Origin of the sequence: Kluyvera genomosp. 1 (assembly GCF_001266615.1) — a bacterium.
GTDB classification, from domain to species: Bacteria; Pseudomonadota; Gammaproteobacteria; order Enterobacterales; family Enterobacteriaceae; genus Kluyvera; species Kluyvera cryocrescens_A.
On record NZ_LGHZ01000052.1, the window covers coordinates 1 to 45,502 of the forward strand.

General features: G+C 53.3%; 43 protein-coding genes. 20 read left to right on the forward strand and 23 right to left on the reverse strand.

Annotation, left to right across the window (positions count from 1 at the left end; genetic code table 11):
* A partial coding sequence (gene minD, locus KP80_RS21120; protein WP_052285608.1) for a septum site-determining protein MinD occupies positions 1-769 on the forward strand: 769 nt, incomplete at its 5' end.
* 3 nt (positions 770-772) lie between these two features.
* Entirely contained in the window at positions 773-1,042 is a 270-nt protein-coding gene (minE, locus tag KP80_RS21125; RefSeq protein ID WP_052285609.1) for a cell division topological specificity factor MinE, read from the forward strand.
* A gap of 93 nt (positions 1,043-1,135) precedes the next feature.
* Here the strand turns inward: minE and rnd are convergent, their stop codons facing one another.
* From rnd to KP80_RS21150, 5 genes are all read right to left on the reverse strand, one after another.
* A complete protein-coding gene (gene rnd / locus KP80_RS21130; RefSeq protein ID WP_052285642.1) occupies positions 1,136-2,251 on the reverse strand; it encodes a ribonuclease D in 1,116 nt (371 codons plus the stop codon).
* 81 nt (positions 2,252-2,332) lie between these two features.
* The gene (gene fadD / locus KP80_RS21135) at positions 2,333-4,018 is read right to left on the reverse strand and encodes a long-chain-fatty-acid--CoA ligase FadD (protein ID WP_052285610.1); all 1,686 of its coding nucleotides are present in this window, start codon (positions 4,016-4,018) and stop codon (positions 2,333-2,335) included.
* Between the two features lie 207 nt (positions 4,019-4,225).
* Positions 4,226-4,810, reverse strand: a complete 585-nt coding sequence (locus KP80_RS21140) for a Slp family lipoprotein (protein WP_052285611.1) — start codon at positions 4,808-4,810, stop codon at positions 4,226-4,228.
* A 37-nt stretch (positions 4,811-4,847) separates the two neighbouring features.
* The gene (gene tsaB / locus KP80_RS21145) at positions 4,848-5,543 is read right to left on the reverse strand and encodes a tRNA (adenosine(37)-N6)-threonylcarbamoyltransferase complex dimerization subunit type 1 TsaB (protein WP_052285612.1); all 696 of its coding nucleotides are present in this window, start codon (positions 5,541-5,543) and stop codon (positions 4,848-4,850) included.
* Positions 5,544-5,652: 109 nt separating this feature from the next.
* Positions 5,653-7,563, reverse strand: coding sequence for an ATP-dependent DNA helicase (locus KP80_RS21150; protein ID WP_052285613.1), 1,911 nt, complete (start codon positions 7,561-7,563; stop codon positions 5,653-5,655).
* A 206-nt stretch (positions 7,564-7,769) separates the two neighbouring features.
* On the opposite strand from KP80_RS21150, the gene KP80_RS21155 reads away from it, so the two are divergent.
* On the forward strand, positions 7,770-8,114 hold the full coding sequence (locus KP80_RS21155) for a RidA family protein (RefSeq protein WP_052285614.1): 345 nt from the start codon (positions 7,770-7,772) through the stop codon (positions 8,112-8,114).
* A gap of 43 nt (positions 8,115-8,157) precedes the next feature.
* On the opposite strand, the gene KP80_RS21160 is transcribed toward KP80_RS21155, so the two are convergent.
* Genes KP80_RS21160 through KP80_RS21180 form a run of 5 tightly spaced genes read right to left on the reverse strand, consistent with a single transcriptional unit; the run spans position 8,158 to position 13,501 of the window.
* Positions 8,158-9,297 carry an alginate lyase family protein gene (locus tag KP80_RS21160; protein ID WP_052285643.1) on the reverse strand — a complete coding sequence of 380 codons (1,140 nt, stop codon included), beginning with the start codon at positions 9,295-9,297 and terminating at the stop codon, positions 8,158-8,160.
* Positions 9,298-9,304: 7 nt separating this feature from the next.
* Positions 9,305-10,399 carry an ABC transporter ATP-binding protein gene (locus KP80_RS21165; protein ID WP_052285615.1) on the reverse strand — a complete coding sequence of 365 codons (1,095 nt, stop codon included), beginning with the start codon at positions 10,397-10,399 and terminating at the stop codon, positions 9,305-9,307.
* A 10-nt stretch (positions 10,400-10,409) separates the two neighbouring features.
* The gene (locus KP80_RS21170; protein WP_004121979.1) at positions 10,410-11,249 is read right to left on the reverse strand and encodes a carbohydrate ABC transporter permease; all 840 of its coding nucleotides are present in this window, start codon (positions 11,247-11,249) and stop codon (positions 10,410-10,412) included.
* Between the two features lie 9 nt (positions 11,250-11,258).
* Positions 11,259-12,200, reverse strand: coding sequence for a carbohydrate ABC transporter permease (locus KP80_RS21175; RefSeq protein WP_082221775.1), 942 nt, complete (start codon positions 12,198-12,200; stop codon positions 11,259-11,261).
* 11 nt (positions 12,201-12,211) lie between these two features.
* Positions 12,212-13,501, reverse strand: coding sequence for an ABC transporter substrate-binding protein (locus KP80_RS21180; protein ID WP_052285616.1), 1,290 nt, complete (start codon positions 13,499-13,501; stop codon positions 12,212-12,214).
* Positions 13,502-14,028: 527 nt separating this feature from the next.
* Here KP80_RS21180 and KP80_RS21185 point away from each other — a divergent pair.
* Together KP80_RS21185 and KP80_RS21190 are read left to right on the forward strand one after the other, a co-directional pair.
* Complete coding sequence (locus KP80_RS21185) at positions 14,029-15,267, forward strand: alginate lyase family protein (protein WP_052285617.1); 1,239 nt, start codon at positions 14,029-14,031, stop codon at positions 15,265-15,267.
* The gene (locus KP80_RS21190; RefSeq protein WP_052285618.1) at positions 15,267-17,264 is read left to right on the forward strand and encodes a heparinase II/III domain-containing protein; all 1,998 of its coding nucleotides are present in this window, start codon (positions 15,267-15,269) and stop codon (positions 17,262-17,264) included. Before KP80_RS21185 ends, KP80_RS21190 begins: the two co-directional genes overlap by 1 nt.
* Positions 17,265-17,294: 30 nt before the next feature.
* Here KP80_RS21190 and KP80_RS21195 read toward each other — a convergent pair whose 3' ends face one another.
* Entirely contained in the window at positions 17,295-18,023 is a 729-nt protein-coding gene (locus tag KP80_RS21195; RefSeq protein ID WP_052285619.1) for a phosphodiester glycosidase family protein, read from the reverse strand.
* Between the two features lie 4 nt (positions 18,024-18,027).
* The gene (locus KP80_RS21200; protein WP_035891624.1) at positions 18,028-18,213 is read right to left on the reverse strand and encodes a YoaH family protein; all 186 of its coding nucleotides are present in this window, start codon (positions 18,211-18,213) and stop codon (positions 18,028-18,030) included.
* Between the two features lie 91 nt (positions 18,214-18,304).
* On the opposite strand from KP80_RS21200, the gene pabB reads away from it, so the two are divergent.
* The 4 genes from pabB (at position 18,305) to KP80_RS21220 (ending at position 23,465) form a co-directional block, all read left to right on the forward strand.
* Positions 18,305-19,663: an aminodeoxychorismate synthase component 1 gene (pabB, locus tag KP80_RS21205; protein WP_052285620.1), complete on the forward strand. Its 1,359-nt coding sequence runs from the start codon at positions 18,305-18,307 to the stop codon at positions 19,661-19,663.
* A 2-nt stretch (positions 19,664-19,665) separates the two neighbouring features.
* Positions 19,666-20,244 (forward strand): CoA pyrophosphatase, encoded by a 579-nt coding sequence (locus KP80_RS21210; protein ID WP_052285621.1) that lies wholly within the window; start codon positions 19,666-19,668, stop codon positions 20,242-20,244.
* A gap of 164 nt (positions 20,245-20,408) precedes the next feature.
* Positions 20,409-21,773 carry an L-serine ammonia-lyase gene (gene sdaA / locus KP80_RS21215; protein WP_052285622.1) on the forward strand — a complete coding sequence of 455 codons (1,365 nt, stop codon included), beginning with the start codon at positions 20,409-20,411 and terminating at the stop codon, positions 21,771-21,773.
* A gap of 135 nt (positions 21,774-21,908) precedes the next feature.
* Positions 21,909-23,465 carry an EAL domain-containing protein gene (locus KP80_RS21220; RefSeq protein ID WP_052285623.1) on the forward strand — a complete coding sequence of 519 codons (1,557 nt, stop codon included), beginning with the start codon at positions 21,909-21,911 and terminating at the stop codon, positions 23,463-23,465.
* Between the two features lie 66 nt (positions 23,466-23,531).
* Here KP80_RS21220 and yoaE read toward each other — a convergent pair whose 3' ends face one another.
* The gene (gene yoaE, locus KP80_RS21225; RefSeq protein ID WP_052285624.1) at positions 23,532-25,091 is read right to left on the reverse strand and encodes a CNNM family cation transport protein YoaE; all 1,560 of its coding nucleotides are present in this window, start codon (positions 25,089-25,091) and stop codon (positions 23,532-23,534) included.
* A gap of 455 nt (positions 25,092-25,546) precedes the next feature.
* Here yoaE and manX point away from each other — a divergent pair, with 455 nt between their 5' ends.
* From manX to mntP, 5 genes are all read left to right on the forward strand, one after another.
* Positions 25,547-26,509 carry a PTS mannose transporter subunit IIAB gene (gene manX, locus KP80_RS21230; RefSeq protein ID WP_052285625.1) on the forward strand — a complete coding sequence of 321 codons (963 nt, stop codon included), beginning with the start codon at positions 25,547-25,549 and terminating at the stop codon, positions 26,507-26,509.
* A 59-nt stretch (positions 26,510-26,568) separates the two neighbouring features.
* Positions 26,569-27,369 (forward strand): PTS mannose transporter subunit IIC, encoded by an 801-nt coding sequence (gene manY / locus KP80_RS21235; RefSeq protein ID WP_052285626.1) that lies wholly within the window; start codon positions 26,569-26,571, stop codon positions 27,367-27,369.
* Positions 27,370-27,381: 12 nt separating this feature from the next.
* The gene (locus tag KP80_RS21240) at positions 27,382-28,233 is read left to right on the forward strand and encodes a PTS mannose transporter subunit IID (RefSeq protein WP_052285627.1); all 852 of its coding nucleotides are present in this window, start codon (positions 27,382-27,384) and stop codon (positions 28,231-28,233) included.
* 52 nt (positions 28,234-28,285) lie between these two features.
* Positions 28,286-28,744: a DUF986 family protein gene (locus tag KP80_RS21245; RefSeq protein ID WP_052285628.1), complete on the forward strand. Its 459-nt coding sequence runs from the start codon at positions 28,286-28,288 to the stop codon at positions 28,742-28,744.
* 380 nt (positions 28,745-29,124) lie between these two features.
* The gene (gene mntP / locus KP80_RS21250; protein WP_052285629.1) at positions 29,125-29,694 is read left to right on the forward strand and encodes a manganese efflux pump MntP; all 570 of its coding nucleotides are present in this window, start codon (positions 29,125-29,127) and stop codon (positions 29,692-29,694) included.
* On the opposite strand, the gene rlmA is transcribed toward mntP, so the two are convergent.
* The 5 genes from rlmA to mgrB form a co-directional block, all read right to left on the reverse strand.
* Entirely contained in the window at positions 29,691-30,488 is a 798-nt protein-coding gene (gene rlmA, locus KP80_RS21255) for a 23S rRNA (guanine(745)-N(1))-methyltransferase (protein ID WP_052285630.1), read from the reverse strand. The two genes, mntP and rlmA, sit on opposite strands and share 4 nt — an antisense overlap.
* A gap of 170 nt (positions 30,489-30,658) precedes the next feature.
* The gene (cspE, locus tag KP80_RS21260; protein WP_001062678.1) at positions 30,659-30,868 is read right to left on the reverse strand and encodes a transcription antiterminator/RNA stability regulator CspE; all 210 of its coding nucleotides are present in this window, start codon (positions 30,866-30,868) and stop codon (positions 30,659-30,661) included.
* Between the two features lie 42 nt (positions 30,869-30,910).
* On the reverse strand, positions 30,911-31,027 hold the full coding sequence (locus KP80_RS22765) for a DUF2627 domain-containing protein (RefSeq protein ID WP_072129187.1): 117 nt from the start codon (positions 31,025-31,027) through the stop codon (positions 30,911-30,913).
* 756 nt (positions 31,028-31,783) lie between these two features.
* Positions 31,784-32,080, reverse strand: coding sequence for a YebO family protein (locus KP80_RS21265; protein ID WP_052285631.1), 297 nt, complete (start codon positions 32,078-32,080; stop codon positions 31,784-31,786).
* 73 nt (positions 32,081-32,153) lie between these two features.
* Entirely contained in the window at positions 32,154-32,297 is a 144-nt protein-coding gene (mgrB, locus tag KP80_RS22775; protein WP_072129189.1) for a PhoP/PhoQ regulator MgrB, read from the reverse strand.
* Between the two features lie 168 nt (positions 32,298-32,465).
* On the opposite strand from mgrB, the gene KP80_RS21270 reads away from it, so the two are divergent.
* On the forward strand, positions 32,466-32,705 hold the full coding sequence (locus tag KP80_RS21270; RefSeq protein WP_052285632.1) for a YobH family protein: 240 nt from the start codon (positions 32,466-32,468) through the stop codon (positions 32,703-32,705).
* Positions 32,706-32,753: 48 nt separating this feature from the next.
* Here the strand turns inward: KP80_RS21270 and kdgR are convergent, their stop codons facing one another.
* Positions 32,754-33,545 (reverse strand): DNA-binding transcriptional regulator KdgR, encoded by a 792-nt coding sequence (kdgR, locus tag KP80_RS21275; protein ID WP_052285633.1) that lies wholly within the window; start codon positions 33,543-33,545, stop codon positions 32,754-32,756.
* A 178-nt stretch (positions 33,546-33,723) separates the two neighbouring features.
* Here kdgR and KP80_RS21280 point away from each other — a divergent pair, with 178 nt between their 5' ends.
* The gene (locus tag KP80_RS21280) at positions 33,724-35,097 is read left to right on the forward strand and encodes an MFS transporter (RefSeq protein WP_052285634.1); all 1,374 of its coding nucleotides are present in this window, start codon (positions 33,724-33,726) and stop codon (positions 35,095-35,097) included.
* Between the two features lie 48 nt (positions 35,098-35,145).
* Here the strand turns inward: KP80_RS21280 and htpX are convergent, their stop codons facing one another.
* The 4 genes from htpX to KP80_RS21300 form a co-directional block, all read right to left on the reverse strand.
* The gene (gene htpX, locus KP80_RS21285; protein WP_052285635.1) at positions 35,146-36,030 is read right to left on the reverse strand and encodes a protease HtpX; all 885 of its coding nucleotides are present in this window, start codon (positions 36,028-36,030) and stop codon (positions 35,146-35,148) included.
* 193 nt (positions 36,031-36,223) lie between these two features.
* The gene (gene prc / locus KP80_RS21290) at positions 36,224-38,272 is read right to left on the reverse strand and encodes a carboxy terminal-processing peptidase (protein WP_052285636.1); all 2,049 of its coding nucleotides are present in this window, start codon (positions 38,270-38,272) and stop codon (positions 36,224-36,226) included.
* Positions 38,273-38,291: 19 nt separating this feature from the next.
* The gene (proQ, locus tag KP80_RS21295) at positions 38,292-38,984 is read right to left on the reverse strand and encodes an RNA chaperone ProQ (RefSeq protein WP_052285637.1); all 693 of its coding nucleotides are present in this window, start codon (positions 38,982-38,984) and stop codon (positions 38,292-38,294) included.
* Between the two features lie 97 nt (positions 38,985-39,081).
* Entirely contained in the window at positions 39,082-39,579 is a 498-nt protein-coding gene (locus KP80_RS21300) for a GAF domain-containing protein (RefSeq protein WP_052285638.1), read from the reverse strand.
* Between the two features lie 143 nt (positions 39,580-39,722).
* Between KP80_RS21300 and yebS the strand changes: the two genes are divergently transcribed.
* The 4 genes from yebS (at position 39,723) to KP80_RS21320 (ending at position 45,464) form a co-directional block, all read left to right on the forward strand.
* Positions 39,723-41,006, forward strand: a complete 1,284-nt coding sequence (gene yebS / locus KP80_RS21305) for a membrane integrity lipid transport subunit YebS (protein WP_052285639.1) — start codon at positions 39,723-39,725, stop codon at positions 41,004-41,006.
* On the forward strand, positions 40,975-43,608 hold the full coding sequence (locus tag KP80_RS21310) for a PqiB family protein (protein ID WP_052285640.1): 2,634 nt from the start codon (positions 40,975-40,977) through the stop codon (positions 43,606-43,608). Before yebS ends, KP80_RS21310 begins: the two co-directional genes overlap by 32 nt.
* A 78-nt stretch (positions 43,609-43,686) precedes the next feature.
* Complete coding sequence (rsmF, locus tag KP80_RS21315) at positions 43,687-45,126, forward strand: 16S rRNA (cytosine(1407)-C(5))-methyltransferase RsmF (RefSeq protein WP_052285645.1); 1,440 nt, start codon at positions 43,687-43,689, stop codon at positions 45,124-45,126.
* 113 nt (positions 45,127-45,239) lie between these two features.
* Positions 45,240-45,464 carry a DUF1480 family protein gene (locus tag KP80_RS21320; RefSeq protein WP_052285641.1) on the forward strand — a complete coding sequence of 75 codons (225 nt, stop codon included), beginning with the start codon at positions 45,240-45,242 and terminating at the stop codon, positions 45,462-45,464.
* Positions 45,465-45,502 lie beyond the last annotated feature (38 nt).

Consider the following 45,502-nt stretch of genomic DNA (forward strand, 5'->3'; position numbering starts at 1 on the left):
AGAGACAGCCTCCAGCGCGGCCATCGCGACTGGTTTGGCGCAGAAGGGAAAGAAAACGGTCGTTATCGATTTTGATATCGGTCTGCGTAACCTTGACCTGATCATGGGCTGCGAACGTCGCGTAGTTTATGATTTTGTTAACGTTATTCAGGGCGATGCCACGCTGAATCAGGCGTTAATCAAAGATAAGCGCACCGAAAATCTCTATATTCTCCCGGCCTCCCAGACGCGTGACAAAGATGCACTGACCCGTGAAGGCGTTGAAAAAGTGCTCGACGAGCTGAAAAAGATGGAGTTCGACTTCGTCGTCTGCGATTCCCCTGCGGGTATCGAAACTGGCGCGCTGATGGCGCTGTACTTCGCCGATGAAGCCATCATCACCACCAACCCAGAAGTATCGTCCGTACGTGACTCTGACCGCATCCTGGGCATCCTGGCGTCCAAATCACGCCGTGCGGAAAATGGTGAAGACCCAATCAAAGAACACCTGCTGCTAACGCGCTACAACCCTGGCCGCGTGAACAAGGGCGACATGCTGAGCATGGAAGATGTGCTGGAAATCCTGCGCATTAAGCTGGTCGGTGTGATTCCAGAAGATCAGTCCGTACTGCGCGCCTCAAACCAGGGCGAGCCGGTCATTCTGGATGAAGTGTCTGACGCAGGCAAAGCCTACGCGGATACCGTAGATCGTCTGTTGGGAGAAGAACGTCCTTTCCGCTTCGTTGAAGAAGAGAAGAAAGGTTTCCTCAAACGCCTGTTCGGAGGATAAATCATGGCATTACTCGACTTTTTTCTCTCACGGAAAAAGCATACCGCTAACATTGCTAAAGAACGTCTGCAAATCATCGTCGCGGAACGCCGCCGCAGCGATGCAGAACCACACTATCTGCCGCAGTTACGCAAAGACATTCTGGAAGTGATTTGCCGCTACGTGCAGATCGACCCGGAAATGGTCACGGTGCAGCTGGAGCAAAAAGACGGGGATATTTCGATTCTGGAACTCAACGTCACGCTACCGGAAGCAGAAGAGTCAAAATCCTGACTGTCGGTGGTGTAGAAAAAAGGCGCTAATTATAGCGCCTTTTTTGTTTTTGCCTCCGCACAGATAGACCGCCCCGAAAGCATTCGCCGTTAATTAACGCGGATATTCCGCCAGCAGCGCATCAAGACGCCCGGTCAGCAGTTCACCGCGCCAGCCGGAAATCATCTCCGGTGCGGTCGCGCGCGGTTTCAGCTGCCAATGCCAGTTCAGCAATTGGTTAATCTGACGACGTGACGCCAGCATCTCGGCGCTCACACCATTCTCCTGCCCGACTTCCTGCACCAGCGCTTTAATCTCTTTGAACGCTTTGCGATAGCCCGGCATATCCATCAGATTGAGCAGCGGTTCTGGCAGCGCTGATTCCGGCAGCGCCTGCGCTTTCTCCACCAGGCTCAGCAGCGTTTTACCGTGGAAACGAATTTCACTCCCCGACAGCCCCAGGCTATCAAGTTCGCCAAGACTGCCCGGCATATAGCGCGCGACGCTCCACAGGTGTTCTTCGCGGACCACGAAATTCACTGCCAGGTCGCGCTCACGCGCTTTACGCAGACGCCAGTCAGCCAGTAGCTGTAAACACGCGAGCTGACGCGTACGCAGCTGCCAGGCGTTGGTGATATCGCGCCATGCGTCGCTCGGATCGGTGATCTCCTGGCGGCGCTGCTGCATAAGCTGGCACTCATTCAATGCCCATGCCAGACGCCCAACCTGCTCGGTTTCGGCCATCAGCTTATGCGCAATCGGCAGCAGATACCAAACGTCGGCAGCGGCGTATTCACACTGACGTTCGGTCAGCGGGCGCGCCAGCCAATCAGTGCGCGATTCGCTTTTATCCAGCTCAACGCCGGAGTATTCCGCCACCATCGCCGCGAAGCCCCAAGACATCGGGCGACCGCAGAAAGCGGCTAGCACCTGGGTGTCAATCAGCGGCTGCGGCATCGCGCCAAAGGTATTCATGAAGACTTCTAAATCTTCACTCCCCGCGTGCAGATATTTGGTGATATTCCGATCCTGTAAAATCGCCTGCAGCGGCGACCAGTCGGTAATGCCCAGAGGATCAATCAGCGCCGTACGCTCACCGTCAAAGAGCTGAATCAGCCCCAGCTGCGGATAGTAGGTTCGGGTACGGACAAATTCGGTATCCAGCGCCACGGCGTTAGTCTGACGAACCGCGTCGCACAAGGTGCTGAGCGCGTCGTTGGTGGTGATCATCTGATAGTTCAAATCGTACTCTCTTATTTTTTGCCAAAAAAAACGCCAGCAGAGCTGGCGTTAGGCATCATGACTCGTGGCTTATCCCTTATTGTCCACTTTGGCACGGGCTTCGTCACGTAATTCTCGTCGTAAAATTTTACCGACGTTCGACTTCGGCAGTTCATCCCGGAATTCAACCAGTTTCGGGACTTTATAGCCGGTGAGCTGGCGGCGACAGAAGGTAATCAGCGCCTCTTCGGTCAGGCTGGCCTCCTTTTTCACCACGAAAATCTTCACCGCTTCGCCGCTATTGCCGGATGGCACGCCAACGGCCGCCACTTCCAGTACACCGGAGTGCTGCATCACAACGTCTTCAATTTCATTCGGGTAAACGTTAAAACCGGAGACCAGGATCATATCTTTCTTACGGTCAACGATGCGCAAGAAGCCCTCTTCGTCCATCACCGCAATATCACCCGTATGCAACCAGCCGTCTTTAATGATCTCATCAGTGGCATCCGGACGCTGCCAGTAGCCTTCCATCACCTGCGGCCCTTTGACGCATAGCTCGCCCGGCTCACCGGCGGCCACTTCATTATCGTCATCGTCCACCAGCTTCACGTCGGTCGACGGCACCGGCAGACCGATACTGCCGCTGTGATAATCGATATCGTGAGGGTTCACGCTCACCAGCGGCGCGCATTCGGTCAGGCCATAGCCTTCCAGCAAATATTGCCCAGTCAATTTCACCCAACGTTCGGCAACCGAATGGTTAACCGGCATCCCGCCGCCTGCCGACAGGTGCAACGTAGAGAAATCGAGCTGCTGGAAATCTTTATTATTGAGCAGTGCGTTAAATAACGTGTTCACCCCGGTCATGGCGGTGAAGGGATATTTCGCCAGCTCTTTCACCAGCCCCGGAATATCACGTGGGTTGGTTATCAGAATATTTTTGCCGCCAAGTTCGATAAACAGCAGGCAGTTCATCGTCAGGGCGAAGATGTGATAAAGCGGCAGCGCGGTGATGACCACTTCTTTGCCTTCGTGCAGCAGCGGCCCATAGGTGGCCTTCACCTGTTCAAGGTTGGCCAGCATATTGCGGTGGGTCAGCATCGCCCCTTTCGCTACGCCCGTGGTCCCCCCGGTGTACTGCAGGAAAGCAATATCATCGGCTTTAACGACCGGCTTCACGTACTGTAAACGGTAGCCCGAATGCAGCGCCCGGCGAAAAGAGATGGCATCTGGCAGATTATATTTTGGCACCAGACGTTTAATGTACTTCACCACAAAGTTAACCAGCGTCCCCTTGGCAGTCGACAGCTGATCGCCCATACGGGTCAGAATCACGTGCTTCACCGAGGTCTTTTCCACCACCTTTTCCAGGGTGTGGGCAAAGTTTGAGACAATAACAATCGCCTGGGCTCCGCTATCGTTAAGCTGGTGTTCCAGCTCACGCGGGGTGTACAGCGGGTTGACGTTCACCACAATCATCCCGGCGCGCAAAATACCAAACAACGCAACCGGATACTGCAACAGGTTAGGCATCATCAGCGCGACGCGATCGCCCTGCTTTAGCCCCAGCCCTTGCTGAAGATAAGCGGCGAAGGCGCGGCTGCGCTCTTCAAGTTTACGAAAGGTCATCACTTCGCCCATATTGACGAAGCCAGGCTGGTCCGCGAAGCGGGTTGTTGCCTGTTCAAACAGTTCCACCAGGGATTGATAACGGTCAGGATTGATCTCTGCCGGAACATCGGCAGGATAACGGTTGAGCCAAACCTTTTTCAAAGCATCACCTCTAAAATACGTATTCGTCGTCATCGCAACCCCAAATGATAAACTTTCGTTAACATTATATTAACTCAGCGTACCAGTTTAAGAATTAATCAGAATTAAGGTTGCGAAGCGCGTCACTCTTTATTTTTTTTATATCCATTACAACGAAGAAACAGCGGGCTAGCCGCTGTTTCTTTTTTGTCACGTAGACGTCAGTTCTTATTCAGTTACGACGTTCCGAACTTCTGCGGGGCCCGGATTATACCAGCCCCAGCCACCGTAACCGTAGTGCCATGGGCGAGGACCAAAAGCCCAGGGATCGAGCATCGGCTGCGGCGGCATAACGACCTGTTGCGCAACATGCCAGCGTTTATAACCCGTCGCCTGTACGTGCAGGAAGGTATATTGGGTGGTCCCCACCTTGCCTTCCAGCGTCCCAACGATAGGCCCAACAACCGTCACCAGCTGGCCGCGGAAGTCTACGGGATCAAGGAAACCGTTCACATCGGCATAAATACGCCCGCGAGAAGCTTCACCCAACGTTGGTCGCGCGCCGCTGTCCAGCGGGACCGTGGCAATTTCCAGTCGGGTATGGCCCTGTTGGTTTTCAATGCCCACAACCGTACCGCCAAAACGCGACTCCTGACCCACATAGAGCTGCGGCGCGGACATCACCCGAACCAGATCCTGCTGCGGCGTTGGGCTACTGCCCTGAATGGCATCAGGCACGGTGACGCAACCGCTTAACGCTAATGCGATAAGCCCGGCGATAACGCCCCGAACAACCTGTTTTTTACCTGCCATGATGCTGCTCCTATTCTCAATATCTCTCTATTGAGATTCATTCGCGGCCAGGAAGTTTCTTCCAGGCAACCTCATTACGCAAATAAACTGGTTCGGCTTTGTCGACGGCCACCGTTTTGCCCTGCTCGAGCAACTGACACGCAATAGGTAACATGTCTTCAGCTTCCGGCAACAGCACGTCGCCATCGCTTAAGGTCACGTTCGCCCCATGAGTCATATCCGGCCATGCCGCCCAGCCGGTCCCGACGGTCGCCCATTCGCCTTCCAGCTCGGCCAAACGCTGCTGGACCGCTTCCGGCTTCAGCACCGCTTCGGTATTTTCACCGTGCCACACGCCTTGCGCATCACGCTGATATTCCGCCCAGTAGACTTCACCCATGCGCGCATCAATAGCAGCCAGCACGCGGGATGCCCCCTGCTTACGCCATGCGCCCTGCGCCATGGTCGCCAGTGTGGAAACGCCGATCATCGGCAGCTCAGCGCCCAGCGCCAGCCCTTGTGCGATACCAATACCAATGCGCACGCCGGTGAAGCTGCCCGGCCCGCGGCCAAACGCCAGCGCGTCAAGGTCAGTCAGGCTTACGCCGCTTTGGGTGAGAATATCCTGCACGATAGGCAGAATACGTTGGGTGTGTTCCCGAGGACAAAGTTCGAAGTGGGCACAGGTATTACCATCATTCCACAGGGCAGCCGAACAGGCTTCCGTGGCGGTATCGATAGCCAGAATTCGCATGGATTAGTCGCGCTCTCGCAGTTATATACGCCTTATCTTCCAGTCAGTCTGGTCGATTCGACGTAGAGATCAACAAAATGGCGCGCATCTTATCACACTTTAGCGCGCATTACCGCGTCGATGACAGCGCCAAAAAGCGCACCGCCCGGCGAATGTCGCGGGTACGCGGTGCAGGTGGCAGGCTGGCAAGGAAGGTTGCCCCATAGGGACGCATGACCAGTCGGTTATCGCAGATAACCAGCACCCCGCGATCGGTGACATCACGAATCAACCGCCCCACGCCCTGTTTAAGCGTAATGACCGCATCGGGGAGCTGCACATCATCAAAGGGATCGCCGCCGCGCAGGCGACAATCTTCCATTCGCGCTTTAAGCAGCGGATCGTCCGGTGAGGTAAACGGCAGCTTGTCGATAATGACCAGCGAAAGTGCATCGCCGCGCACGTCCACCCCTTCCCAGAAGCTGCTGGTCGCCACCAGCAGCGCATTACCGGCACTAACAAACTGCTGGAGTAGCTGTCCCTTACTGGTTTCCCCCTGCAACAGCACCGGCAGCGTCATGGTAGCGCGGAACTGTTCGGCCAGGTCACGCATCATGGCGTGCGAGGTGCACAGCATAAAGCAGCGGCCATTGTTGGCTTCAATCAGCGGACGCAGCATCGCCGCTAAATGACGCGCGGCGCCCGGTTGATTCGGTAGCGGCAGATTACGCGGCACGCACAGCAGCGCCTGAGTGGCGTAGTCAAACGGGCTTGGCAGTAACATCGATTCAGCCTTTTCAATACCCAGCCGCTCGGTAAAGTGGTGCAGGTCGTCGTTTACCGACAACGTGGCGGAGGTGAAGATCCAACTCCCCGGTTTCGCCGCCATCACTTCTTTAAATTTATCCGCCACCGTCAGCGGAGTGAGCGCCAGCGTGAAGTGGCGTGAATTACATTCATACCAGTAGCTAAAGCCCGGGGTGTTGATCTCTTTTAACCGTTTCAGGCGCGCGCGATAGAGCGTGGCACGTTCAAACGCTACGTCGAGCAGCGCAGAGCGACCGAGCGACAGCTTGGCTACGTCGTAGCAAAGCTCCAGCGCGTCATCAAGCAGCAACAGAGCACGCTGAACATTGTTATCGGTCAGCAGTTCGCGCAGATTACCGCGGTAGCCGGGATCGCCCACCTGCAGACGGAAATCCTGCGTCGCCTGCGCCAGACGGTCGGCGCATTTTTGCAGTTGCTGGGTATCTTTAAGTTCGGTACGGTAGGCAATGGTGACGTCTTTCGCCAGATCCAGCAGTTGGCGGCTGGAAAGCGACTGGCCAAAATACTGACTGGCAATATCCGGGAGCTGATGGGCCTCATCGAAGATCATCACTTCGGCCTCCGGGATCAACTCACCGAAACCGCTCTCTTTCACCACCATATCGGCGAGGAACAGGTGATGGTTAACGACCACCACGTCAGCATCCATCGCTTTTTTACGCGCCTTAACTACAAAGCACTCCTGATACTGAGGACAGTCGCTGCCCAGACAGTTGTCGTTGGTACTGGTGACCAGCGGCCACGCCTGCGAATCTTCAGCCACGCTAACGCAGGTACTGATATCGCCATCCAGGGTTTGATTGGACCAGCTACGCAGCAAAATTACATCGCTTAGGATCTGCACCGGCAGATCGCCGCCCGCCAGCGCCTGTTGTTCGAGACGCTCAAGACACAGGTAGTTGGAGCGGCCTTTCAGCAGCGCCAGTTTACCGCTATAGCTGAGAGCCTTTGACACCGTGGGCAGGTCGCGACTGAAGAGCTGATCCTGCAGTGCCTTAGAACCGGTGGAGATAATGACCTTTTTATTGGCACGCAAAGCGGGCGCCAGATAGGCATAGGTTTTACCGGTACCCGTACCGGCTTCAACCACCAGCGGTTGACCATCGTCAATCGCCTTCATGACGGCGTGCGCCATCTGGCGCTGCGGTTCACGCGGTTTAAAGCCGGTTATCGCCTGCGCAAGCTGGCCGTCTGCTGCAAAATCGTCCGTCACGTTACCCCCTGGAAAAATTCCCAGTGATTATGTCAGGCCATCCCCGCTTATGCCAGTCGAAGTCGTGACGCGGCGGCGACAATATGGCAGTCTTAGCGCGTTTAGATACATCCTCTTTTAAGTCACTTCGCCGTTAATGGGGTTCATTCGCCTCCACGAAGTGGCTGAACAGATTTATGTACCCGTGATGTTAAAAGGAAATTGAAATGACAATTGTACGTATTGATGCCGAAGCGCGTTGGTCTGACGTCGTAATCCATAACCAGACGCTGTACTACACCGGTGTGCCCGAAAATCTGGATGCCGATGCCTTCGAGCAAACGGCAAACACGCTGGCGCAAATTGATGCGGTGCTGGAAAAACAGGGTAGCAACAAGTCACGTATTTTAGACGCCACCATTTTCCTGCCTAACGCTGAGGATTTCGCCGCGATGAATAAAGCGTGGGATGCGTGGGTGGTTGCGGGCCATGCGCCGGTGCGCTGCACGGTGCAGGCAAAGCTGATGAACCCGCGTTATAAAGTCGAAATTAAGATTATCGCTGCCGTTTGATAGCGTAGGGCTTCCCCGACTAACGGCGGGGAAGCCGCTCACATCAGCCCGGGCACCACATCAGCTGTTCTTTTAGCTGTAAGGTTTCCTGCGGCAGACATTTCAACACTTCGCGATAGTTTGCCGCCTGCTTGGCGTAACCGCGCACCGACTGCAACAGCACCCGCAGCGCGCTGTCCCAGACGATCCCCTGCAGGTCGCTGTACGGCCAGAGGTCCGGTTCACGGACAAACGGCACCAGGTAGTCAATCCCCTGCTTCACCCCTCGCCCATCGCGGATGGTATTCCAGCGGTCAAACTCAACGTGCTCCGCGTAGCGGTTCAGCAACAGGTGCGCTTCGAGGTTAAACAGCGAATAGTGGAACGGAATGGTGCGCTCCAGCTCCATCGTCTGCTTGCCATCCTGGTCGATTTGCGCCGCCATCCGCTGGGTGATCCCCTGCTCAATAATGCGCGCCGCCAGCCCCTTATCACCGTAGAACAACGCATTGACCGTACGCTGAGCATCGTACCAGGTGCCGTGGTTATTGTGCCAAACGTATTCCGAATGACCGATTTCGCTGTAGTACATCCAGTGGTTAAAGTCGCGGAACCACTGATGCAGGCCGATAATATCGTCGGTATCCAGCACGCTGGCGGTGTTAATCAGACCGATGGTGTCGACCACCATCCACAGCAAACGCGTATCGATAAGCCCGGTGCCGCGCCCGGAGACGATCCCGGGGATCGCCTGGCCGTAATTCAGGTGCGGATTCATCCGCGTATCTGCATCAAGGAACCAGCAGCGAATTTGCTGCGCCGCGGCCTGCGCGTACTGCCGCTGGCCAGTAAAGTACCACGCCAGCCCCAGCGTCAGGCAGCGTTCGCACATGCGAATAATGCGCGATGTATCGGTATCGTTGTTCTCACACTGCGGATTAATGTGCCCGTCGCGGCGAATATACGGCAGCCCGTTGGGCCGCCGGGGATTTGGCCACCAGTAGGTGCCCAGGCTGTAATAGTCGTGTGCGTCGCCGCTCGCTGGACGCAGCTTTTTATGTACCACGCTTTCCGGCGCTTCACGCCTTAAAACATCGGCTTCCGAGACTAGCTTACTCAACGCGAGCTGCAGCGGTGAGAATGGCTGCTTCAAGCCCGCACGGGCGTTTTCCAGACAATTTTCATCAAGGGTGTACAGCTTCATCGCCACCTTAATTTCCCTCCACGCACGCGATTCGCACACCGCTTTGCGCATCAAACAGGTGCACGCCGGAGAGTTTCGGCTGCAGCCAGATATGGTCGCCTTCTTTCACCGGTAGGCGCTGTTTAAACACCGAGGTAAACGCCCCGCCGCCGGTATCGCAAAACAGCTGCATATCCGAACCGGTATTCTCCACCGCCGTGACTTTCGCGGCTAACGCATCATCGCGCGCTTCATGCACTACGTTCACCTGCTCAGGACGAATGGCGTAAACCACCTGCTGGCCATTTGTAACCTGCATGCCTGCCGGCAGCGCCAGCAGCGAACCGTCTTTCAGGCGCAGGCTGGTGACGTTACCGTTTAACACCACTTCGCCTGGCAGTTGGTTGATTTCCGGCGAACCGATGAACCCTGCCACAAACAGATTTGCAGGCTGGTCGTACAGCTCCAGCGGCGTGCCCGCCTGCTCGATGCGTCCGTCACGCAAAACCACGATCATCTGTCCCATGGTCATTGCTTCAATCTGATCGTGGGTGACGTACACCGAGGTAGTTTTTAACCGGCGGTGCAGTTCGCGGATTTCACCACGCACTTGGGTACGCAGCTTGGCATCGAGGTTCGATAGTGGTTCGTCGAACAGGAACACCTGCGGTTTACGTACGATGGCACGGCCCATCGCCACACGCTGACGCTGACCGCCGGAAAGATCCTTAGGCAGACGTTCCAGCAGCGGTTCCAGACCGAGCAGCGCCGCCGCCTCATTAACTTTTTGCTGGATATCCGCTTTTGGCAGACGCGCCATCTTCAGTGCAAACCCCATGTTTTCTCGCACCGTCATCTGCGGGTAGAGCGCGTAGCTCTGGAACACCATCGCAATGTCACGCAGCTTGGGTTCGACTTCGGTGACATTGCGCTCATTAATGTGCACTTCGCCGCCGGAGATCTCTTCCAGCCCGGCAATCATTCGCAGTAGCGTGGATTTGCCGCAGCCGCTTGGGCCTACAAGGACGCAGAACTCACCGTCCGGGATAGTCAGCGACACATCTTTAATGACGTGCGCATCACCATAAGACTTACGCACGCTATTCAATACAACAGATCCCATCGGTAACTCCTTATCCTTTGACCGCGCCGGACATAATCCCGCGATTGAAATGTTTTTGCAGACCCAGATAGACGATGATGCTTGGCAGCATCGCCAGTAGCGTAATGGCGATAAAAATGTTCGGGGTGATACTTTCATCGGTACGCAGCGTGCCGAGGATCACCGGAATGGTGTTGAGGCTGTCCTGGTTGACCACAATCAGCGGCAGCAGGTACTGGTCCCAAATCATAATGAAGCCAAACGTCACCACCGTACCGAGCGCCGGTTTCACCAGCGGTAGGATGACGTGGAAGAAAATCTGCCATTCATTCGCACCGTCGATACGTGCCGCCTCTTCCAGCTCTTTCGGGATAGCCGACATAAATTCGGTCAACACGAAGATAGAGAACGCCCAGCCCACCACCGGCAGAATCATCCCGAGGTAGCTGTTGTATAGCGATGCGTCGATAAATGGCAGTCGCCAATTGATAATCATGTACAACGGGATGGCGATAACTTCTTCCGGCAGCATCATGGTGGAGAGAATCACCAGGCTGACCAGCGCCACGCCACGGAACTTTTTGCGTGCCAGTGCGTAGGCCGCCAGCGCGCTGACCGACACCTGCAGCACGGTGCCGAAGAACACCACCAGAATCGAGTTCAGCAGGTACTGCCAGACGCCGATATCCATCCACGCAAAGATAAAGTTTTCAAACGAGAACTGATTAGGCCAGGCCAGCAGCTCCCCCGGTTTAACCGGTGCGCCGCTAAAGGCGGTGGCGACGATGCCCCAGAACGGTCCCACAAAGACAATCAGCAGCAGCGCGTAGATGCACCAGCGTCCTGCGGTATCCCAACGTTTACTCAACATCACGGCTCCTTAGTAACGTGCGATACGTTTTTTCAGCGTCAGATGACAGATGGTTAAGATCACCGTGAAGGTGAACAGCAGGAACGACACCGCCGATGCGTAGCCATAGTCAAACTGCTCAAAACCAAGTTTATAGATGTGGGTCATGACCATTTCGGTAGAGTTAGATGGCCCCCCGCCGGTGGTGGCATACACTTCCGCAAACACGCGGAAACCACGAATAAAGGAGAGCATCAGCACCACCGACAGCGCCGGGATCATCCCTGGCAGCGTCACGTAGCGCAGGCGGTTCCACCAGTTCGCACCATCAACGTTTGAAGCGTCGTACAGATCCCGGCTGATCCCCGCCAAACCAGCAATGAATATCACCATGTTGTACGGCACCGCCTTCCAGATATGCAGCAGCATGATGACCCATAGCGCCTGATCGGAACTGGCAAGGAAACCCTGATCAGCCACGCCAAACCAGCTCAGAATGTGGTTCATGACCCCGTTCGGCGTTGGGTTGAACAGGATGCGCCACATTTCCGCGACGATTGCCGCACTGGTCACCGCCGGTAAAAAGATGGCGGTACGGATAAAGCGCAGATGGCGCGCCGGGCCTTCCAGCAGCATGGCCAGGAAGAACGCCAGGATAGCGGCAGCAAACATGGTGACCAGCACATACAGCAGGGTGTTCACCACCGCCGCATGCAGCTCAACATCGGCAAATGCGCGGGTAAAGTTGGCAAACCCCACCCACTCATCCGGCTGATTAAAGTTGACCTTGTAGAAGCTCATCACCAGACCTTGAATCATCGGGATGAACTTAAACCAGCTAAAAATAATCAGCGCCGGGGCTAAAAACAGCCACGGGATCAGCGCTCGTTTACGTTTTGACGTCAGCCATCCGGTAGCGTCAGGCGAAGCGGCTTGCTTTAGCGGCGCGGACTTCGTCTCATGCAGCGTCATAACTCACTCCCTCACTTAGCCAGCACATTTTGTTTTTCCAGCTCGGCGTTCACCTTGCCATCAATCGCCTTCAGCTCAGCGCCAATGTCGCTGTTGCAGTCGGCAAAAATACGGTTAAAGCCATCGGCGGCCACCTGACGTACCGGCGTCCAGTTAGGGATCTGCGGCACATAGCGCCCCTCTTCGTTATACAGACGGGCGAACGTTTCCCAACGCGCATCCTGATACACGGCTTTGACATCGACATTCTTGTTAACCGGTAGACGAACCACTGGAATATGCTGGCTGCCTTTACCCATACCAATTTCCTGGCCTTCTTGCGAAATCATGAATTCGATGAACTTACGCGCCTCTTCTTTCTGCTTGCTGCTCTTCATCATAAAGACCGTGGTCCCTTCAGCGAGCGTGGCTTCCCCTTTCGGCCCGACGACGGGCACCACTTCAAAATTGTCTTTGCCGGGGTCTTTATCAAACAGCGCAATATGATATGGGCCGCTGAAGAACATGCCGCTCTGACCGGAACGGAAGGATGGGATAACGTCGGCGGTAGTCGCGTTGATGGCCCCGGGTTGGGTCACTTTTTCGCACATCATGGTGCGCAGAAAGGTCATTGCCTGGGTCACTTCTGGCGTATTGAGAGAGGCGCTGAATTTGCCGTTATTCTCTTTCACGAAGTCGCCGCCGGCCTGCCAAATAAAGCTGCTCATAAACCAGCTGGCGTAGCCACGAGTGGTTGAAGCGGGAACAATAAACCCATAGGTGTCATTTTTGCCGTTACCGTCCGGATCCAGGGTGGTAAACGCTTTGGCCAGTGTCTGGATATCGTCCCAGCTTTTTGGCTGCGGCAGGCCGAGCTTTTCACGCCAGTCTTTACGCACGAATAACGCGAAGGTTTGCGCAGAGGTCGGGACACCGTAATATTTGCCATCGATATAACGAGTACTGTTCCAGGCGGTCTGATACAGGTCATCTCCGCCAGCAATCGCTTTTGGATCAATCTCTTCGGCAATGCCTAATTGGATAAACTGCCCCAGCGATGCCGCGTCGTTAAAGATCAGATCCGGTAAAGCATTCCCCGCCGTGGCGCGAGCCAGGCGCTGCTCAAAATCGGTGGTCGCGTTGAAATACTCAATTTTGATCCCGGTTTTCTCTTCGAACTTCTCCGCCTCTTGCTTGTAAATATTTTTGGAGTCGTTACTTGCGCGGATCCAAACGTTGAGCGTCGTGGCGGCGTAGCTTTGCCCGATACCCAGTCCCAGCGCAGAGAGAAGTAATATTGAACGTAATTTATTCGCAGACATGATTGCATATCCTTTATTGTAGGGCACAAAGGTAATTAAATTCGCAACAAATGCATATTCAATGAAAGAAATAAGCATTTGGGTATTAATGCAAGATGCGTAAAAATCTATTTCCCAACATTAAATAGAATTATATTTTTCAATACAACCACACAAAAAAGAAATCCCATTTCAAAAACAAAAAGGTTGAATCAGATCACACCAAAAAGTGACATAAAAAGTGACATAAAAATAAAATCATTAAATATCAATACATTAAGTTTTTTCTTATTTTGTTGATAAACTAAACAAAAATAGAAAAACACCGAATTCTGTGATTCGCATTGCACTAAAAGCGTTATTTTTTAACCATATCGTTAAATATGATGAGCATCACAAAAAAAATCACTTTGTCTTTTACACTGCACGCCATCGTATTTAAAAACGCTTTATTTTTAATTAAAACGCCTGCCTTTCACGTATCTTAAATACGCGACAGGTATAATTCTGTTGTTATCTTTTCTCATATTTGCAGAAGGGTTATCACTATGAACTCAATACCTCGCCGAGGATTATTAGGCCTTGCGCTGCTGTGTTCTGGCCTCAGCACTTCCCTGTATGCCGCCGAGCCTTACACGCTTGATGGTAAGGACCTGGCCTTTAGCCGCCAGCAGATTGCGGCCAAAGATCCACTGTTCGTTCAGGCGCAAAGTGCGCTGCTGAAGAAAGCCGACCTCGCATTAAAGCACCCGCTGTTCTCAGTGATGGATAAAACGCTGGTCGCCGCCAGCGGCAACAAACATGACTATTACAGCTTCCCGCCTTACTGGTGGCCAAATCCCGATACCAAAGATGGGCTGCCGTATATCCGCAAAGATGGGCAAACCAACCCGGATGCCAATAGCGATGCCACCGATAAAAATCGGCTGGTGAAGATGAGTAATGATGTCTCGACGCTAGCCCTTGCCTGGTACTTCTCACAGGACAAACGCTACGCGCAAAAGGCCACTGAGCAGTTGAAAAGCTGGTTCCTCAATTCAGAAACCCGCATGACGCCAAATTTGCAGCACGCGCAGGCAATACCCGGCATAAACACTGGGCGCGGCATTGGCATCATCGACAGCCGCGCGCTGGTCGATGTGGTGGATGCCATTGCCCTGTTGCAAGATTCCGGAACCCTGAGTGATAAAGAAGTGACCGATCTTAAGCAGTGGTTCGGTGAGTTTTATCACTGGATGACCACCAGCCAGAACGGCTTTGAAGAGGAGAACTGGCACAACAACCACGGCACCTATTTTGATATGCAGGCAACGACCTTCGCACTGTTCAGCGGTAAAACCGAGGACGCGAAAAAACGGTTGTACGTCACCCAGCTGCGGCGCATCGCCGGACAGTTTGATATCGAAGGCCGCCAGATGGCGGAGCTGGAGCGAACCCGTCCGTGGCACTACAGCAACTTCAACCTTGAAGCCTACAACCGCCTGGGGCGCCTGGGTGAAAAAGCCGGGGTCGACATCTGGAACTTCACCCTCGACGACCATAGCCTGCGCAAGGGCTATCACTACATTGCCGGATTTATCAACAGCGACACGCCGTGGCCGTGGAAAGATCTCGACAAAATGGACGACAAAAAAGCGTTACGCAATATTGCCACCGCTGCTCACGCCTGGCCGGAAGACCCGCTGTTCCGCGAAAAAGCCCAGTGGTTACGCGCAAAATATCCCGACGATATCACCACGCTCATCGCCCCACTTTCCGCATCAGCAGAGGTCAAGGATAACCACTGATGAAACAATTTTCTGGGCTATGGCCCGAGATTGCCAGACGTGCAGCCGGCAATAACGGCCTGATGACACAGCTCGTGAAGAATGCACAGCCAATGCTGGATGCCGAGGTGCGCATTCCGCAGACCGGCATTGCCAGTTGGAATCTCTACTATTTTTGCCCGCACCACGGCGTGCGGTTAACCTGGCAGGCCGACTCTCCCCACCAGCACGCCTGTCCGGTGGACGGCGAGATATTTCGCGGCGAACCATGGGATGGTGCATGGTGGCGGGAGATGAATGGCCGTAACGCCAGCGCCTGCCAGCAGCTGGGCCTGTTGTGGCAGTTGACCGGCGTGACGGCCTATCGCGATAAAGTGCGTACGCTGCTGATGGGCTACGCCGATGTCTATCCTGGGTATGAAGTTCATGGTGATATTCCGCATAACGGTCCGGGCAAGATGAACGCCCAAACCCTGTGTGAGGCCAACTGTATTCTGGATATGGCGCTGGGCTATGACTTTATTCGTGAAACGTTAACCCCGAGCGAGCAGCTGCATATCAGCGAAAATCTGCTGCGCTGCGCTGCGAATTTTTTGCGTGAGCATCGCAGCCCGCAGATCCACAACCACGAGGTAAAAATCGGCGCAGCGCTCGGGGTGCTCGGGTTTGTCCTGGAAGATGAGGATCTGCTGGAGTTTGCCGTCAATCAGCCGTACGGCCTGCGATGGCAGCTGGAGAATGGCCTGCTGGCGGAGGGGTTGTGGTTCGAAGGTTCGGTGCACTACCACTATTATGCGCTGCAAGGTTTCTTTGCCTTTGAAAAACTGGCCCGCGGCACCCGCTGGAGCCTGATCGACGGCCCGTGGTATCAGCCGATGCTAAGTTTCCCACTCGCTTTGCTGCTGCCGGACGGCACCTTCCCGCGTCTTAACGACTGCCTCGCGGGGCAGGAAAAACTGCACCACCGGGATGTGTATGAGTTTGCCTGGTTTATCTGGCGCGACCCGCTGTACGCCGCCGTGCTGCAGTTTACCGAGTCAGAACCTGACGAACGTGAAACGCTGCTGTGGCGCGACCAGCCGCTGCCAGAAAGTACGGCGACACTGATCCCTCAACAGTCGCTGTTTGCGCCGGGCGCAGGCATCACCTTGTGGCGTAATCAGCAGCAACAGCAGGCGCTGCTGATTAAGCACAGCCCGTGGGGGGGCGAGCACGATCATTACGATCGATTAGGGCTGATGCTATGGCAGCAGGACGGCTGGCTGCTGCCGGATCTTGGCACCACCGGGTACGGTGCCAAAATGCACTATGACTACTACAAAAATAGCGCCACCCATAACACGCTAACCGTGAATCAAAGCAACCAGCCGCCGGCCAATCCTGATGTGCTGGGCTGGCATATGGGCAACGACTATCTGTGGCTGGATACGCAAGTGGACTGGGGCAAGCCACCGCCGGAGCTGAATAGCCATACGCGTGTCGAATGGGACGTCCTGTCCTGGCAGGAAATTCGCTTCCGCCGCCGGCTGCTATGGATTGATGATGTGCTTATCGACCTGTCATCCGTTGAAAACCCACATCGCCAACAGCTCGACTGGACCCTGCATCTGGCCGCGCAGGCGCTAGACCAAACCGGTACACCGCAGCCCTTTTCACTCAGCGGGCCGCTGCGGCATATGGAAGACTCTACCATGACGCCGCTCCATGGCTGTCAGCCGCGCCACTTCACGCGCGGTGAAAATACCGTGGCGCTCTGGCTGGCGGGTGATGGCGAACTGTGGCAAGGGCTGGCACCGGATAACCCGGCAATAAGCAACCTCAGCTATCTGGTGTTGCGCAACCATTTGCCGCAGGCGCGTTTTGTCTGTCTGTGGGATCTGGCAAAGTCAGCGCCGCTGACGGAGGTGAGCGTTCATCATACGCCCATTGGCACTCAGCTTTCGTTCTGGCGCGGGGAACATGTCACTCATGTGACACTCTACGATGACCCGGAATTGCTGCCTGATGTGATCAACTAGAACCACGCCTTCCGGCAACGGAAGGCGTATTTAACGTTTTTCAACGGTGATCATCGAGACGAAGGGATGATACTGCCAGGGAATACTGCCCCCCTGCTGGTACATCTTCGAGATGGTACCGTCGAGATAGAGCATCTGCCGCACGTTCAGCCGCGTTTTGGCATAGCAGGCGAAATCATAAAAATTGGTTTCGCGATCGCTTAGCATAAACACAACCTTTCCCTGCTTAGTGATGCCGACACCGTTGCGCAGTTTACGCGAGCTAGCGGAAGGTTTAAGCCGCCAGTTGATGGTCCCGTTTTCAATCAACATGGGGCCAGACTGCACCGCGTAGTCCATCCCTGCGGTCGATTTCAGCTTATCAAGACTGACGATCCCCGCCTGATGACCGCGAAGATAAAATACGCCACCGGGTTTTATAAAGAAGTTGCCGCCACCTGATGCGCGGTTGACCGCCACTTTTTGCTGACCGTTCTCAATATAGAGTCCGAGCGGCGCGTAAGCTTTATCGTAAATGCCGCCGTTCATCGCCATCCGCACGCGGCCATCACCGTTGATAGCACCAAGCAGCGCGCGCAGCGAACCATAGTCTTTACCGTTAGGCTGCTGCCAGTACATGGCGATACGTTCACGTTGGGGATCGGCTTGATAGCTTTGCAGCGTAAGGCCCGGGTCGGTCAACTGACAGGAAGGACCGGCTGCCGCCAGTAACGGCGTAGTCGCCAGTACCAGCAACAGCGGTTTTAGGAGGAACGCCATTGGCTTATTCGTCCTCGTCTTCGTCCTCAAAACGGGCAACGATTCGCTCGCCGGTGTGGGTTGCGCGCAGCTCTTCAGCCACCAGCGCAATAGCCTGACCGCTCGCCATGCCCTGAGACATCAGCTCCTGAATACGCTCAACGGCTTTCTGCTGCTGTTCATGGCTTAATGAAGGTAATCCTGCAAACATCATTGACTCCTGCTACATTGTGGGCGCTTATTATTTCATGCTGCCCGAACATTCGCCATAGGCAGCGCAGACCAGGCTGGACAGAATAACGATGTTACACCCTTCAACCATGACGCTTCCCTGGCGACAGGACGCAGCAGAATACTATTTTGCCCCGTTAAGCGCCTCGCCATGGGCCATGATGTTGCACTCAGGCTACGCCAACCATCCGCACAGCCGTTACGATATCGTGGTTGCCGAGCCGCGTATCACGCTCGTCACTCGCGGCGAAACCACCGAAATCAGCCGTGTCGACGGCCCCGTCATCTCATCACATGACGATCCGCTGGCCCTGCTGCACGACGCGCTGGCAAGCTGTGGGTTTAACGACACGTCATTTCCAGATTTACCGTTTATCGGCGGCGCAGTTGGGCTGTTCGGCTACGATCTCGGACGGCGTTTTGAAAATCTGCCACAGCTGGCACAGGCTGATATTACCGTGCCAGATATGGCGGTGGGGATTTATGACTGGGCGCTGATCGTTGACCACCATCGTCAACGCGTGACGTTGCTGTGCCATGGTGATGTCAACGCGCGTTTGGACTGGCTTGCACAACAGCAAGCAACCGTTGCCCAGCCATTTGCCCTGACTTCAGGCTGGCAATCCAATATGAGCCGTGAACAATACGGCGAAAAATTCCGTCAGGTGCAGGACTATTTACAAAGCGGCGACTGCTACCAGGTCAACCTTGCCCAGCGTTTTCAGGCAAGCTACCGGGGCGATGAATGGCAGGCATTTGTTCGTCTTAATCACTGCAATCGTGCGCCGTTCAGCGCATTTTTGCGTTTTGACGACAGCGCTATCTTAAGTCTGTCACCCGAGCGCTTTATTCAGCTTGAACAGGGGCAGATCCAGACCCGCCCCATCAAAGGTACCTTGCCGCGTTTAGACGACCCGCTGGCCGATGCCGAACAGGCCAATCGGCTGGCGAACTCAGCGAAGGATCGTGCAGAAAATCTGATGATTGTCGATCTGATGCGCAACGACATTGGCCGGGTGGCCGTGCCGGGCAGCGTACGCGTACCGGAGTTGTTCGTGGTCGAACCATTCCCGGCGGTCCATCATCTGGTAAGCACCATCACTGCCACCTTACCTGCTTCTCTGCATGCGACCGACCTGCTGCGCGCAGCGTTTCCCGGCGGCTCGATTACCGGTGCGCCCAAAGTGCGCGCGATGGAGATCATCGACGAACTCGAGCCTCATCGTCGCAACGCATGGTGCGGCAGCATTGGCTATCTCAGCGCCTGCGGCAATATGGACACCAGCATTACCATCCGCACTGTCACCGCAACGCAAGGCACGCTGTACTGTTCAGCTGGCGGCGGTCTGGTGGCTGACAGCGAAGAAGCCGCGGAATATCAGGAAACATTTGATAAAGTTAATCGTATCTTATCGCAACTGGAGTCATAACCATGGATGTCAACGCGCTGAATCTGGATGACTTTCTCTCCCGCTTTCAGCTGCTGCGCCCGCAAACCAGCCGCGCGGCGCTCAATGCTCGTCAGGCTGCGGTGTTGGTGCCGATTGTGCGCCGTCCTCAGCCCGGTCTGCTGCTGACGCAGCGCTCCGCACGTTTGCGCAAACATCCCGGCCAGGTAGCATTCCCCGGCGGTGCAGTAGACAGTAGCGATGCCTCGCTGATTGCCGCCGCGCTACGGGAAGCCCAGGAAGAAGTGGCCATACCGCCGGAATGCGTCGATATTATTGGCGTGCTGCCGCCGGTCGACAGCGTAACCGGCTTTCAGGTAACTCCCGTACTGGGCGTCATCCCACCGGATCTGCACTATCACGCCAGCGAAGACGAAGTGGCGTCAGTGTTTGAGATGCCGCTTGCCGAAGCGCTGCGCCTTGGCCGCTATCATCCGCTCGACATTCACCGTCGCGGCGATTCTCACCGCGTTTGGCTGTCGTGGTATCAGCACTATTTTGTCTGGGGTATGACCGCAGGCATCATTCGTGAGCTGGCGCTACAAGTGGGCCTTAAACCCTGACTATACTTATCCTAAACAGCGGCACTCAGCATTAGTAAAACCAAGGCTATTCATTAGTTAAATTCATGTGAATAGTTCAGCTGAGTTCCGGGTTCCCTCATACACTATGCGCAGTTATTACATCGTTGCCGCAACAACGCGGCAACCCTGTCAGGAGTGTTAAAGTGATTAGTATATTCGACATGTTTAAGGTGGGGATTGGCCCCTCATCTTCCCATACTGTAGGGCCGATGAAGGCAGGCAAACAGTTCGTCGATGACCTGGTCGAAAAGGGACTGATTGATGACGTGACGCGCGTTGCCGTCGACGTCTATGGTTCACTGTCCCTCACCGGTAAAGGCCACCATACCGATATCGCGATCATTATGGGTCTGGCGGGCAACCAGCCGGATACCGTTGATATTGATGCTATCCCGGCGTTTATTCGTGACGTTGAAACCCGCGGCCGTCTGCTGCTGGCAAAAGGCCGCGTCGAAGTTGATTTCCCGGCGAACGACGGCATGCGTTTTCGCAGTGAGAACCTGTCGCTGCACGAAAACGCTATGCAGATCCACGCCTGGGCCGGCGAGACGCTGGTCTATAGCAAAACCTACTACTCCATCGGCGGCGGTTTTATCGTCGACGAAGAGCATTTTGGCAAAGAAGCCAGCAATGCAGTACAGGTGCCTTATCCGTTTGCTTCTGCCGCCGAACTGCTTGGCTATTGCCACGAGACGGGCCTCTCCGTCTCCGGCATGGTGATGCAAAACGAACTGGCACTGCATAGCAAACAAGAGATTGAAGATTATTTCGCTAACGTGTGGCAGACCATGCAAGCGTGTATCGATCGTGGGATGAATACCGAAGGTATTCTGCCAGGGCCGCTGCGCGTGCCGCGCCGTGCTTCAGCGCTGCGTCGTCTGCTGGTCGCCAGCGATAAGCTGTCCCACGATCCGATGAACGTGGTTGATTGGGTCAATATGTTTGCGCTGGCGGTGAACGAAGAAAACGCAGCCGGTGGCCGCGTGGTGACGGCACCGACCAACGGCGCCTGCGGGATTGTGCCTGCAGTGCTCGCCTACTACGACCACTTTATTGAACCGGTCACGCCAGAAATCTATATCCGCTACTTCCTTGCGGCGGGTGCAATTGGCGCGCTGTATAAGATGAACGCCTCGATTTCCGGCGCCGAAGTCGGCTGTCAGGGTGAAGTGGGTGTAGCCTGTTCAATGGCCGCAGCCGGTCTGGCCGAACTGCTGGGCGCAAGCCCTGAGCAGGTTTGCGTCGCCGCCGAAATCGGTATGGAGCATAACCTGGGTCTAACCTGTGACCCGGTCGCCGGGCAGGTTCAGGTTCCGTGCATCGAACGTAACGCCATTGCCTCAGTGAAAGCGATTAACGCCTCCCGCATGGCAATGCGCCGCACCAGCGAGCCGCGCGTGTCGTTGGATAAGGTTATTGAGACCATGTATGAAACCGGTAAAGACATGAACGCCAAATACCGCGAAACGTCACGCGGCGGCCTGGCTATTAAGGTTCAGTGCGACTAATACCTCTCTCACCCACCCCTAATACGGGTGGGTGATTTATTTCCCTCTTTTCTCTCACTTTTTTAGCTTCCCTCTACACTTGCACTATCGTCACTGGTATTTTCAGTATCAATACATTCGCACCGAGTCCCGGACATGCAAACCGCACAATGGATTATCAGAAAATATCTGCGTAAGCGAATCGCCGTGTGCGTGACCGTCGCCATTTGTGCTTTCGCGCTCACTCTAGGAATACGATTTATTTCGCAGCGTAGCGTAAATCACAAGCAGATAGAGATGCTCACCAACCACTCGGTAGAGCGACTGAATAAAATACTGCTGCCGCTGGAAACCCAGCGCAGCGAGATGCTGGCGTTGGTTGGGCAGCCCTGTGAAGCCATTCATCTACAACTGCGAAAACTGGCCGTAGAACTGCAGACGGTGCGTTCCATTGCGCTCATCAAATCAGGCCATCTTTATTGTTCTAGCACCCTTGGCGCGCGCAATGTCCCGATTCACTCACTGCAAGCGCAGCTACCTAACCCCCAACCTCTGCTGCAATTAACCATCGATCACTCCTTGATTAAAGGCACGCCGATACTCATCCAGTGGTTTCCCGCTTCGGCGGATGGCCAGGACGGCGTGTTGGCTTCTATTAATATAGATTTGGTCAGCAGCATTATTCTGGAAGCCTCGCCGCCGCTAATTAGCCACATGAGCCTGAACGTAGGCGATCGGTATTATCAACATGAAACCGGAATTACCCCGCAGTTGGTCAATTCCGACAACAGTTCCTACACCCTACAATCCTCACGTTTCCCTTTCAGCATTAATGCATTAAGCCCCGGCCCTGAACGGCTGGCATTGAGCAATCTCTATTCCGAGCTCCCCCTGGCCATCATCATGAGCGTGCTGTTTACGTGGATTGCCTGGCTGGCTACCGCCGGTCGCTTGAGCTTCTCGCGGGAAATTAATATGGGGATTGCAGGCAAAGAATTTAGCCTCTACTGTCAGCCGCAGATGGACGCGCGCGTGCAGCGCTGCACCGGCGTTGAGATTCTGCTGAGATGGAACAACCCGCGCGTCGGTTGGGTTGACCCAGACGTTTTTGTGCCAATTGCCGAAACGCAAAATCTGATAATCCCTCTCACCCGCTATGTCATTGGCGAGACCGCGAAAAAGCTTCATCTTTTCCCGCAGGATCCCGATTTTCAGATAGGTATTAACGTGGCAGCACCGCACTTCAAGCACGGGCAACTGCTGAAGGATTTACAGCAAAGCTGGTTTAGCGTTAAGCCGGTACAGCAGTTGACCATCGAACTTACTGAACGTGATGCACTACATGATGTGGATTACCAGGTACGCAGCGATCTGGGCAATCGCCAGATAAAACTGGCTATCGATGATTTCGGGACGGGTAACAGTTCACTCTCGTGGCTGGAAATGCTGCACCCGGACGTCCTCAAAATCGATAAATCATTTACCGGAGCTATAGGAACGGATGCGGTGAATTCAACGGTGACCGATATGATTATCGCGCTTGCTCAGCGTCTGAATATTGAACTGGTTGCGGAAGGCGTGGAGACCGATGAACAGGCGAGCTATCTCCAGCGCCACGGCGTTCATTTGCTGCAGGGGTATCTGTTCTCACAACCGATACCCCTTGAGGATTTCCCGCGCTGGATGGCGGAACAGGAAGCACAAACGCGGTAGGATTTGTGCTTCCCGTCAATGCCCGGATTTGGCAGGTTTGAGCCTTAGTCGGGCTTCTGAGAGACGTTACTCTTCTTCGTCATGGTGTGAGTTCAACTTCACCACACGTACCTGATCAACACGATAATTGTTGGCTTCCGTCACGGTGATTTGTACCGACGGGAGTTCAACTCTCTCGCCCGCACGCGGGATCTGCCCGTTGACCGCGATCACCAAACCGGCAACCGTTGCATAATCATTATCTTCGTCAACCAGATTATCGAGCCCCAACGTTTGCTGTAGCGCATGCAGGTCGGTGGAGCCCTTTACCAACCAACCATCGCCATCAGCAACAATTTCTGGCGTTTCGTCGGCGTCCGGGAACTCCCCGGCAATCGCTTCCAGTACGTCCAGCGGCGTTACCAGCCCCTGCACCATCCCGAATTCGTTGGTGACCATGACGAAGCTCCCACGCGCCCGTCGCAGCACGCCCAGCAGATTGATGGGGTCGAGGGTATCCGGCACAATAATCGCCGGTGAGGCAGAAGCGATAGCCAGCACGTCTTCACCAGCCTCCAGTGCCACCAGCAGCTCTTTAGCCCGCACAATCCCGACAATCTCATCCAACTCACCGCGACATACCGGGAACAGGCTATGCGGTGAGGAGAGCAGCTGCTCGCGGATCTCATCGCGACTCAGGTTGGCATCAACCCAGCTGATTTCACCCCGCGGCGTCATGATACTGCGCAACGAACGCGAAGCCAGGGTCAGTACGCCGTTAATCATGTAGCGTTCTTCTTCCACGAACGCTCCTTCTGGCACCGGCACGGTCGCTTTATTGCTTTCATCATTGACCACGGCAACCGGTTTACGGTTACCCATCAGGCGCAAAATAGCGTCTGCGGTACGAGCACGCAGCGGCTGCGTGGATTGATGGCGAATAAAGTTTCGGCGCGCGATCTGGTTAAACAGTTCGATAAGTACCGAGAAGCCAATCGCGGCGTACAGGTAGCCTTTCGGAATATGGAAACCAAAACCTTCTGCGACGAGGCTTAAACCAATCATCAGCAGGAAACTTAAACACAGCACCACCACGGTCGGATGCTGGTTGACGAAGCTGGTCAGCGGCTTAGACGCCAGCAGCATCACGCCCATCGCGATAACCACAGCGGCCATCATTACCCACAGATGCTCCACCATACCGACCGCAGTAATCACTGCGTCCAGCGAGAAGACAGCATCCAGCACCACAATCTGCGCAACGACCACCCAGAAGCTGGAATAGCCTTTGCCATGACCGGAGTCGTGCTGACGGTTCTCTAATCGCTCATGGAGCTCAGTCGTCGCCTTAAACAACAGGAATAGACCACCGACCAGCATGATCATGTCACGTCCTGAGAAGGTCTGCCCCCATACGGTAAACAGCGGCGCGGTGAGCGTCACCATCCACGAGATAACGGACAGCAGTCCCAGTCGCATGATAAGCGCCAGCGAGAGGCCGATAAGACGAGCCTTATCACGTTGTTTTGGCGGCAGTTTATCGGCAAGAATGGCGATAAACACCAGGTTATCAATACCCAGAACAATTTCCAGCACGACAAGCGTCAACAATCCCGCCCAAATTGACGGGTCCATTAACAGTTCCATAAAGCACTCCAACGAGAGACAAGACGGGTCATCGCTATGTCATGTTTAAGCGAGACGATACCTGGCGATAGAAAAAGTTGGCGCGTATGGCCGAAAGATGTGCCGCATAAGCGAGCGAAAACGAAAAGGCGTCGGTGAGGATCCATACTACGGGCTGATGCCCTATACTCCTGTCTAGTTAAACGAAGCATTAACATAGCAAATTAAAAAGATATTTTGCCAAAGATTTACCAGTCTTTGCAAAATGTAAGGCTATTTTTTACACCGCAAAATAATTGCAACCCTTTAACTAAATTACGGATCTTCATCACATTAATTATTCTTTCACTGTCTAAAATAATTCTCGGTAACTATTGGTTTATCTCTCTAACCCTTGTCTGAATCGATTCGGTAACGGCATCGGCTCAAATGGTATCAGCCCTACTGATACTCACGATAATAAAAGGAGGTAGCAAGTGACGATTGCTATTGTAATAGGCACACATGGTTGGGCAGCAGAGCAACTGCTGAAAACGGCAGAAATGCTGTTGGGCGAGCAGGAAAATGTTGGCTGGATCGATTTCGTGCCTGGCGAGAATGCAGAAACGTTAATCGAAAAATACACCGCTGAGCTGGCAAAGCTTGATACCAGTAAAGGTGTATTGTTCCTTGTCGACACGTGGGGCGGTAGCCCATTCAACGCGGCTAGCCGCATTGTGGTTGATAAAGAAAACTACGAAGTGATCGCTGGCGTCAACGTACCGATGCTGGTCGAGACCTTTATGGCTCGTGATGATAACCCAAGCTTTGATGAGCTGGTGGCGTTGGCTGTTGAGACCGGTAGCGAAGGCGTGAAAGCGCTGAAAGCAAAACCCGTTGAAAAAGCGGCTCCTGCACCGGTTAAGCCTAAAGCTGCAGCACCTGCTAAACCAATGGGCCCGAACGATTATATGCACATTGGCCTGGCGCGTATCGATGACCGTTTAATTCACGGTCAGGTTGCTACCCGCTGGACTAAAGAAACCAACGTTACGCGCATTATTGTGGTCAGCGATGAAGTTGCCGCTGATACCGTGCGTAAAACGTTGCTGACTCAGGTTGCACCTCCTGGCGTCACGGCGCACGTTGTCGATGTCGCTAAAATGATCCGCGTCTACAACAACCCGAAATATGCGGGTGAGCGTGTGATGCTGCTGTTCACTAACCCGACCGACGTTGAACGTATCGTGGAAGGCGGCGTGAAAGTGACCTCAGTAAACGTTGGTGGTATGGCGTTCCGCCAGGGCAAAACCCAGGTAAACAACGCGGTATCCGTTGACGAGAAGGATATTGAGGCCTTTAACAAACTGAACGCACGTGGTATCGAGCTGGAAGTCCGTAAAGTTTCCACCGACCAGAAACTGAAAATGATGGATCTGATTGCCAAAGTGCCGAAATAAGGCTTTGGCAACGTTTTAGCCTTCACACTTAAGTCTGAATAAGCAATAGGAGAAGTACAATGGAGATTACCACTCTTCAGATTGTGCTGGTGTTCATCGTCGCATGTATTGCAGGTATGGAATCAATACTCGATGAATTTCAGTTCCACCGTCCGCTGGTCGCTTGTACGCTGATCGGTATCGTTCTCGGGGATATGAAAACCGGTATTATCATCGGTGGTACCCTGGAAATGATCGCTCTGGGCTGGATGAACATCGGTGCAGCCGTTGCGCCTGATGCTGCGCTGGCATCAATTATTTCTACCATTCTGGTCATTGCAGGCCATCAGGGTATCGGCGCAGGTATCGCGCTGGCTATCCCTCTGGCAGCCGCAGGCCAGGTTCTGACCATCATCGTTCGTACCATCACCGTGGCATTCCAGCACGCAGCTGATAAAGCAGCTGAAAGCGGAAACCTCACGGCGCTGTCCTGGATTCACGTTTCCTCTCTGTTCCTGCAGGCGATGCGTATTGCAATCCCAGCAGTAATCGTTGCGGTCTCCGTGGGTACCAGCGAAGTTCAGAGCATGCTGAACGCCATTCCGGAAGTTGTGACCAGCGGTCTGAACATCGCCGGTGGCATGATCGTGGTAGTAGGTTACGCGATGGTCATCAACATGATGCGCGCAGGCTATCTGATGCCGTTCTTCTACCTCGGCTTCGTGACTGCAGCATTCACTAACTTCAACCTGGTTGCTCTGGGCGTGATTGGCGCAGTAATGGCTATCCTCTACATCCAGCTGAGCCCGAAATACAACCGCGTTGCAGGTGCACCTGCTCAAGCGGCTGGTTCTAACGATCTTGATAACGAATTGGACTAACAGGTGAGCGAAATGGTTGATGTGACTAAAACTACCACCGAGAAAAAACTCACTCCGGGCGACATCCGTGGCGTGTTCCTTCGTTCAAACCTGTTCCAGGGTTCATGGAACTTCGAACGTATGCAGGCGCTGGGCTTCTGCTTCTCTATGGTGCCGGCGATTCGTCGTCTGTATCCAGAGAACAACGATGCGCGTAAACAGGCTATCAAGCGTCACCTGGAATTCTTTAACACCCATCCTTACGTAGCGGCCCCTGTACTGGGCGTTACGCTGGCGATGGAAGAACAACGTGCTAACGGCGCAGAGATTGACGATGGTGCTATCAACGGTATCAAAGTTGGTCTGATGGGCCCGCTGGCAGGCGTAGGTGACCCAATCTTCTGGGGTACCGTACGTCCGGTCTTCGCGGCGCTGGGTGCCGGTATCGCGATGAGTGGTAGCCTGCTTGGGCCACTGCTGTTCTTCATCCTGTTCAACCTGGTACGTCTGGCAACCCGTTACTACGGCGTGGCTTACGGTTACCGTAAAGGGATCGATATCGTTTCTGATATGGGTGGTGGCTTCCTGCAGAAACTGACTGAGGGGGCGTCTATCCTCGGCCTGTTTGTCATGGGGGCCCTGGTTAACAAGTGGACGCACGTAAACATCCCGCTGGTGGTTTCAACTATCACCGGTCAGGATGGCCAAACCCGTGTGACTACCGTGCAGACAATCCTTGACCAGCTGATGCCGGGCCTGGTTCCTCTGCTGCTGACCTTCGCCTGTATGTGGCTGCTGCGTAAGAAAGTGAACGCCCTGTGGATTATCGTTGGCTTCTTCGTCATCGGTATCGTGGGTTACGCAATCGGCCTGCTGGGTCTGTAATATCTGATGTACACCGGGGGCCCTGCCCCCGGTTTTTTTATTTGGAGGCTTAATGTCCATTACGGATTTGGTACTGGTCCTTTTCATCATCGCACTGCTGGCTTTCGCCATTTACGATCAGTTCATCATGCCCCGCCGTCATGGCGCCACCCTTCTCGCCGTCCCTCTTCTACGCCCTGGTCGCGTAGACAGCGTTATCTTCGTCGTGCTGATCGTTATCCTTGTGTACAACAATGTCACCAGCCACGGTGCGCTAATTACCACATGGTTATTATGTGCACTGGCGTTAATGGGATTTTACCTCTTTTGGATCCGCAGCCCGAAAATCATCTTTAAAACGGAAGGCTTCTTCTTTGGAAATGTGTGGATAAAATATAGCCGTATTCAAAAAATGAATTTATCCGAAGATGGTGTGCTGGTGATGCAATTAGAAAAACGCCGTCTTCTTATTCGGGTTAAGAATATTGATGACCTGGAGAAGATCTACAACCTTCTTGTTAATTCTCAATAAGTTAAAATATAGCCATCGCTATATCTGTTCTATTTCACAGCAGATAAGTTATAGCGCTGGCTATGTTTATTCCGCAAAACCTCCCGATATTTATTAACGTATTGATTACGCAATAAATCTAAATGAAAATCGTTATCATCAAACAATAAAATAAGCAATAGCAATTGTTGTTTTATATTCTAAAAATATGTTAAGGTTGCGCCCGTCGTTGGGGAGTAGCTGATTTCCATCCCATGGAAATGTACGTGTCAACATACTCGTTGCAAAACGTGGTGCGTACGGATTACACATCGTAGTCAAGCGAGACCATAGACGCATTCACTGCTGATTACTGGGGGCAGTAATGTGTCATATGGAAACTTCCCGGTCTGGACATCTTCATGAATTTAACCGCTACGATTCTCCTTGCCTTTGGTATGTCGATGGATGCGTTCGCTGCATCAATCGGTAAAGGCGCGACGCTACACAAACCTAAATTCTCTGAAGCCCTGCGCACCGGCCTGATTTTTGGTGTCATCGAAATGCTCACACCGTTGATCGGTTGGGGTTTAGGCATGCTCGCCAGCCAGTTTGTGATGGCATGGAGCCACTGGGTTGCTTTTGCTCTGCTGGTATTCCTGGGTGGACGAATGGTTATCGAAGGTTTTCGCGGTGATGATGCTGAAGAAGATACTGAGGCACCGCGTCGTCACGGCTTCTGGCTGCTGGTGACTACCGCCATCGCCACCAGCCTTGATGCAATGGCCGTCGGCGTAGGTCTGGCGTTCCTGCAGGTGAATATTCTGGCTACCGCTTTCGCGATTGGCTGTGCCACCTTCATTATGTCTACGTTGGGAATGATGGTTGGCCGCTTTATTGGCCCGCTACTCGGTAAAAGAGCAGAAATTTTGGGCGGGATTGTGCTCATCGCTATTGGCGCGCAGATCCTCTACGCGCACTATATGGGCTAATCGATATCTCTTTGCCAGGCGTGAATCGCGAAATCCGTCTGGCAAGCAAATTGCGCACTCTGCTTCAGCGTCTCCCACACTTCCGGTTTCGCCCGCCATGCAAATGGTGTCATCTGCAAAAGCGTTACCGCTTCCTCACCGCTTAACTGCATCGGATAAGCTAAAGCGTCGTGGCTTTGTAGCGTAAAACCGTCAATCACTTCTGAGTGTGGGGCATGCAGTTGCACGTCACTGTAAATCAACCCCTTCATTTCCAACAGATGGCGCGGTCCTGGGGTCACTGTGATAACCCAGCCCCCGGGTTTAACGACGCGTTTGAGCTCCGCCGGATTACAGGGCGCGTAAATGCGCACTACCGCATCCATGCTCGCATCATCGAACGGTAAACGCTGGCTGGATGCCACGCAGAAATCCACCTGCGGGTAGCGCTTCGCCCCGTAGCGCACAGCCGTCTTTGAGACATCCAGCCCCCAGGTTTCTTTTGCAACGGCGGCAAAGGCATGAGTGTAGTACCCTTCCCCACAGCCAATATCCAGCAGATGTTCAGGATTTATCGCCCTCAGTTTCGCGCTGACGGCATCACGCAAAGGCTGGTAATGCCCTGCATCCAGAAAAGCACGGCGCGCCTGCATCATTTCCGCACTGTCTCCCGGATCGCGTGAACGTTTATGCTGTACCGGCAGGAGATTAACGTAGCCCTCTTTCGCCTGGTCAAACTGATGACGCTGTGGGCAAAGGTAACTATTGCCGCTGCGCGTAAGAGGCGCGTGGCAGAGCGGACAACTGTAGGACATAACGACTCCGGTATAATCATAAAGGGCGAAAGTGTACCGCTATTCAGGCAAGGGAGAAAGATGAAGCGGAGGTAAAAATAGGCGGGCTGAAAATGATAAAGCCCCGCATTAGCGAGGCTTTATGTCTGATAATGATGCGCTACCGCGCCGCAAGATCAGTGATAGTCGAATCAGATAGCGGTTACGTTAACAGCCGCTGGGCCTTTCTGGCCGTCCTGAATTTCGAACTCAACGTTCTGGCCTTCAGCCAGAGTTTTGAAGCCGTTACCCTGGATTGCAGAGAAATGTACGAATACATCTTTGCTGCCGTCAGCAGGAGTAATGAAGCCAAAACCTTTAGACTCGTTGAACCACTTAACTTGACCTTTAATCTTTGCCATTTGCAAAATTCCTTAGAGTGTTTTCTGCGCCCGCAGGCGTTTTCATATAGATAAAACTGAGACATGACTGCATGCGGCACTAATATAAGGTTCGGCAGAGAAGCGGTATTCAACGTCAACGTGTTTACTCAGAACTTCTTTACTGAAAATGCCATACATAAACAGAACTGTACCTCGTTTAACCCAAAACGTGTTATCACATACAACGTAATTAATGGCAAGCCATTTTTAAACGTGTCTCGATCGGCCGCACAAATCCTAACAAATCATTTGTCCGCTTGCGCATTCATACGATCTCACGGCCCCTAAACACCGAGCCTTAGCAAGCTGCCAACGTGACCTAGCCTACGGTAACGTAAGACTTTTTTAACATGGCCCTACATTTGATCTGCGTTAAGATTCATCACAAATGCATCATTTTTATTTATATCGTTAGATATATTTTCACTATAACTTTTTCAGATACCATTTTGCTCAAAGTTATAAGTACTTCACATTTGTGCCGAGTTCCTGCACGACCAATCGGGTTAATAACGCAATCATATTGCACTAAGTTAATGAAAATTTTGTGACACCGCTTCATTACGATGCAATAAAAACGTTTCGCTAATTAAATGCAGATTATGCGGCTATTAATTAAGCAGCGATACTATGCTAATTCGAGCAATAATATATCCTTCGTAAAATTAAACCCATCGGATGTTCATTACCAACAATAACATACCGTTATAGGTCATCAGATTGATGCGATTGTTCGAAGGGGCTTAAAATTGCATCAATCGATGCGCAAAATCTCAATGCGTTGGCGCAAACGGGAAAGAAGGTTCGGGAGAAAGTACGCAATGCACCAGGAAAGCGCATCAGGAATTCGTCCGGCAGCCCTGACAGGCTGCGCGGAGTCCTCGAACAAAGAGTTTATCGCTCAGCAACCAAGCGGATAAAATCGTCTTCGTCATTATCTTCTACTGCTGCCTGCGTTTTTGGCGCATCTTCTTCTTTTTTCTCTGGCTCGTGAATCTCGCACAGGCGACGCAACAGCGCATTCTGACGCTTTTGCTGATCGAGTAACGATTCAAGGAGTTCGATTTGCTCATTAGCACGTGAACTGGTGCGATTCACAAAAAACCACAGCACCAGACCGACTAACAGCAGAAGAAAGGAGAATGCCAACGAGGCTAGATTTAATGCCCCAGAACTTACAAGATCACTCATTTTACCACCTCAAAAGGAACGATCCATTCTACCACTCACACTACGGAAGGAAATCGCTGCCAGCAAAAATGTTTTACCAGGGTATAAACCTGTTGATACTGCATATGCCGCTGAAAAATTGAACGTCCTGATCGCACATCACGTTGATCATTTGCGTCCACAACAGCACACAGGCAGCAATAACGAGTATCAGTAATACCCATCGAAACTTTTTCACTCCACTCTCCGCATGAATTCTTATTCAGATGTAACCAAGTTAGCATGCTAACCTTAAACCGCGGCTAACTGTAATAGCATCTGGCACTTTTAGGAATCATAGACTTGTGTCAATCGGTTATCGAAGTAACGTGGTATACATGAAACATATAATAGAAGAGGAATTCTTATGCGCCTGTTTATCAGAACCGTCATCTTTTTGGTTATTGTCGCCATTGGCGTTCTCCTGAGCGGGTACGGCGTACTAGCGGGAAGCCAGCAGACGGCGGGAGGGTTAGGTTTGCAATGCAAGTACCTGACGGCACAGGGATTCAGTACTGCATTCTATCTGCGTGGGGACAACGGTATAGTCGGTCGGTCAAGCTGCCCACTGTTGCGTAAAAGTGCCAGCGTGGTCGATGAGGGCTAAAACAGATTAAAAAAAAGCCCGGTCATCGCCGGGCTTTTTGTGTCAGATTCAGAATGGATAATCGTTATAACCCATCTGCTCTGAAATTTTACGCGCTGCCGTATGCAGCATCTCCACATACTCATGCAGACGTTCTTCCGAGAAACGCAGCGTTGGGAAAGAAATACTTAATCCCGCAATCACCACGCCAAAACGGTCGAATACCGGCACGCCGATACAGCGCAGACCTTCTTCCTGCTCTTCGTTGTCTTCGCCATACCCCTGCTTACGCACCTGCTCAAGCACGGTGATCAGCTCATCAGTATTGGCAATGGTACGCTCGGTGCTGCACTTATACTCTACGCCTTCAAGAATCTGACGCACTTCGTCAGTTTCGCGCCAGGCGAGCAGCACTTTACCAATTGCCGTACTGTACAGCGGGTTACGACGCCCCACACGGGAATACATGCGCAGGTTATACATGGAATCAATCTTATGAATGTAGACGATACTGTCTTCATCCAGCGCACCCAGGTGAACCGTTTCCTTCGTCAGACGAGAGAGTTCACGCATCTGAATATCCGCACTGCGGATCAAATCAACGTTCTGTAATGCGCGAGCACCCAACTCAAACAGCTTCAGCGTGAGCGAATACTTTTCGGATTCCCCTTCCTGGGCAACGTACCCCAATGATTTCATGGTCTGCAAAAAGCGATAAACGGTGCTTTTCGACATCATGACGCGCTGCGAAAGTTCAGTAATACCAATTTCGCGTTCTTCGCCAAGTGCCTGCAGGATACCAAAAACCTTTAGTACCGAAGAGACAGAATCTGGCTGTTTGTCCAAATCCGCTGCTGACATTTATCACCTCATCGCAACTGTTTTATAAATATTAGAACCGGTTTTTATTATAATTTCGCAATCCCGTTGTAGCAATGAAACTTCTGTGACCTGGTTACAAATCTGCGACATCCAATTGATTAATCAATGCTAGAATCATTTCCTGGTTAATAATTTCCACAAAAACAAGTTTCTCCACATGACTAAACCCTTGATTGATGGCTTACCGCTACCCCAGCGCTATGGAGCCATTCTTACGATTGTGATTGGCATAACAATGGCCGTTCTCGACGGCGCGATTGCGAATGTAGCCCTACCCACCATTGCCAGCGACCTTAATGCCTCGCCTGCGGCTTCTATCTGGATAGTGAATGCCTATCAGATTGCCATTGTTATCTCCCTGCTCTCACTTTCCTTCCTCGGCGATATGATTGGCTATCACCGTATCTATAAAGCCGGGCTGGTTGTCTTTACCCTCACCTCACTGCTTTGCGCATTGTCGCACTCGCTAGAAATGCTGACCCTTGCCCGTATCGCGCAAGGGTTTGGCGGCGCGGCGCTCATGAGCGTGAACACGGCGCTGATTCGCCTGATTTATCCGCAGCGTCAACTTGGGCGCGGAATGGGGATCAACTCCTTCGTCGTTGCCGTCTCTTCTGCTGCGGGCCCAACGATTGCCGCCGCCATTTTGTCACTCGCATCCTGGCAATGGCTGTTCCTCATTAATGTTCCATTGGGCATTGTCGCCTGGCTATTGGCCGTGCGATTTCTGCCATCAAACGGGACCCGTAACCAGACGCAGCGCTTTGATCTGCCGAGTGCGGTGATGAACGCATTAACATTTGGCCTGCTTATTACCGCACTGAGCGGCTTTGCGCAGGGGCAATCGCTGGTGCTGGTGTGTACCGAACTGGTGGCGCTGTTGGTGGTAGGATTCTTCTTTGTTCGCCGCCAGCTGCGTCTCCCTGTACCGTTGCTGCCGGTTGACCTGTTGCGCATCCCGCTATTTTCCCTATCGATTTGCACCTCTATCTGCTCCTTTTGCGCACAGATGCTGGCAATGGTGTCGCTGCCTTTCTTTTTGCAAAGCATTGTCGGGCGAACGGAAGTTGAGACCGGTCTGCTATTAACACCGTGGCCGCTGGCGACTATGGTCATGGCACCGCTGGCGGGGTATTTGATTGAGCGGGTACACGCTGGGTTGCTCGGTGCACTAGGAATGGCCATTATGGCCTGCGGACTTTTTGGCATGGCCATGCTGCCGTCATCGCCGAATGATATCGATATTATCTGGCGGATGCTGCTATGCGGTGCTGGTTTTGGTTTGTTCCAGTCGCCAAATAATCACACCATCATCTCTTCAGCCCCGCGCAACCGCAGCGGCGGCGCCAGTGGAATGCTGGGAACTGCGCGACTACTGGGACAAAGTACCGGCGCTGCGCTGGTCGCATTAATGTTCAACGTTTTCGGCAATGGTGGTACACATATTTCGCTGCTGCTGGCAGGCACGCTTGCGGTCGTCGCAATGCTCTTTAGTGGGCTACGTGTTACCCAACCGCGGGCGCAAAGCTAAACCGCACATCGCCGACAAAAGAAAAGCGCCTCGAATGAGGCGCTTTTTTTATTTCATGTATTCGCCGCTGCGCAGCGCTTCGATGCGTTTGTCTAACGGCGGGTGAGTCATGAACATTTCGCTCAGCGACTTTGATTTACCGTTAATGCAGAACGCCATCATGCTGCTGGCTTCCTGCGGTTCATAGCTGGTTTTCAGGCGCTGCAACGCCGCAATCATCTTCTCACGGCCGACCAATTTCGCCGAGCCGGCATCCGCATGGAATTCGCGATAGCGGGAGAACCACATGGTGATAATGCTTGCCAGAATACCGAACACCAGCTCAAGCACCATGGAAACCGCGAAGTAGATCAGCGGGTTGCCGTTACCGCCCTCTTCACCTTCATCACGGTTGCCGCCAAGGAAACCGGCGGCAATCTGCGCGATAACGCGAGAGATAAAGATAACGAAGGTGTTCACGATGCCCTGAATCAGCGTCATGGTCACCATGTCACCGTTGGCGATGTGGCTGATTTCATGGGCGATAACCGCCTCGGCTTCGTCACGGCTCATGTTCTGCAACAGACCGGTGCTGACGGCGACCAGCGAGGCGTCACGACGCGCACCGGTGGCAAACGCGTTTATATCCGGCGCGTGATACAGTGCGACCTGCGGCATCGCAATACCCACCTGCTCAGACTGACGAGCCACGGTTTGCAGCAACCAGCGTTCTTGCTCGTTACGCGGTTGTTCAATCACCTCACCGCCGACTGATTTCAGCGCCATCCATTTCGACATCATCAATGAAACAATAGAGCCGCCAAAACCAAACAGCAGCGCCATAATCAACAGACCCGTCATGCTGCTCGACTGAATTCCTGTCAGGCTTAGCACCAGCCCAAACACAACCATGACTGCCAGGTTGGTCATCAGGAAAAGCGCGATTCGCATCATAATTTACTTTTAACCTCTTCTTAACAAAACGCACTATGCGATTACCCATATCGTAGGGGCAATACGCTAATTTTCAACGATTACGTGAGGCTAAGTCACCAGAAAGACACAACTTTACATTTTGTAGCATAGTTGTTGACGTGAAGATGAGAGTGCTAAAAAAACAGGCACAATTTCTTGTGCCTGTTGAGGGTTATTTGCTCGCCGCGGGTTGTTCTGCGGGGCTGGCTTTTTCTATCTTCGCCAGGTCGACGGCAATGTTGACCGTCTCGTCGAGATACGGATCCGGCTCTTTGTAGTCTTTTGGCAGATCGTCGAGTTTCTTCAGCGGTGGTTTACCTTCACGCTTATAGCGATCGTTAATCCGCGCCAGACGCGTTGCATCGTCTTCATTATTCTCTTTCTCACGCTGAGCGTAGTTCAAAGAAGCAATATTGCGTTTATCCTTCAGTGAATTGAAGTGAGCAATATCTTTGGCGATGTACTGGAACTCAGGATCTTTAGCGATACGTTCATCGTGCAGCTTCAACAGCTGCGGTTCGAACGGCTTCATATCGCCCGATGTGACGTAAGTAGCGGCATTGACGCTATCCCACGGCAGTGCGTTGTCCTCGAATTTCTCACCGGTTTCAGTCTCTTCTTTGCCTGTTGGCATCAGAATATCCGGCGTGACACCTTTACGCTGCGTGCTGCCGCCGTTGATTCGGTAGAATTTCTGAATGGTGTACTGGACGGAGCCCAGCGCTGGCCACTCAGGACGGAGCATCTGATCATAAATGCGGTTGAGCGAACGGTACTGCTGCACAGTGCCTTTGCCGAAGGTCGGTTCACCGACGATAAGCGCGCGACCGTAGTCCTGCATGGCGGCAGCAAAGATTTCCGATGCCGAGGCGCTAAAGCGGTCAACTAACACCACCAGCGGGCCTTTGTAATAAACCACGCCGTCGGTATCGCTATCTTCGCGGACCTTACCGTTGTTATCACGTACCTGCACGACCGGACCGGATGGAATGAACAGACCCGAAAGCGATACCGCTTCAGTCAGTGCACCACCGCCGTTGCTGCGCAAGTCGATAATCACACTGCTGACGTTCTGTTTTTCCAACTTCTGCAACTGCACTTTCACGTCTTCGGTCAGACCGACATAGAAGCCCGGAATATCCAGCACGCCGACTTTGTCTTTACCGACGTTTTTCACCGACATTTTCACCGCGCGGTCTTCAAGACGAATACGCTCGCGAGTCAAAGTCACGATCCGGGTTTTTGAACCTTTACCCGCCGGCAGAACTTCCAGGCGCACTTTGCTGCCCTTCGGCCCTTTGATCAGCGCAACAACGTCATCAAGACGCCAGCCGATCACATCCACCATCGCTTTACCGGTTTGACCGACGCCAACAATACGATCGCCAACGCTAATCGCCTTGCTTTTGGCCGCCGGGCCGCCCGCGACCATGGAGTTGATGACGGTGTAGTCATCATCCATCTGCAGCACCGCACCAATACCTTCCAGAGACAGACTCATTTCGGTATTAAATTGCTCGGTATTACGCGGAGAAAGGTAGTTTGTGTGCGGATCGATTTCACGGGCAAATGAAGTCATTGCCAGCGAGAAGACGTCTTCACTGTTGGTTTGCGCCAGACGACGAATCGCAAATTTATAGCGGCGCGCCAGCGTATCATGAATTTCTTTGTCGTCTTTGCCAGCCAATTTCAGGCTCAGCTGATCGTATTTAACCTTACCGTCCCACAGTGCGTTCAGCTCGGCCTGATCTTTTGGCCACGGCGCTTTAGAGCGATCGAGGTTAAACGTATCGTTGCCGGTGAAGTCCATCGGACGCTCGAGCACTTTGAGTGCATACTCATAGCGCTCAAAGCGGCGCTTTTGCGCCAGATTATACAGATCGTAAAAGACATCAAGTTTGCCTGAACGAAGCTCGTCGCCAATCTGCCCTTTTTTCGCTGAGAATTGCTCAACGTCGCTGGCCAGCAGCACATTGTGGCTGTAATCCAGCAGGTTCAGATAGCGATTGAAAATTTTGGCTGAAAAAGCTTGATCGAGATCGAACTGGCGATAATGAGAACGGGTAAAGCGCGATGTCACGCGCTCACTCACCGTGGCGTGTTGGGTCTCTTCCTTAAGAACAGGAAGTTGATCAACGCGGGTAATATCTTCAACCGCTACGGCCTGGCCTGTTAATAATAACAGGCCAGTAAGCGCGGAGAGCCTAAAGAATTTGTTCATGCCTGGCTCGGCCTCCGTTTCAGAACACCAGGTGTTCTGCGCGTACAATCATTGACAGACCCGAAGTAAGCTGCACGCGAACGCCGTCTTTGGTGATTTCCAGAATCGTGGCGTCCATTGCGCTGTTGCCTGCTTTCACTTTCAGGGCTTGCCCAACGGTCAACGCAGTCAAATCGGATACGGGTGTCAGCTTCTCTTCGCGGACTTCGCGAACGGCTTTAGCAGCAGGTTTCGCAGCGGCTGCGCGCGGCTTACGCTCTGCCCCTTCTTTGCGACGCACTGGCGGGCGTGGTTTACGCTCACGACGTGGCGCGTCACCTTGCTCACCTGCCGCAGCGGCGGCTTCGCGTTTTTTCGCCTGCTGTTCAGCGCGCTGAGCCTGAACACGAGCTTTGGCTTCTTCAAGCTGCTGACGAGCATGCGCCACGTGTTGCTCATCCAGTTCCCCACATGGGTTACCGTCGAGATCGACGCGAACGGCACCGGCTTTGATACCGTAGAGGTAACGCCAGCTTGAAGTATAAAGACGTAATGCGGAACGCAGTTGAGTTTTGCTGAGGTTCATTTCCCCTTCAACACGCTCGACGAGATCCTGAAAAATGCCGACCTTCAGGGGGCGAGCTTCACCTTCCGCGCTAAAGCACTGCGGGAAACGTTCGGCTAAAAATGCGATAACTTCTTTACTGCTATTCAACTTAGGTTGATTTTCCATGAAATTTCCTGATTACAACGGACGTAGCCAACAAGCCGCAGGCATGAACAGGCGACATTATAATGACGTCATCCGTAAATGCTACGTTATCCGTTGATTATCCTGCGACGGGTGCAAAGAATTTTTGATAATCGGTGGCTTCAAGCACTTTTTGAAGGTGGCCGACCAGTTCTGTCAGGCCCGCGTCATCCTCTTCGGTAAACCGAGAGAATACGGTGCTGTCGATATCCAGTACGCCGATGACCTGATTATTCACCTGAAGGGGCAGCACAATTTCCGCATTGCTGGACGCATCGCAGGCAATATGTCCATCGAAAGCATGAACATCTTCGACGCGCTGCACACGATTTTGTACAACGGCAGTCCCGCAGACACCGCGACCGACCGGAATACGTACGCAGGCAATTTTGCCCTGGAACGGCCCCAGAACCAGCGTGTCGCCTTCCAGCAGATAAAAACCTGCCCAGTTAACATCCGAAAGACGCTCATACAGCAGCGCGCTAGTATTGGAGATTACGGCTAAAAAACTTGTTTCACCTGCCATCAACGCCTGAAAATCACGGTTAAGATCCGCGTAAAATTCTGTTTTGCTCATTATTCAATCACTATTGTTTACGATGTTACTGATTCGTTACCCAGTCTACGGCCTTATAAAATACGCATTAAGTGCGCTTAGGCTCAAGATGAATCCATACTTAGGTTAAGATAGAGTTATACATTCATTTATCAATGTAATAAATGGCACTGACAACTTCACTGATAAAGCCGACGAAAAAAATACGCATTCATGCCGTTAGCGAACCGTTACCGTGGGCACATTACCAACGTTGCCCGCAGTGCGATACGCTTTTTCGGTTACCGGTCGTAAAATCATCGCAACGCGCCTACTGCCCCCGCTGTAATGCAAAAGTTCGCGAAGGGCGTGACTGGTCGCTGACTCGTCTGGGTGCAATGGCCATCACCATGCTGCTGCTCATGCCTTTTGCATGGAGTGAACCGCTACTGCGGCTTCACCTGCTGGGCGTACGCATTGATGCCAGCCTATTGGCTGGCATCTGGCAAATGACTGATCAGGGCGATCCGGTAACTGCCGCGATGGTGTTTTTCTGCACGGTTGCCGCCCCTGCGGTGCTGGTGCTGGCCATCGCCTATTTATGGCTGGGTAATATTCTAGGCATGAATCTCCGCCCCGTCCTGCTGATGCTTGATAAACTTAAAGAGTGGGTGATGCTCGACATCTACCTGGTTGGTATCGCTGTAGCCTCAATAAAAGTACAGGACTACGCATTTTTACAGCCGGGGATCGGCCTGCTAGCGTTTATCGTTTTAGTGGTGCTCAGCATCCTGACGCTTATCCACCTCAACGTGGAGCAACTGTGGGAGCGTTTTTATCCCCAGCGCCCCGCTACGCGCCCAGACGCCAATCTTCGCGTATGCCTTGAATGCCATTACACCGGATTTGCCGATGCCCGCGGCCGTTGCCGACGCTGCCACACGCCGCTGCGCTATCGTCGTCGCCAGAGTCTGCAAAAAAGCTGGGCGGCGCTGGTCGCCTCCATTGTCTTTATTTTCCCAGCCAACCTGCTGCCAATCTCAATTATTTATGTAAACGGAGGTCGACAGGAAGATACTATCTTGTCCGGGATAATGTCGCTGGCCAGCAGTAATGTGGCCGTTGCGGCGGTGGTATTTATCGCCAGTATTTTAGTGCCATTTACCAAAATCATCGTCATGCTGACGCTGCTGACCAGCGTGCATTTTAAGTGCCAGCAAGGGCTGCGTACGCGTATCCTGTTGTTGCGTTTTGTGACCTGGATTGGCCGCTGGTCAATGCTCGATCTGTTTGTGATTTCATTAACCATGTCGCTCATCAATCGCGATCAGCTTCTCGCTTTCACGATGGGTCCCGCTGCGTTTTATTTTGGCGCTGCGGTAATATTAACTATTCTTGCTGTTGAATGGCTGGACAGCCGCTTACTTTGGGACGCACATGAGTCAGGAAACGCCCGCTTCACAGACTGAAGCGCGAATTAAAACAAAACGTCGCATTTCTCCGTTTTGGCTACTGCCAGTCATCGCGCTGTTGATCGCGGGTTGGCTTATCTGGAATAGCTACGAAGACCGGGGCACGACCATTACCATCGACTTTATGTCGGCGGACGGTATTGTCCCTGGGCGTACGCCTGTGCGTTTCCAGGGGGTTGAGGTCGGTACAGTGCAGGATATTCGCCTGGCGCAGGACCGCAGCAAGATTGAGGTGCGTGCCAGCATTAAAAGCGACATGGAAGATGCCCTGCGTGACGACACCCAATTCTGGCTGGTAACGCCTAAAGCCTCCCTTGCCGGCGTATCGGGTCTCGATGCACTGGTGGGCGGCAACTATATCGGCATGATGCCCGGTAAAGGCGAACCGCGCGATCGTTTCACCGCGCTCGACACCCAGCCCAAGTATCGACTGAATAACGGCGAACTGATGATTCATCTGCATGCCCCGGACTTAGGTTCGTTGAGTAGCGGCTCGCTGGTTTACTTCCGTAAAATTCCGGTTGGGCGCGTCTATGACTATGCGATAAACCCGAATAATCAGGGCGTGACTATTGATGTCCTGATCGAACGCCGTTTCACCAATCTGGTGAAAAAAGGCAGCCGTTTCTGGAATGTATCCGGTGTGAAGGCCGATGTCGGTTTAAGTGGTGCAAAAGTCCAGCTGGAAAGCCTATCGGCGCTGGTGAACGGCGCAATAGCCTTTGACTCGCCGCCGGATTCAAAAGCGGCTGAACAAAATGATGAATACGGTCTGTATGAAGATCTAGCGCACAGCCAGCGCGGCGTGATTATCCAGCTCCAGTTGCCAAGCGGTGATGGGTTAAAAGCAGGCTCAACGCCAATGCTCTATCAAGGGCTTGAGGTTGGCCAATTGACCAAGCTCACGCTTAACCCAGATGGTTCCGTCACCGGGGAAATGACCGTTGATCCGAGCGTAGTGTCATTACTGCGTGAAAAAACCCGTATCGAACTTCAGCAACCTAAACTGACGCTCGATAACCCGAATCTGAGCTCGCTACTGACCGGCAGCACTTTTGAGCTGGTCCCCGGCGAAGGTGAGCCTAGAGATCGCTTTGCCGTGTTGGCTGCCGATAAAACGCTGCTTCAACAACCTGGCGTGATGACACTGACGCTGACCGCGCCAGAGAGTTATGGTATCGACGGTGGACAGCCTATCATGCTGCACGGCGTCAAAATTGGTCAGGTACTCCAACGTACGCTCAGTGCGAAAGGTATTGAGTTTGCCATAGCCATTGACCCGCAGTATCGCGACCTGGTGCACGGCGACAGCAAATTTGTCGTCAATAGCAAGATGGACGTGAAAGTCGGCATTGACGGCGTCGAGTTCCTGGGTGCCAGCGCAAATGAGTGGCTGAGCGGCGGGATCCGCATTCTTCCGGGCGAAAAAGGGCCAATGAAGTCCAGCTATCCACTGTACTCAAACCTGGAAAAAGCCCAGGAAAACAACTTAAGCGATTATCCAACGACAACGCTGATGCTCACGGCGGAAACGCTGCCGGATATCCAGACGGGTTCTGTGGTGCTATACCGTAAGTTTGAAGTCGGTGAGATTACCTCAGTCCAGCCGCGCGCCAACGCTTTTGATATTGCTGTACATATTAAGCCGGAATACCGTTCACTGCTCACATCCAACAGCGTCTTCTGGGCAGAAGGCGGTGCGAAGGTGCAGCTTAACGGCAGCGGGCTAACGGTTCAGGCGTCACCGCTATCTCGCGCGCTGAAAGGTGCGGTGAGTTTCGATAATATCAACCAGGCCAGCAACGGCAGCCGTAAGGGCGACAAGCGGGTGCTATTCCCATCAGAAACCGCCGCTCGTGCCATCGGCGGGCAGATAACGCTGCACGCCTTCGATGCGGATAAACTTTCAGCGGGTATGCCTATCCGTTATTTAGGCATCGATATCGGTCAGGTACAAAACCTGGAGCTCAACGCATCTCGTAATGAAGTGCAGGCAAGTGCGGTGCTTTATCCGGAGTACGTGAGTACCTTTGCCCGTCGCGGCACGCGTTTCTCGGTAATCACCCCGCAAATCTCGGCGGCAGGCGTGGAACATCTCGACACCCTACTCCAGCCGTACGTCAACGTGGAGCCGGGTCATGGCGAAATGCGTCGTGATTTCGAGCTGCAGGAAGCCACAATTTCGGATTCCCGCTATCTCAACGGGCTGAATATCGTGGTGGAAGCACCGGAAGCCGGTTCAATGAACATCGGTACGCCGGTTCTGTTCCGCGGTCTGGAAGTCGGTACCGTTACCGGCCTGCATTTAGGCAGCCTGTCCGACCGCGTGATGATTGAAATGCGTATCGGTCAGCGCTATCAGCATTTGGTCCGTAATAACTCGGTCTTCTGGCTCGCTTCAGGTTACAGTCTCGACTTTGGCCTGATTGGCGGCGTGGTGAAAACCGGCACCTTCAATCAGTTCATTCGCGGCGGTATTGCGTTTGCGACGCCGCCAGGGACACCGTTGGCGCCGAAGGCGCAGGAAGGGAAACACTTCTTGCTGCTGGAGTCTGAACCGAAAGAATGGCGTGAATGGGGCACCGCCCTGCCACGTTAAATCCCTCCGCGCCGGTGCCCGCCACCGGCGCGTTTTATGGTAGACTGCGCGCTCTTTATCTCCTTGTGGTATTCGCCAGTGGCTCAAAACTCTGTCTTCTTTCCCGATGAATTCCTGACGCAGATGCGTGAGGCCATGCCAGCTCATCTTTCCTTTGATGATTTTCTCGATGCCTGCCAGCGCCCGCTGCGCCGTAGCCTTCGCGTTAATACGCTCAAAATAACCGTGGACGATTTTTTGACACTGGTCGCGCCTTACGGCTGGCAGCTCACACCGGTGCCCTGGTGCGCCGAAGGATTTTGGATTGAACGAGACGACGACGAGGCGTTGCCGCTCGGCAGTACCGCAGAACACCTCAGCGGCCTGTTTTATATTCAGGAAGCCAGCTCCATGCTGCCGGTTGCCGCACTGTTTGCCGATGGCATGCAGCCAGATCGCGTGATGGACGTGGCAGCCGCCCCTGGTTCCAAAACCACCCAAATCGCTGCCCGGATGAACAACCGCGGCATGCTGCTGGCTAACGAGTTTTCGGCCAGCCGCGTGAAAGTTCTGCATGCCAATATTAGCCGCTGTGGGATCGCTAATACGGCGTTAACACATTTTGATGGCCGCGTCTTCGGTGCCGCACTGCCGGAATGCTTCGATGCCATTTTGCTCGATGCGCCCTGCTCCGGCGAAGGCGTCGTCCGCAAAGATCCCGACGCGCTGAAAAACTGGTCGTACGCCAGTAATCTCGACATTGCCGCGACTCAGCGCGAACTTATCGACAGCGCTTTCCACGCGCTGCGTCCCGGCGGAACGTTGGTATATTCCACCTGTACGCTGAACCGCGATGAAAATGAATCCGTCGTCGCCTGGCTGTTAGCTCGCTATCCGGAGGCGGCCGAGATTATGCCGCTTGGCGAATTATTCCCATCGGCCTCTCAGGCGCTGACGCCGGAAGGTTTTCTCCACGTCTTCCCGCAAATCTACGACTGCGAAGGTTTCTTTGTCGCTCGTCTGCGTAAAACGTCAGCCATTGAACCGCTGCCTGCTCCGGGCTACAAAGTGGGCAAGTTCCCATTTTTCCCAATGAAGACCCGCGAATCCGCCGAGGTGGCCAGCGCGGCGCGCAAAGTGGGTATCGAATGGGATGAATCGCTCGCGCTGTGGCAGCGTGATAAAGAGATATGGTTGTTCCCGACAGAAATCGAACCTCTGCTCGGTAAAGTGCGCTTTTCCCGTATCGGGCTTAAGCTTGCGGAGACGCACAACAAAGGATTCCGCTGGCAGCATGAAGCGGTGATTGCGCTCGGCAAAACAGAAAGTCTGGGACACGAATTGACCCAGGACGAGGCCCAGGAGTGGTATCGGGGTCGTGATGTCTATCCACAGCAGATACCTGCGCATGATGATGTCATTGTCACCTTCCAGGGCTTTCCGCTTGGGCTGGCAAAACGTATTAATTCACGCTTGAAGAACAGCTATCCACGTGAGCTGGTCCGCGACGGTAAGCTGTTTGGCAACAGGTCGGAGTAGCGAATAAAAAAAGCGCATCTTTTTACTGGCGTAAATCTCTGCGTTGTCTACGCTGAAAGAGGTACGACTAACTGGTCGTACCACAACAGGTCAGCAGATTAACGGAGAGCATTATGAGTAAAACCAGCGTACGCATCGGCGCATTTGAAATTGATGATGCCGTACTGCACGCCGAGCAACACGGCGAGCGAACGTTAAGTATCCCTTGTAAGTCCGATCCTGATTTATGTATGCAGCTTGACGCCTGGGACGCCGACACCAGCATTCCAGCCCTTCTTGATGGCGAACGCTCCGTTCTCTATCGCAAACACTACGACCTGTCTCTTATACACATCTGACGCTCCTGTCTCTTATACACATCTGACGCTGCCGACGA

What these genes read in the sequence shown, in the direction of transcription:
- minE (WP_052285609.1), top strand. Translation starts at nt 773, where the DNA reads ATGGCATTACTCGACTTTTTTCTCTCACGGAAAAAGCATACCGCTAAC.
- rnd (WP_052285642.1), bottom strand. Translation starts at nt 2,251, where the DNA reads ATGATCACCACCAACGACGCGCTCAGCACCTTGTGCGACGCGGTTCGT.
- KP80_RS21140 (WP_052285611.1), bottom strand. Translation starts at nt 4,810, where the DNA reads ATGGCAGGTAAAAAACAGGTTGTTCGGGGCGTTATCGCCGGGCTTATC.
- tsaB (WP_052285612.1), bottom strand. Translation starts at nt 5,543, where the DNA reads ATGCGAATTCTGGCTATCGATACCGCCACGGAAGCCTGTTCGGCTGCC.
- KP80_RS21155 (WP_052285614.1), top strand. Translation starts at nt 7,770, where the DNA reads ATGACAATTGTACGTATTGATGCCGAAGCGCGTTGGTCTGACGTCGTA.
- KP80_RS21160 (WP_052285643.1), bottom strand. Translation starts at nt 9,297, where the DNA reads ATGAAGCTGTACACCCTTGATGAAAATTGTCTGGAAAACGCCCGTGCG.
- KP80_RS21165 (WP_052285615.1), bottom strand. Translation starts at nt 10,399, where the DNA reads ATGGGATCTGTTGTATTGAATAGCGTGCGTAAGTCTTATGGTGATGCG.
- KP80_RS21170 (WP_004121979.1), bottom strand. Translation starts at nt 11,249, where the DNA reads ATGTTGAGTAAACGTTGGGATACCGCAGGACGCTGGTGCATCTACGCG.
- KP80_RS21175 (WP_082221775.1), bottom strand. Translation starts at nt 12,200, where the DNA reads ATGACGCTGCATGAGACGAAGTCCGCGCCGCTAAAGCAAGCCGCTTCG.
- KP80_RS21180 (WP_052285616.1), bottom strand. Translation starts at nt 13,501, where the DNA reads ATGTCTGCGAATAAATTACGTTCAATATTACTTCTCTCTGCGCTGGGA.
- KP80_RS21185 (WP_052285617.1), top strand. Translation starts at nt 14,029, where the DNA reads ATGAACTCAATACCTCGCCGAGGATTATTAGGCCTTGCGCTGCTGTGT.
- KP80_RS21190 (WP_052285618.1), top strand. Translation starts at nt 15,267, where the DNA reads ATGAAACAATTTTCTGGGCTATGGCCCGAGATTGCCAGACGTGCAGCC.
- KP80_RS21195 (WP_052285619.1), bottom strand. Translation starts at nt 18,023, where the DNA reads ATGGCGTTCCTCCTAAAACCGCTGTTGCTGGTACTGGCGACTACGCCG.
- KP80_RS21200 (WP_035891624.1), bottom strand. Translation starts at nt 18,213, where the DNA reads ATGTTTGCAGGATTACCTTCATTAAGCCATGAACAGCAGCAGAAAGCC.
- pabB (WP_052285620.1), top strand. Translation starts at nt 18,305, where the DNA reads ATGTTACACCCTTCAACCATGACGCTTCCCTGGCGACAGGACGCAGCA.
- KP80_RS21210 (WP_052285621.1), top strand. Translation starts at nt 19,666, where the DNA reads ATGGATGTCAACGCGCTGAATCTGGATGACTTTCTCTCCCGCTTTCAG.
- KP80_RS21220 (WP_052285623.1), top strand. Translation starts at nt 21,909, where the DNA reads ATGCAAACCGCACAATGGATTATCAGAAAATATCTGCGTAAGCGAATC.
- yoaE (WP_052285624.1), bottom strand. Translation starts at nt 25,091, where the DNA reads ATGGAACTGTTAATGGACCCGTCAATTTGGGCGGGATTGTTGACGCTT.
- manY (WP_052285626.1), top strand. Translation starts at nt 26,569, where the DNA reads ATGGAGATTACCACTCTTCAGATTGTGCTGGTGTTCATCGTCGCATGT.
- KP80_RS21240 (WP_052285627.1), top strand. Translation starts at nt 27,382, where the DNA reads ATGGTTGATGTGACTAAAACTACCACCGAGAAAAAACTCACTCCGGGC.
- KP80_RS21245 (WP_052285628.1), top strand. Translation starts at nt 28,286, where the DNA reads ATGTCCATTACGGATTTGGTACTGGTCCTTTTCATCATCGCACTGCTG.
- mntP (WP_052285629.1), top strand. Translation starts at nt 29,125, where the DNA reads ATGAATTTAACCGCTACGATTCTCCTTGCCTTTGGTATGTCGATGGAT.
- rlmA (WP_052285630.1), bottom strand. Translation starts at nt 30,488, where the DNA reads ATGTCCTACAGTTGTCCGCTCTGCCACGCGCCTCTTACGCGCAGCGGC.
- cspE (WP_001062678.1), bottom strand. Translation starts at nt 30,868, where the DNA reads ATGGCAAAGATTAAAGGTCAAGTTAAGTGGTTCAACGAGTCTAAAGGT.
- KP80_RS22765 (WP_072129187.1), bottom strand. Translation starts at nt 31,027, where the DNA reads ATGTATGGCATTTTCAGTAAAGAAGTTCTGAGTAAACACGTTGACGTT.
- KP80_RS21265 (WP_052285631.1), bottom strand. Translation starts at nt 32,080, where the DNA reads ATGAGTGATCTTGTAAGTTCTGGGGCATTAAATCTAGCCTCGTTGGCA.
- KP80_RS21270 (WP_052285632.1), top strand. Translation starts at nt 32,466, where the DNA reads ATGCGCCTGTTTATCAGAACCGTCATCTTTTTGGTTATTGTCGCCATT.
- kdgR (WP_052285633.1), bottom strand. Translation starts at nt 33,545, where the DNA reads ATGTCAGCAGCGGATTTGGACAAACAGCCAGATTCTGTCTCTTCGGTA.
- KP80_RS21280 (WP_052285634.1), top strand. Translation starts at nt 33,724, where the DNA reads ATGACTAAACCCTTGATTGATGGCTTACCGCTACCCCAGCGCTATGGA.
- htpX (WP_052285635.1), bottom strand. Translation starts at nt 36,030, where the DNA reads ATGATGCGAATCGCGCTTTTCCTGATGACCAACCTGGCAGTCATGGTT.
- prc (WP_052285636.1), bottom strand. Translation starts at nt 38,272, where the DNA reads ATGAACAAATTCTTTAGGCTCTCCGCGCTTACTGGCCTGTTATTATTA.
- proQ (WP_052285637.1), bottom strand. Translation starts at nt 38,984, where the DNA reads ATGGAAAATCAACCTAAGTTGAATAGCAGTAAAGAAGTTATCGCATTT.
- KP80_RS21300 (WP_052285638.1), bottom strand. Translation starts at nt 39,579, where the DNA reads ATGAGCAAAACAGAATTTTACGCGGATCTTAACCGTGATTTTCAGGCG.
- yebS (WP_052285639.1), top strand. Translation starts at nt 39,723, where the DNA reads ATGGCACTGACAACTTCACTGATAAAGCCGACGAAAAAAATACGCATT.
- KP80_RS21310 (WP_052285640.1), top strand. Translation starts at nt 40,975, where the DNA reads ATGAGTCAGGAAACGCCCGCTTCACAGACTGAAGCGCGAATTAAAACA.
- KP80_RS21320 (WP_052285641.1), top strand. Translation starts at nt 45,240, where the DNA reads ATGAGTAAAACCAGCGTACGCATCGGCGCATTTGAAATTGATGATGCC.